Genomic DNA, 57,671 nt, shown 5'->3' on the forward strand with positions numbered 1-57,671 from the left:
GCAGGGGGGACCCTGTGGGAGAGTAGGACGCCGCCGAACAATTATTCTGGAAAGGGCTCCAGCCATTTGGCTGGGGCCCTTTCTGCATTTCCGGGGGGATTCCCGGAGACGGGCAAGGCCTACCGCACCGGTCCGCGCTCGTCGATGAACACTGTCGGCGCCGACAGGAACACGTCGGCGTCCATCGGCCCGTAGGCGACGTTGAACGTGTCGAGCCAGTAGGACCAATCACGGACCCCGGCCGCGCTGCTGAAGCGGTAGTTCAGTTGCCAACGCACCCACTGGCCCGGCTGGAGCCGGACCGCCGGCGGCCTGCGGTGGCGAGGGGGCAGACCGTAGAGAGGGTCAACGCGGGGGAGCACGCGCAGTCGGCCCTCGGTCTCCTGAAGGCTGATCTCGACGCTACGACGCTCCGCCCGGGTCTCCCGCGGCTCGAAGCGGTGGTCCTCGTGCATGCGGACGACGTGCGCAGAGGAGGGAGCCAGGTCCGATGGCAGCACGAAGCCCACGGGGGCCGCGTTTCTGCGCGTGGCGGCCTCGCCACCTCGGGACTGCTTCGTCCAGGACGTCCTGACCCACTGCACCGTGATCTCCACAGCACTCACCTCCCCGCGAAGGATATGAAGACCGGTGAACAGAAAGACCCCCAGCCCCCCGGGCAACCGGTGGCTGGGGGTGGGGCCGGGGGGCGGTCAGAGCCGGCCGGCGGCCTTGAGGCTGAGGTAGGTGTCGGCGAGGGCGGGGGCGATGGACTCGGGCGGGGCGTCGAGGACGGTGATGCCGCGGCGGGTGAGGAGGTCGGCGGTGCGGCGGCGGTCGGCGCGGGTCTGTTCGGCGGCGGCGGCGCCGTAGACGTCGCGGACGGTGACCCGGGGGGTGTTGACCAGTTCGTCGAGGCGGGGGTCGGCGACGGAGGCGATGACGACCTCGTGGCGCTTGGTGAGGAGGGGGAGCTGCGGGAGCAGGCCGTCCTCGATCTGGTGGGCGTCGAGGCCGGTGAGGAGGACGATCAGGGAGCGGTGGGGGGCCATCCGGAGGGCGGTGGAGACCATGGCGCGCAGATCGGTCTCGATCAGGGCGGGTTCCAGCAGGGCCATCGCGTCGGTGAAGGCGGGGAGGATCTCGGAGGGGGAGCGTCCGGCGACGGCGGTGCGGCGGTGGCGGTCGTGGGCGAGCAGGTCGACCCGGTCGCCGGCCTTGGTGGCGAGGGCGGTGAGCAGCAGGGCGGCGTCGAGGGCGGCGTCCAGGCGGGGGGCGTCGCCGACGCGGCCGGCCGAGGTGCGGCCGGTGTCGAGGACGATGAGGACGTGCCGGTCGCGTTCGGGGCGCCAGGTGCGGACGGCGACGATGCTGCGGCGGGCGCTGGCGCGCCAGTCGATGGAGCGGACGTCGTCGCCGGGGAGGTATTCGCGCAGGGAGTCGAACTCGGTGCCCTGACCGCGGGTCAGGACAGAGGTGCGGCCGTCGAGTTCGCGCAGGCGGGCGAGGCGGGACGGGAGGTGCTTGCGGCTGGCGAAGGGCGGCAGGGCGCGGATCCGCCAGGGGGCGTCGAGGGTGGCCTGGCGGCCGGCCAGGCCGAGCGGGCCGAGCGAGCGGATGGTCACTCGGCCGCTGTGGTGGTCGCCGCGCCGGGTGGGGGCGAGGCGGGTGGTGAGGCGGCGGCGTTCTCCGGCGGGGACGGTGACGGAGTGCCGGGAGGCGGTGAGGGAGGTGCCGGGGGCCCAGGCGGAGGGATACCAGGCGTCGCGGATCCGGGCGCGCAGCGGGCGGCGGGACGGGTTGGCGACGAGCAGGTCGACGTCGACGGCTTCGCCGAGGCGGACGCTGGGGTCGCCGGACCGTTCCAGGGTGAGGCGGCGGACGGGGGCGGCGAGCACCAGGTCGGCGACGACCGCGGCGAGCAGCGGCAGCATGACCACGCCGATGCCGGTCCAGGAGGGGAGCACGAGGCCGACCAGGAGGACGCCGAGGGCGGCGATGAGGGCCGTGCGGCCGGTCAGGGCCATGGGGTGCTGGGCTCGCTTTCTGGGGCAGAGGACGCGGAGGGGGAGAGGCGGGTGGCGCTCTCCCCCCGGCGGCGGCTAGGGCCTGTCCGGCCCTAGCGCGGTGCGGGCGTCTGGGAGAGGACGGCCTGGATGACGCTGTCGGCGGTGGTGCCTTCCATCTCGGCCTCGGGGCGGAGCTGGACGCGGTGCCGGAGGGTGGGCAGGGCGAGGGCCTTGACGTCGTCGGGGGTGACGTAGTCGCGGCCGGCCAGCCAGGCCCAGGCGCGGGAGGTGTTGAGCAGGGCGGTGGCGCCGCGGGGGGAGACGCCCATGGCGAGCGAGGGCGACTGCCGGGTGGCGCGGACCAGGTCGACGATGTAGGCGAGGATCTCGGGGGAGACCGTGAGGGCGCCGATCTCGGCGCGGGCGGCGGCCAGGTCGGCGGCGCCGGCGACGGGGCGGACCCCGGCCGAGGCGAGGTCGCGCGGGTCGAAGCCGGTGGCGTGCTTGGAGAGGACCTGGAACTCCTGCTCGCGGGTGGGCAGCGGGAGGATCAGCTTGAGCAGGAAGCGGTCGAGCTGGGCCTCGGGCAGCGGGTAGGTGCCCTCGTACTCGACCGGGTTCTGGGTGGCGGCGACCAGGAACGGCTCGGGGAGCTTGCGGGGTACGCCGTCGACGGTGACCTGCTTCTCCTCCATGGCCTCCAGCAGTGCGGCCTGGGTCTTCGGCGGCGTGCGGTTGATCTCGTCGGCGAGCAGCAGGTTGGTGAAGACCGGGCCGGGCTGGAAGGAGAATTCGGCGGTGCGGGTGTCGTAGACGAGGGAGCCGGTGACGTCGCCGGGCATCAGGTCGGGGGTGAACTGGATGCGCTTGGTCTCGACGTCGAGGGCGGTGGCGAGGGTGCGGACCAGCAGGGTCTTGGCGACGCCGGGGACGCCTTCGAGCAGGACGTGGCCGCCGCAGAGCAGGGCGACGACCAGGCCGGTGACGGCGGCGTCCTGGCCGACCACGGCCTTGGCGATCTCGTCCCGCAGGCCGGTGAGGGCGGTGCGGGCGTCGCGGGTCTGGCCGGGGTCGGTCTTGTAGAGCTGGTCGGTCACGGCTGTCGTACCTGCCATTCCATGTCGTCGAGGTCGTCGGCGAGCCGCAGCAGGGCGGCGTCGTCGGTGGGGGCCGGGCCGTACAGCAGCTGCTGGAGGTCGGCGGCGGGGCGTCCGAGCCGGGCGGCGGCGGCCTCGGTGAGGGCGGCCGGGTCGGGGTCGCTGGAGGTGTGCGGGAGGCCGAGGGCGGCGGCGGCCCGGCGGCGGGCGGCGCGGCGCAGGGTTTCGGCCGCGTGGCCGCGGGCGTTCGCGCGGTGGTAGAGCCGGGCGCGGCCTTCGGTGGTCTCGGAGGCGCGGACCACGGCGGGCAGTCGTTCGCTGAGCACCGGGCCGAGTCGGCGGGCGCGCCAGACGACGGCGAGCAGCGCGGCGAGGACGAGTTGCAGGGCGCCCCAGTACCAGCCGCTCGGGATGAGGTCGCCGGGGGTCTTGCGGTGCTCGGTGGGGCCGGCGGTGACGCCGTGGTCGAGGGTCTGCCAGACCAGTTGGTGGTGGGCGCCGAACAGGCCGAGGGCGAGTGCGGCGTTGCCTTCGCGGTCGAGGCGTTCGTTGGTGAACGGCCGGCGGCTGCCGACCACGATCACCTGCTGGGTGCCGGTGGTGCGGCTGACCAGGGAGTGATGGGTGCCGCCGTGCGGGTAGCAGCCGACGTCGTGGGTGCCGGGCTGGTAGCTCTCGCCGCCGAGTTGGACGGCGCCGGCGTTGCCGGCCTCGGGCAGCGCGCAGGCGGGTTCGACGGCGGTGGTGCTGTCGCTGGCGGAGTAGTAGATGGAGATGCCGGGGGCGAAGGCCTTCAGGGCGGGCTGGTCGGGGAGGAGCAGCACCAGCCGGCTGTTGGCGCCGCGGTGGAGTGCGGCGAGCCGGGTGAGTTCCTGGGAGGACAGCGCGTCGGGGTAGCCGAGGACGACGGTGGTGTCGTCGGCGCGCAGGGCGGCGGCGAGTTCGCTCTCGGTGGCGGCGGTGCGGCTGGAGACGCCGCGCTGCTGGAGGAGCTGGTCGGCGGCGCGGGTGCCCTCGGGGGCGCCGGAGCGGGGGTCGTACGGTTCGTAGGAGCCGTTGTTGGGGATGCCGGCGACCATGGTGCCGACCAGCAGCAGCGCGAGGGCGGAGAGCAGCCACCAGCGCCACCGGCGCCACAGGGTGCGCAGCGTGGTGCGGGGTGCGGCGGCCGGTGCGGCGGTGGTGGGCTGCTCGGCGGGGTCGGCGGTGGCGGGCGGGGGTGCGGTGGTGGTCATGCGGTTCCTCCGCCGGCCGTCACGGGCGTGGGGCGGGTGCGTTCGAGGGCGCGGTCGAGGTCGGCGAGGAGCCGGTAGGACTGTTCGTCGGCGGTCCGTTCGCCGAACGCGATGTCGTCGAACAGCCTTGCGGCGGAGGCGAGTTCGCGGGCCCGGTCGGGCAGGGCGCGGCCGGCTTCGGCGGCGGCTTCGTCGGCGGTGCGGCCGGGGCGCGGGTCGAGGACGGTGCGCTCCTCGAGGCCGCGGACCAGGGCGCGCATCTGCTCGCGGACGGCGTCGGCCCAGGCGCCGCGTTCGGCGTGGGCGGCGGCGTCGGCGCGGTGCTGGGCGGCGCTGCGCGGGCCGTCGGCGGCGAACAGCGTGCCGGTGGAGCGGGCCTCGCGGCGGGGCGCGCCGTAGCGGCGCCAGACCAGCACGGCGATGATCACGGCGAGCACGATCACCACGACCAGGGCGGCGCCGTCGCCGCCGCCGAGCGGGCTGCCGAGGCCGTTCAGCAGGTGGTCGATCTGGCGCTGGACCCAGCTCAGGAAGCGGTCGACCAGTCCGGGTTCGTGCTGGTGGTAGATGGATTTGCGGAGTTCTTCGTGCGCGGCGTCGCGGGCGGCGTCGCGCGGCACGGTGACCGGGACGCCGTCCGCGAGCAGCGCCCCTCCCCCCCGGAGTCCCATGGCGATCAGGCTCCTGGCGGCGGGTACTGGCCCGGAACGGGCACGGTGGTGGGGGTCGGGTAGTGGCCGGGCAGGCCGACGGCGCGGGCGAGTTCGATGTCGAGCGCCTCGCGGCGGATCCGCTGGTCGATGTAGAGCAGGCCGAGCAGGCTGCCGGTGAGCGGGACGGTGAGCGTCTTGGCGAGGACGCCGCAGATCGCCATGACGCCGATGCTGATCGCGGCCTCCCCGTCGGTGGCGTACGGGTCGCCGGGGACGCCGCCGACGATCATGGCGATCAGCTGGCCGGGGACGGTGAGCACCGCGGCGAGCAGGCCGACGACGATCTCGAACACGAGCATGGCGCCGAAGACCCGCCACCAGGAGCCGCGGACCAGGCGCCAGGAGCGCTTGAGGGCGCCGATGACGCCCTGCTTCTCCAGGACCAGCGCGGGGGCGGCGAAGGTGAGCTTGACCCCGATCCACAGCGCGGGCACCACGGCGGGCGGGACGAGCACCAGCAGGGCGGGCTGGTCCGTGAAGCCGGTCAGCAGCAGCACCGGGACGAGCGGCACGGCGACCGCGCCGATCATGATCAGGGTGTGCACCAGGGCCAGGCCGGTCAGCCGGCCGAGGTTCGGCCGGGCCTGCGCCCAGGCGTCCTTGAGCGCGGTGTCACGGCCGAGCAGGCTGTTGCCGATGACGGGGGTGAACAGACCGGTGGCGATCACGCCGGCGAGCATTTCGAGCGGCAGCGTGTAGTAGGTGGAGAACGCCGCTTCCAGGTCGGTGCCGGAGACGTGGATCCACCAGGAGACTCCGGCCTGGACGAGTTCGAGGACGCAGGCGAGGACCAGGCTGAGCCCGAAGGCGGTCTTCCAGTACCTGCGGACGAGGGCGAACGAGCCGTCCAGCAGTTCACCGAGGCCGAGCGGGCGCAGCGGGATGATGCCGGGCGTCGGGCCGAGCGGCATGCCCGGTCCGGGCGGCGGGGGTGCGGTGGTGGCCTGCGGGGCCGGGGGAGCCGAGTGGCCGGTTTCGGACGGGCCGGGCGCGGGCTCGGGAGAACCGGGTGAGGTCCAACCCGGGGTCTCGGACAATCGACGCTCCTCGTCGGGGCACCCTGGGCGCGGGTGCATCGGGGTGCCCATCGTGCCATGGTGCGCACGCGTACCCCAGGGGTATCCCGTTGCTGATCGGCAACGGTGCGGACGAGGCCGTCCAGCCGATACCTTTGCGATGGTATGACTGGTTCGGCCGACGGCCGGGGGGCCGGCAACGGAACAGCTGTGCGTCAGGTCACATTCGGGTGATGAGAAGATGGAGCCATGAAGGGACGTGTCCTCGTCGTCGATGACGACACCGCACTGGCCGAGATGCTCGGCATTGTGCTGCGTGGTGAGGGTTTTGAGCCGTTTTTCGTCGCGGACGGGGACAAGGCGCTGGCCGCCTTCCGGGAGACCAAGCCGGACCTCGTACTGCTCGACCTGATGCTGCCCGGCCGGGACGGCATCGACGTGTGCCGGCAGATCCGGGCGGAGTCGGGCATCCCGATCGTCATGCTGACCGCGAAGACCGACACGGTCGACATCGTGGTGGGCCTGGAGTCCGGCGCCGACGACTACGTCACCAAGCCGTTCAAGCCCAAGGAACTGGTCGCCCGGGTGCGGGCCCGCCTGCGCCGGGCCGAGGAGCCCACGCCGGAGCAGCTGACCATCGGTGACCTGGTGATCGACGTCGCCGGACACTCGGTGAAGCGCGAGGGTCGCGGCATCCCGCTGACCCCGCTGGAGTTCGACCTGCTGGTCGCGCTGGCCCGCAAGCCCTGGCAGGTGTTCACCCGCGAGGTGCTGCTGGAGCAGGTCTGGGGCTACCGGCACGCCGCCGACACCCGTCTGGTGAACGTGCACGTGCAGCGCCTGCGCTCCAAGATCGAGAAGGACCCGGAGCGCCCGGAGATCGTGGTCACCGTCCGCGGTGTCGGCTACAAGGCCGGGCCCAGCTGAGGATGAGTGACGAGCAGGCCGCCTCCTCCCCGTCGGACGAGTTCGCCGGCGGGGAGGCTGCTGTGCGCGGCGACGTGCTGAGTTCCACCACCGGCCGGCCGCGTCGGCGCCGGTGGTGGTCGGTGCTGTTCGCGCCGGTGATCCGGCAGTTCCGGCACCCGGTGGGCCGGGTACTGGCGCTGTACCGCCGCTCGATCCAGCTGCGGGTGGTCGCGGCGACGCTGCTGCTGTCCTTCGTGGTGGTGCTGGTGCTCGGCGTGGTGGTGGTCGCCCAGGTGCGCACCGGCCTGCTGGAGGCCAAGCAGAAGGCCGCGCACGGGCAGGCCATCGGCGGCTTCCAGATCGAGCAGGACAAGATCAACGAGGCGATCAACCTGCAGGCCAAGGCCGGCGCGACCGCCGACCCGACCCGCGACCAGATCAACGCCTGGCTGACCAAGCAGGTCTCCGACCTGGCGTCCGGCGGCGCCGGCGTCTACTCGGTGATCGCGATCGGGCCCGGCGGCCAGGAGGACAGCGCCGCCAGCGCCGGCCTGCGCGGCAGCGCCCGTTACTCGGGCTCGATCCTGCCCGACACGATCACCCCCGACATGCGCGAGCTGGTCGCCGCCGAACCGTCCGTCCCGCACGAGCAGCCGGTCAAGCTGCTCCGCTCGCCGGACAGCCAGGCCAAGCCCGACGACAACAAGGGCCTGGCGATCGGCAAGCAGTTCAACGGCCCGGACGGCAACCCGTACCAGCTGTACTACGTCTTCTCCTTCTACCAGGAGACCAGCACCCTGAACCTGGTGATGGGGACCCTGGCCACCGCCGGGCTGTTCCTGGTCATCCTGCTCGGCTGCATCGCCTGGCTGGTGGTCCGCCAGGTGGTCACCCCGGTGCGGATGGCCGCCGGAATCTCCGAGCGGCTGGCCGCCGGACACTTCGACGAGCGGATGAAGGTCACCGGCACCGACGACATTGCCCGCCTCGGCGACTCGTTCAACCGGATGGCCAACGGCCTGCAGGCGCAGATCCGCAAGCTGGAGGAGCTCTCCCGGGTGCAGCGGCGGTTCGTCTCCGACGTCTCGCACGAGCTGCGCACCCCGCTGACCACGGTGCGGATGGCCGCCGACCTGATCTACGACAGCCGCGAGGACCTGGACCCGATGGCGGCCCGCTCCGCCGAGCTGCTCCAGGACCAGCTGGACCGCTTCGAATCGCTGCTCGCCGACCTGCTGGAGATCAGTCGCTTCGACGCCGGCGCGGCGATCCTGGACGCCGAACCCGTCGACCTGCGCGACATCGTGACCCGCGTCGTGGAGGCCGCCGACCCGCTGGCCCAGGCCAAGGGCAGCGCGGTGCTGATCCGCGGCGGCGAGAACCCGGTGATCGCCGAGGTGGACAGCCGCCGGATCGAGCGGATCCTGCGCAACCTGGTGGTCAACGCGCTGGAGCACGGCGAGGGCCGGGACGTGGTGATCCGGCTCGGCGCGGGGGACGGCGCGGTCGCCGTGGGCGTGCGCGACTACGGCATCGGCCTGAAGCCCGGCGAGGCCTCCCGGGTGTTCCACCGGTTCTGGCGGGCCGACCCGTCCCGGGTGCGCACCACCGGCGGCACCGGCCTGGGCCTGTCCATCGCGGTCGAGGACGCCCACCTGCACGGCGGCTGGCTGCAGGCCTGGGGCGAGCCCGGCGGCGGCTCGCACTTCCGGCTGACCCTGCCGCGCACCCGCGGCGGCGAGATCTCCCGGGCGCCGTTCCGGCTGGAGCCGGAGGACTCCCGGCACAACCGCGGCATGTCCTCGGTCGGCGCGCCCTACCGGCGCGCGGTGCGCGGCGGCGGCGAGCCCACCGCCGTCCCGGAGACCCCGGACACCACCGAGCGGCCCACCTTCGGCTCCGGCCTCGGCGGGGTGCTCAGCATCGGCCCGGGCCTGGGCCGGCCGAGCGCCGCCCCGGTCGCCGACCCGTCGGACGTCCGCGCCGGAGCCGCCGGATACGGTGCCACCGGCGCGCAGATCGTGGTGGACCGCAGCGGCCGCCCGACGCAGCCGGCGCCGCCCGCACCGGACGGCGCCGACACCGATCAGGAGGGGACCACCGGTGCACAGGAACGACAGGACGGCTGAGCGGCGGGCGCTCGCCCTGGGCGGGGTCGCACTGCTGGCGGCCGCCGCCACCGGCTGCGTCTCGATGCCCTCCGGCGGCCCGCCGCAGCGCCTGGAGGTGCCGCAGGGCGCCGCCGACGGCGTCCAGGTGCACGTCTACCCGGTCGCCCCGCACAAGGGCGAGAGCCCCGGCGACCTGCTGGCCGGCTTCCTCGACTCCTCCAACGCCGACCAGGCCAACTACGACACCGCCAAGCAGTACCTGACCGCGGACGCCGCCAAGCGCTGGCGCCCCGACGCGAAGGTGGTGGTGCTGGCCGAACCGCCCGCGCGGAGCCATCCCGTTCCGGGGCCCGACGAGACCACCGTGCCGATCAGCGTCACCGGCACGCAGGTCGCCCAGCTCGACGGCCGGCACACCTACCAGGCGGCCCGCTCCGGCGACTACCAGGAGAAGTTCATCTTCGTGAAGGTCGCCGAGGGCCCCGACGCCGGCCAGTGGCGGATCGACCAGCTCCCCGACGGCCTGATCGTCGACCAGACCAACTTCAAGAACACCTACAAGCCGGTCCACCGGTACTTCTTCGCCGCCCCCGACCCGACCAGCGAACTCGCCCAGGCCAACCCGGTGCTGGTGCCCGACCCGATCTACCTGCGCCGCCGAATAGACCCGCTCACCGAGGCCGCCCGGGCCACCGCCGAAGGGCCCTCGCAGTGGCTGGGCCCGGTGGTCACCACCACGCTCCAGGGCGTCAAGGTGGTCAGCGCCACCGCCGGCGACAACCGGGTCGCCGCGGTCAAGGTGGAGGGCGTCGAGCTCGGGAAGGACGCGAACAGCTGCCGGAAGATGGCCCAGCAGTTCTTCCAGACCCTGGCCGACCAGCAGGGCAAGCTGGACCGGCTCGACCTGTCCTCGCCCAAGGGCGGCTGCTCGATCGGCAGCGCCGAGGCCGCGCGGGTCGCGCCGGGCGCGCTGGCCGGTGGCGAGAACGGCATGCAGGCGTACATCCAGCTGGCCGACGGCCGGCTCACCCGCTACGGCCAGTCCGGCGGGGATCCCGTCCCGGCCAACGCCGAGCCCGTCCCGGTCGCCGGGGTGCTCGGCCAGCCCGCGCAGGGCAATCAGCCGCGGCCCGGCGAACTCGCCGTCCGCCGGGACGGCAACGCCGTCGCGGTGATCGACAAGGACGGCCGCAACCTTTATTGGGCCGGCCTGAACCCGTCCGACAAGTACGGCGAACCGATCGTCTCCAGCCACGCCGCGCAGGGCCTGGCCTCGCCCAGCTGGGACGGCCGGGGGGACCTGTGGCTGGTCGACCGCGACCCGGCCGTGCCCCGAGTGCTGATGGTGCGCGAGCGCACCGGGACGACGGGGCGCGAGCGCACCATCGTCCCGGTGACGGTGGAGGGGCTGGACAAGCGCTCCGTGCAGTCGCTGCGGATCTCCTCCGACGGCACCCGGGTCGCGCTGCTGCTGCGCGGCTCCGACGGGAAGACCAAGCTGTCGCTCGGCCTGGTGGCGCACGGCGGCACCGCCACTGCCCCGACCGCCCGGATCACCGGGCTGCGCGAGCTCGCCCCGCAGCTCGCCGAGGTCGCCGCGGTCTCCTGGAGCGACACCGATCAGCTGGTGGTGCTCGGCAAGGAGGCCGACCGGCTGCAGCAGCTGCACTTCCTGGGCACCGACGGCTCGCAGTCCACCGACTCCCCGCTGCAGGGCGGCGAGTCGATGACGGCGCTGTCCGCCACCGAGGCCCGGGTGCAGGCCGACCAGGTCGGCCCGGCGGTGCTCGCCGCGTCCGGCACCGGCGTGTACCGGCTGAAGGACAACCAGTGGCACGCGGTGACCAGCAAGGCGACGCCCGCGACGTTCATCTACCCGGGCTGAGCCCGGCCTCCCCGGCCGGTGCGCCGCGCCGGCCGGGACCGGGGCCGCGCCGGGCCGCCGCCGCCACGGTGGCCGCCGCCCGCGGCGGGCAGCCCGCCGTGCGCAGCGCCCGGGCCGCCTCGGCGAGGCTGGCGCCGGTGGTGACCAGGTCGTCCACCAGCACCAGCCGGTGCCCGGCCAGCCGGGTGGCCAGCCGGGCCGGGACGGTCAGCGCCCCGTGCAGGTTGCGGTGCCGCTCGGCCGCGCCCAGGCCCGCCTGGTCGGCGACCGGCCGGGCCTGCCGCAGCACCGGGGCGACCAGCGTGGCCACCCCGCCGCGGCGCAGTTCGCGGGCGGCGGCGCGGGCCAGCCGCAGCATCGGATCGTGGCCCCGGGCCCGGGTGGCGGCGCGCGCGGAGGGCACCGGCACCAGCAGCAGCGGGGCGGCGCCCGCGCCGGTGGCGGAGCGGACCGCGGCGGCCAGCGCGCAACCGAGCGGGGCGGCCAGCCGCAGCGCGCCGCGTTCCTTGTGGGCGAGCAGCAGTTGGCGCACCGGCCCGGCGTAGGGGGCGGCGGCGTGCACCGGCGGCAGGCCGGGCGGTGGGCGCATCGGCCCGGCCGGCCCGGCGCCGGTGCCGTCGAGCAGAGCCCGGCAGGGCGGGCACAGGCCGGTGCGGCCGTCGCCGCAGCCGGCGCAGCGGGCCGGGATCAGCAGGTCGAGCAGGGCGGCGAGGACCGGTGCGGGGCCGGATCCGGGCCGGTGGGCGGTGCTGCGGCTCGTCACGGGACCCTCCGGAACGCTCGCCGGGCGGCGACTTCAGCCATACGGTGGGCGGTGTCAGGCGTGTTGTCCAGTCGTTTACCACCGTTTCACCCATAGGAGGGTAAACAGGGGGGAACAGCCGGACAGCTCAACGCTCGTCGGTACGTTCGTTCGACTGGGGAGGCGAGATCCCCGGGTGAGGTGTTGCATAAGGGCTCCAGGGGTTTCGAACGCTCCTGGTGGGGAGGAAGTGAGGTAAGGGGCCGGCGGTTTTCGCGGGTCTCCCGGGCGGTGTTCCGGGGGCGGGCGGTGACCGGCTGGTCCGGCTGGGTCTCACGCCGGTCCGGGACGCACTCCGGACCGGTCAGCACAAGGGATCGGAGTTCTGCGTGGACATCGTCGTCAAGGGCCGCAAGACCGAGGTGCCCAAGAGGTTCCGCGAGCACGTGGCCGAGAAGCTGGAGAAGGTCCAGAAGTTCGACACCAAGGCGATCAGCCTGGATGTCGAGGTGTCCAAGGAGCACAACCCGCGGCAGGCCGACCGCTCCGATCGGGTGGAGATCACCCTCCGCAGCCGGGGCCCGGTGATCCGGGCCGAGGCGTCCGCCAACGACCCGTGGGCCGCGCTCGACCTGGCCTCGGCGAAGTTGGAGGCGCAGCTGCGCAAGTCCGCCGACCGCCGCCGGGTGCAGAAGGGCGGTACCAACGGGCGTGGCCCGCTGAGCGTCGCCGCAGCCACCGCCGCGCTGGCCGAACTGCCCGCGACGGAGGCCACCGAGGGCTTCAACGGGGCGGTCCGCAAGACCTTGGCGGGCAGCCTGGAGGTCGAGGGGGAGGGGCCGCTGGTGGTCCGCGAGAAGACCCACTCGGCCGCGCCGATGTCGCTGGACCAGGCGCTGTACGCGATGGAGCTGGTGGGCCACGACTTCTACCTGTTCCAGGAGAAGGACAGCGGGCTGCCGAGCGTGGTCTACCGCCGGCACGGCTACCACTACGGCGTGATCCACCTGAAGGAGGACCAGGCCGCGGCGGCCGACTTCGCCGGGGCCGGGGGCGCGATCAACGGCCCCGACGAGGAGTGAGCGGCGGCCGCGTCCGTCGAACCGAGGAAGTGGTGACCCCGGTGGCCGTCAACGGCCGCCGGGGTCACCGGCGTTCGGGGAGTCACCCAGCCGGGCGGTTCGACGTCACAGGGTGATCACAGGCCGTCCGGGGCGTGCAAAGATGGGCGCGTCACGTGACCGGAGGCGGGGGAGGACCGGATGGGGGAGAGCCTGGGCGCGGAGGACGCCGGCTACCCGCCGCGTCGCGCGGAGCCGATCCGGGTGCTGGTGGTGGACGACCACGCGCTGTTCCGCCGCGGCCTGGAGATCGTGCTCGCCGAGGAGGAGGACATCCGGGTCATCGGCGAGGCCGGGGACGGCGCGGAGGCCGTGCTGAAGGCCGCCGACCTGCTGCCCGACATCATCCTGATGGACGTCCGGATGCCTCGGCGCAGCGGTATCGAGGCGTGCACCGCGATCAAGGACGTGGTGCCCAGCGCCAAGATCATCATGCTGACGATCAGCGACGAGGAGGCCGACCTCTACGAGGCGATCAAGGCGGGGGCGACCGGCTACCTGCTGAAGGAGATCTCCACCGACGAGGTGGCCACCGCGATCCGCGCGGTGGCCGACGGCCAGTCGCAGATCAGCCCGTCGATGGCGGCCAAGCTGCTGACCGAGTTCAAGTCGATGATCCAGCGCCGCTCCGACGACCGGGAGCTGGTGCCCGCGCCCCGGCTGACCGACCGGGAGCTGGAGGTGCTCAAGCTGGTGGCCACCGGGATGAACAACCGGGAGATCGCCAAGGAGCTGTTCATCAGCGAGAACACCGTGAAGAACCACGTGCGCAACATCCTGGAGAAGCTGCAGCTGCACTCCAGGATGGAGGCCGTGGTCTACGCGATGCGTGAAAAGATCCTCGAAATAGGCTGAGTGAACGCTGATGGCCCGTCAGGCCAGCAGCTTCTCCAGCTCCGGCCGCAGCATCTCGTCGTCCAGCCGCTCGACCCGTACGTCCGAGCAGCCCACCCACTCGGCGGCCTCGCGCAGCGCCTCGGCGAGGGCGGGCACCGAGCGGGGCCCGTCCAGCGAGACCTGGCGGGCCACCAGGGTGGTGCCCTCGCGGGCCGGGTCCACCCGGCCGACCAGCCGGCCGCCGGCCAGCAGCGGCATCGCGAAGTAGCCGTGCACCCGCTTGTGCTTGGGGGTGTACGCCTCCAGCCGGTGGCTCATGCCGAAGATCCGCTCGGTGCGGGGCCGGTCCCAGATCAGCGAGTCGAACGGGGAGAGCAGGGTGGTGCGGTGCCGGCCGCGCGGCTCGCTCTCCAGCGCCGCCGGGTCGGCCCAGGCCGGGGCGGCCCAGCCCTCCACCTCGACCGGGACCAGGCCGGAGGCGGGCAGCGCCGCGTCCAGCTGGGCGCCCTTGAGGCGGTGGTAGTCCATCAGGTCGGCGCGGGTGGCCACCCCGAGCGCCGTGCCGGCCTGCGTCACCAGCTGCTCCAGGCACTCGGCGTCCGTCAGGTCCTGCTCGAACAAATCGCCGGGGACCGCCCGTTCGGCGAGGTCGTAGACCCGCTTCCAGCCGCGCCGCTCGGTGACCACCACGTCGCCGAAGGCCAGGGCGCGCTCCACCGCGATCTTGGTGTCGGACCAGTCCCACCACCCGGCGGTCTTCTTCGCCCCGCCGAGGCCGGTGGAGGTCAGCGGGCCCTCGGCCCGCAGCTGGGCGATCACCTGCCCGTACACCTCCTCGGAGACCTGGTGGTTCCAGACCCGGCCCTTGGCCCGGTTGGCGCGGCGGCGGAACGCGAACAGCGGCCACTCCTCGATCGGCAGGATGCAGGCGGCGTGCGACCAGTACTCGAAGGCCGTGCCGTGCCCCCAGTACGCCTGCCCGACCGGGCGGCGACCGATCGCGCCGAGCCGGGCGAACGGCACCAGTTCGTGCGAGCGGGCGAGCACCGAGATGGTGTCCAGCTGGACGGCGCCGAGCCGGCGCAGCACGCCGCGGGCGCCCGCGCGGCGGTCGGGGGAGCCGAGCAGACCCTGGGCGCGCAGCGCGAGCCGGCGGGCGTGGTCGGCGGAGATCCGGACAGTCGGGGCAGGGGTCACAGCCATGGGGCGAGGCTAGGGCAGGGCACTGACAGTGCGGCCACGCCCGAGCGCTTTGACCGTTTGCACCCTGCTTCGGACGATGTGCCCCCAGGGGTGACACAGGAATAGCGTGCTGACGGACCTCCCGGGCGCTCGGCCTCCTCGCATACGATGGCCCGTACGGTGGGGTGGACTCCCCGCCGTCAGTCATCCAGAGCCGATCCAGGCAAGGAGCCCGCTCACGTGTCCGTCTTCGACAAGATCCTGCGCGCAGGCGAGGGCAAGATCCTCCGCAAGCTGCAGCGGATTGCCGCCCAGGTCAACTCGATCGAAGAGGACTTCGTCAACCTCACCGACGACGAGCTGCGCGCACTGACCGACGAGTACAAGGCCCGGCTCGCCGACGGGGAGAGCTTGGACGACATCCTCCCCGAGGCCTTCGCGACCGTTCGCGAGGCCGCCAAGCGGGTGCTCGGCCAGCGCCACTACGACGTGCAGATCATGGGCGGCGCCGCGCTGCACCACGGCCACGTCGCCGAGATGCGCACCGGCGAGGGCAAGACCCTGGTCGGCACCCTGCCCGCGTACCTGAACGCCCTCACCGGCAAGGGCGTGCACCTGATCACCGTCAACGACTACCTCGCCGAGCGCGACTCGGAGTGGATGGGCCGGGTGCACCGCTTCCTCGGTCTTGAGGTCGGCGTGATCCTGGCGAACATGACGCCGGCCGAGCGCAAGCGCCAGTACGCGATGGACATCACGTACGGCACCAACAACGAGTTCGGCTTCGACTACCTGCGCGACAACATGGCCTGGTCGCAGGACGAACTGGTGCAGCGCGGCCACAACTTCGCGATCGTCGACGAGGTCGACTCGATCCTGATCGACGAGGCCCGTACCCCGCTGATCATCTCCGGCCCGGCCGACCAGGCCACCAAGTGGTACAGCGACTTCGCCAAGCTGGTGCAGCGCCTGAAGATCGAGCGCGACTACGAGGTCGACGAGAAGAAGCGCACGGTCGGCATCCTCGAGGACGGCGTCAGCCGGGTCGAGGACTACCTGGGCATCGACAACCTCTACGAGTCGGTGAACACCCCGCTGGTCGGCTTCCTGAACAACGCCATCAAGGCGAAGGAGCTGTACAAGCGGGACAAGGACTACGTCGTGATCAACGGCGAGGTCATGATCGTCGACGAGCACACCGGCCGTATTCTGGCGGGCCGCCGCTACAACGAGGGCATGCACCAGGCGATCGAGGCCAAGGAAGGCGTCGAGGTCCAGAACGAGAACCAGACGCTGGCCACCATCACCCTGCAGAACTTCTTCCGCCTGTACGACAAGCTGTCCGGCATGACCGGTACCGGCACCACCGAGGCGGCCGAGTTCCACCAGATCTACAAGCTCGGCGTGGTCCCGATCCCGACCAACAAGACCCCCAAGCGGATCGACCAGCCGGACCTGATCTACAAGTCCGAGCCGGCCAAGTTCGCCGCCGTGGTCCAGGACATCGCCGAGCGCCACGAGAAGGGCCAGCCGGTGCTGGTCGGCACCGTGTCGGTGGAGAAGTCCGAGTACCTGTCGCAGGAGCTGCGCAAGCGCGGCATCCCGCACGAGGTGCTGAACGCCAAGCACCACGAGCGCGAGGCGCAGATCGTCGCCCAGGCCGGCCGCAAGGGCGCCGTCACCGTCGCCACCAACATGGCCGGCCGCGGTACCGACATCATGCTCGGCGGCAACCCGGAGCACCTGGCCGCCGCCGAGCTGGCCCAGCGCGGCATCACCCCGGAGGACACCCCGGAGGAGTACGAGGGCGCGCTGCCGGCCGCGATGGAGAAGGCCAAGGTCGCGGTCAAGGCGGAGCAGGAGGAGGTGCAGGAGATCGGTGGCCTCTACGTCCTGGGCACCGAGCGCCACGAGTCCCGCCGGATCGACAACCAGCTGCGCGGCCGCTCCGGCCGCCAGGGCGACCCGGGCGAGTCCCGGTTCTACCTGTCGCTGGGCGACGACCTGATGCGCCTGTTCAAGGCCGGCATGGTCGAGCGCGTGCTCTCCATGGCGAACGTCCCCGAGGACGTGCCGATCGAGTCGAAGATGGTCACCCGCGCCATCGCCTCCGCGCAGACCCAGGTCGAGCAGCAGAACTTCGAGATCCGCAAGAACGTCCTCAAGTACGACGAGGTCCTCAACCGCCAGCGCGAGGTCATCTACGGCGAGCGCCGCCGCGTCCTGGAGGGCGAGGACCTGCAGGAGCAGGTCGGCCACTTCATGGACGACACCGTCGCCGCGTACGTCAACGCCGCCACCGGCGAGGGCTTCGAGGACGACTGGGACCTCGACAAGCTGTGGACGGCGCTCAAGCAGCTCTACCCCGTCTCGCTGGACCTCGACGAGCTGGAGGAGGACGCCGCGGAGAACGGCGGCCTCACCCCGGAGTACCTCACCAAGGTCATCCAGGAGGACATCGCCGCCTCCTACGGCAAGCGGGAGGACCAGCTCGGCGACCAGATCATGCGCGAGCTGGAGCGCCGCGTCGTGCTGTCGGTGCTGGACCGCCGCTGGCGCGAGCACCTCTACGAGATGGACTACCTGCAGGAGGGCATCGCGCTGCGCGCCTACGCCCAGCGCGACCCGCTGGTCGAGTACCAGCGCGAGGGCTTCGACCTGTTCTCCGCGATGATGGAGGGCATCAAGGAGGAGTCCGTCGGCTACCTGTTCAACCTGGAGGTCCAGGTCGAGCAGCAGGTCGAGGAGGTGCCGGTGCCGGACGACGAGCAGGTGCTGCTGGAGAAGCTGGAGAAGGACGCCACCGTCCCCGGCGCCCGCCCGGAGATCCGCGCCAAGGGCCTGGAGGCCCCCGAGCGCAAGAAGCTGCACTACACCGCCCCGTCCGACGAGGTCGGCGGCGGCGTGGTCGAGGGCGACTTCGACGAGGACGGCCTGGTGCCCGACGGTGACGGACTGACCAGGGCCGAGCGCCGCAAGGCGGCCAAGGCTGCGAAGGGCCGGCGCCGCAAGAGCTGACCGGCAGCGCGTGCCCGACGGGGCGTCACCTCCTTCCCGGGGGTGGCGCCCCGCGGCGTTTCCCCAGGTGTTCAGCGGGCCTCGACGGCGGCGCACTGCCACTGCCCGGTGCGGGTGTGCAGCTCCAGCCGGAACGCCAACATGTGGTGCCGGGGCCCGAGTTCGACCCGGACGCAGGCCTCCACCGCACCCGGCGCGGGCGCCGAGTCGTGCACGTGGCCCAGCCGCGGCTGGCAGGACCGCCCGCGCGGACGGAGCGGGCCGCTGCGGGTGAGCGCCGCGAGCTGGTGAAACCCCGGCAGCGTGGTGTGGCGCTGCAACTGGTGCACGGGGCGCACCCCGCACAGCACCTCCACCAGGCGGCGGGCGAAGCGGGTCGCCAGCTCGCTGTGCCCCGTCCGGGTCGGCGCCGGGCTGCGTGGCCGGGCCGGGCGCCCGCCGCCGCAGGCCGCCCGGGGGCTGCGGACGGTCCGGACCGCCTCGCCGGGCGGGTGCGGGTGCGGGTGCCGGACGGGGCGGCGGGCGGAGTGCACCGGGTGGACCAGCGGGCGGATGCGGGGGCCGGGCGTCCGGGTGAGCTGCTCGGTCATCGGGGCCTTCTCGGGGCGTCGGGGCGTGGGGGCCGGTGAGTCGGGTCGGGGCGGGTGTGCCCGACCTTGCTATCGGGCGTGCGGCGGCGGGCCCAAGGCGTCTCGCGCGCCCGCGAGGCGGCCGGGAACTCCACTCGTGCGGGTGGTGTTCGCGGGGGCGGACGGGACCTTGCGGCCCCGGCCGGTCGCGGAGTTGACGCACGGTCGGCGGCCGGGCGGCACCAAGGGGGACACCGCCCGTCCCCTGACCGGCCCAGCGCGGAACCGGCGGCCGCGGGCTGCGTATTCTTGACCCGTCGCACTGTGACCGAGGAAGGTGCCCCCATGCGCGTGTACGTGCCCACCACGCTGAACGACCTGACGGTGGCGCACCCCGAAGGGGTCCTGGAGCAGAGCGTCGCGTACGCGGTGACTCCGGCGCTGCGCGAGTGGTACGTCAGTGACGACCTGGAGGAGCTGGAGTACGCGGCGCTCAACCGGGCGGCGCTGTCCTCGATCCGGCTGCTGGCCGCCGACCCGAAGGCGCCGCGCCGGCGCGTGGTGGTGGCCGTCGAGGTCGCCGACTCCGCGGTGTCGCCGTTCCCGGGCGACGAGTACCAGGACCAGGCCTCGCTGGGCCGGGTGGTGCTGGCCGGCCCGATCCGGCTGGCGAAGGCCGCCTCCGTGCACGCCGACGACGCGGACCCGGACGTGGAGGCCGACGTGGCCGCCGCGGCCGGGGCGATCGCCGCCGCCGACCAGGGCGACCAGGACGCGCAGTTCACCGTGGACGGCGCGGAGGACCACGAGCTGCTCTGGTTCGCCACCCAGGAGATCCCCGGTCTGATCGCCTGATCTTCTCGCTGTACGACCCCGTCACGGCCACCCGGCCGGGGCGGGGTTTTCGCGTTTCCGCACCCGGCTCGGCACCGGCTCCGCACCCGGCTCGGCACCGGCTCGGCACCGGCTCGGCACCGGCATACGAGGCGCTTGCAATCATTGCGCTTGCAAGTTTGTGCGCGTGCAATTATTGTCAAAGCACGTAAGGCGCACTCGCAATCGCATGGAGGTCGGCGTCATGCCTCTCGCGCTCCTCGCCCTGGCCATCGGGGCGTTCGGCATCGGAACCACCGAGTTCGTGATCATGGGCTTGCTGCCCGAGGTCGCCTCGGACTTCGGGGTGTCGATCCCCACCGCGGGCCTGCTGGTCACCGGCTACGCGATCGGCGTGGTCGTCGGCGCGCCGCTGATGACCGTGCTCGGCACCCGGATCAGCCGCAAGCGGATGCTGATGCTGCTGATGGCCCTGTTCACCGTCGGGAACCTGTTCTCGGCCCTCGCGCCGAGCTTCGGGGCGATGCTGGCCGGGCGGATCGTCGCCTCGCTCGCCCACGGCGCGTTCTTCGGGATCGGATCGGTGGTCGCCGCCGAACTCGTCGCACCGGAGAAGAAGGCCGGGGCGATCGCCACCATGTTCACCGGGCTGACGGTGGCCAACATCGTCGGCGTGCCGCTCGGCACCTTCGTCGGCCAGAGCGTCGGCTGGCGGGCCACCTTCGCGATCGTCGCCGCGCTCGGCGTGGTCGGACTGCTGGGCATCGCCCGGCTGGTGCCGGACCTGCCCCGTCCCGAAGGCGCGCACCTGCGCCGGGAGCTGGCCGCGTTCCGCAACGTGCAGGTGGTGCTGGCGATGGCGATGACCGTCCTCGGCTTCGGCGGTGTGTTCGCCGCGATCACCTACATCGCGCCGATGATGACGAAGGTCGCGGGCTTCTCCGACGGCGCGGTGACCTGGCTGCTGGTGCTGCTCGGCGTCGGCATGTTCCTCGGCAACCTGCTCGGCGGACGGTTCGCCGACCGCCGGCTGATGCCGATGCTGTTCACCACCCTCGGCGGACTGGCCGTCGCCCTCGCGCTGTTCACCGTCACCGCCCACAACGAAGTCGCCGCCGCGCTCACCCTGCTGGTGATCGGCGCCCTCGGCTTCGCCACCGTCCCGCCGCTCCAGAAGCGGGTCCTGGACCAGGCGCACGGCGCGCCGACGCTGGCCTCGGCCGTCAACATCGGAGCATTCAACCTGGGCAACGCGCTCGCCGCATGGCTCGGCGGCGCCGTCATCTCCGCCGGCCTCGGCTGGACCGCACCGAACTGGGTGGGCGCGGCGCTGGCCGGCTCCGCCCTGGTGCTGGCCTTCGTCTCGGCCGGCCTGGAGCGCCGCGAGGCCGCCCCCGCGGCCGTCGGCGCCCCCGCCCTGAACCACTGAACCACCCGCACTCCCCGTACTCCCCGCACCGGAGAAGCACCATCATGAGCACCACTGTCATCACCACCTCCGACGCCGAAACCCTGGTCGCCGCCGCCCGCGCCGCCGCCGAGGCGGCCGGGATCGCGGTCAGCGTCACCATCCTGGACGCCGGCGGGCACCTGCTGGCGTTCCGCCGCGACGACCGGGCCGTGCTGATCTCCGGCGAGACCAGCACCCGCAAGGCGTACACGGCGCTCCAGTTGGACGCCCCGACCGCCGACCTGGTCGACCTGGTCAAGCCGGACGGCCCGTTCCACTCGCTGCCGACCGCGCTGGACCGGCCCCTGCTGTTCATCGGGGGCGGCCTCCCGGTGCATTCGCGACGGCCGGCCGGTCGGCGCCGTCGGCGTCGGCGGCGGCACCCCCGAGCAGGACCACGCGTTCGCCACCGCCGCGCTGCGGGAGCTCGCCCAATGAGCGCCCGCACCCCGCAGGAGGTGTTCGCCGAGCACGGCAGGCGCCTGGCCACCGGAGACCTCGACCTGATCGCCGAGAGCTACACCGAGGACGCGGTGTTCCTGACGCCCGACGGCGTCCGCACCGGCCGCGGCGGCGTCAAGCAGGTCATCGGCCGGCTGCTCGCCGAGCTGCCCGACGCCGAGTGGCAGCTCACCCCGCTGTTCGCCGACGACCTGCTGTTCCTGCGCTGGAGCGCCGCCACCGCCACCCGGCAGGTCACCGACGGAGTCGACACCTTCGTCTTCCGCGACGGCCTGATCCGCGCCCAGACCCTGAACTACACCCTCACCGAGAAGGCTTGATTCCCATGACCGTCCCCACCGTCACCCTCAACAACGGCGTCCGGATGCCGCAGCTCGGCTTCGGCGTCTTCCAGGTTCCGGACGAGGAGACCACCGCCGCCGTCGCCACCGCGCTGGAGGCCGGGTACCGCAGCATCGACACCGCCGCGATCTACGGCAACGAGCGCGGCGTCGGCAAGGCGCTGGCCGCGTCCGGGCTGCCCCGCGAGGAGCTGTTCGTCACCACCAAGCTGTGGAACGCCGACCAGGGCTACGACGCGACGCTGCGGGCCTTCGACGCCAGCCTCGACAAGCTCGGCCTGGAGACCGTCGATCTGTACCTGATCCACTGGCCCACCCCCGCCCGGGACCTGTACCTCGACTCCTGGCGGGCGATCGAGCGCCTCGCCGCCGACGGCCGGATCCGTGCCGCGGGCGTCTCCAACTTCCAGCCCGCGCACCTGACGCGGCTGATCGGGAACAGCGGGCTGGTGCCGGCCGTCAACCAGGTCGAGCTGCACCCGGGCCTCCAGCAGGCCGAACTGCGGGCCTTCCACGCCGCGCACGGCATCGCCACCGAGGCCTGGAGCCCGCTCGCCCAGGGCGCCGTCCTGAACGACCCGGCGATCACCGCGATCGCCGAGCGCACCGGCAAGTCCCCCGCCCAGGTGGTGCTGCGCTGGCACCTCCAGCTCGGCAACCTGGTCATCCCCAAGTCCGTCACCCCGGCCCGGATCCGGCAGAACCTCGACGTCTTCGACTTCACCCTCACCGACGCCGAGATGGCCGCCATCGCCGCCACCGACCGCGGCCTGCGCACCGGCCCGAACCCGGACGAGTTCAACGGCTGAGGCGGAGCGTGGGAGGAGCCGCCGAGGTGGCCCTACCCTTGGCGGGTGCGTACACACATAGTCTGGGACTGGAACGGCACCCTGCTGTCGGACATGCCGGCCGTGCTGGGGGCCAGCAACGCGGCGTTCGAGATGGTCGGGATCGGGCCGATGACGCTGGACGAGTACCGGGCGCAGTACGAGATCCCGATTCCGAAGTTCTACGAGCGGCTGCTGGGGCGGATGCCCAGCCGGGCCGAGTGGCTGGCGCTGGACGACGCGTTCCACGTCAAGTACCTGGAGCTGTTCCCGAGCTGCGGGCTGACGCCGGGCGTCGAGGAGCTGCTGTCCGGGTGGGCGGCGGGCGGGCGCAGCCAGTCGGTGCTGTCGATGTACGAGCACGAGAAGCTGGTGCCCGCGGTGGACGCGTTCGGGCTGACCGGGCACTTCCTGCGGGTGGACGGGCGGCGGGGGGAGCCCGGCGGGCGCAAGGCGGCGGAGCTGGCGGTGCACCTGGAGGCGCTGGGCCCCGGGATCGACCGCGCGCGCACCGTGCTGATCGGGGACGCGGCGGACGACGCCGTCGCGGCGCTGTCGCAGGGCATCAAGTCGGTGCTGTGGACGGGCGGCTCGCACACCCGGGAGAAGCTGGTGCACGTCGGCGTGCCGGTGGTGGACTCGCTGGCGGAGGCCGTCGCGGTGGCCGAGGAGCTGTCCCGCTAGGCGTGTCACAGCACGTCAACGCGGGTACGCGCGTTCACCCTGGGAGGGGAACAGCACGCACGCACCACCGTACGGAGCAGTTGAGCAGCATGCCGATCGACGCGGTCACCACCGTCCCCACCCCCGTCAACGAACCGCCGCGGGCGTACGCGCCGGGCAGCCCCGAGCGGGCCCGGCTGCTGCGGGTGACGGACGGGCTGGCCGGGCAGCACACCGCGCTGCCGATGACCATCGGCGGCGCGCAGCGGCTCGGCGGCGGGGAGCGGATCGAGGTGGTGCAGCCGCACCACCACGCGGCGAAGCTCGGCGTGCTGGGCAACGCGACCGCCGCCGACGTGCGGGACGCGGTGGACGCGGCGCTGGCCATGGCGCCCGAGTGGCGGGGCCTGTCGTTCGACGACCGGGCGGCGGTGTTCCTGCGCGCCGCCGACCTGCTGGCCGGGCCGTGGCGCGAGACGCTGGCCGCCGCCACCGTGCTGGGGCAGTCGAAGTCCGTGCAGCAGGCCGAACTCGATGTGTGCGAGCTGGTCGACTTCTGGCGGTTCAACGTGCACTTCGCCCGGCAGATCCTGGCCGAGCAGCCGATCTCCGGCCCCGGGGTGTGGAACCGCGCCGACCACCGCCCGCTGGAGGGCTTCGTCTGCGCGATCACCCCCTTCAACTTCACGGCGATCGCCGGAAACCTGCCGACGGCGCCCGCCCTGATGGGCAACACCGTGGTGTGGAAGCCCGCACCGGCGCAGATGCTGGCCGCGCACTTCCTGATGCGGCTGCTGGAGGCGGCCGGCCTGCCGCCCGGGGTGGTCAACCTGGTCACGGGCGACGGACAGGCGGTGACCGAGGTGGCGCTGCAGGACCCGGCACTGGCCGGGCTGCACTTCACCGGCTCCACCGCCACCTTCCAGCACCTGTGGCGGGAGATCGGCCGCGGCATCGGCCGCTACCGCAGCTACCCGCGGATCGTCGGCGAGACCGGCGGCAAGGACTTCCTGATCGCCCACCCCTCCGCCGACCCGGCCGTGCTGCGCACCGCGATGCTGCGCGGCGCGTTCGAGTACCAGGGCCAGAAGTGCTCGGCGCTGTCCCGGGCGTACCTGCCGCGCAGCCTGTGGCGGCGGATCAAGGACGACTTCCTCGGCGAGGTGGACGCGCTGACCGTCGGCGACGTCACCGACCTGAGCAACTTCATGGGCGCGCTGATCGACGCGCGCGCCTTCGCGCGCAACCGGGACGCGATCGAACGCGCCAAGGCCGACCCGCAGGTGGAACTGCTCGCGGGCGGCCAGTACGACGACGCGATCGGGTGGTTCGTCCGGCCGACCGTGCTGCTCGGCGGCGACCGGCGCGGCGAGATCTTCTCCACCGAGTACTTCGGGCCGATCCTGGCCGTCCAGGTGTACGAGGACAGCCGCTGGGAGGACGCCCTGGAGCGGGTCGACGAGGCCGCCCCGTACGGGCTGACCGGCTCGGTGATCGCGCAGGACCGGCGGGCCATCGCCCAGGCCGTGGAGCGGCTGCGGTTCACCGCCGGAAATCTGTACGTCAACGACAAGCCGACCGGAGCGGTGGTCGGACAGCAGCCGTTCGGCGGCGGCCGGGCCTCCGGCACCAACGACAAGGCGGGCGCGGCGCAGAACCTGCTGCGCTGGACGTCCACCAGGTCGATCAAGGAGACCTTCACCCCGCCGACCGACTACGTCCACCCGCACATGGAGTGGTCCCCCGAGTGACGTACAGGACGCCCGGACGGCTTTGGACAAGGTGTCCAGGAAGGAACGATCTTCGTCCGGGATTGTGCCTCCGTGTCCCCTGACACCTTGGTGCCGCCACGTTAGGCTGGCTGGCGTCGCCGGTTTCGGTCAGGCAGGCCAAACGACTTGTCGTACCCGGGTGAAGCGCGACTCATGCGTAACATGAGCGCTTTTCCACCGCGGGAAGACTGCCGATGGGGCCCGGCGGTGCACCCACCGTCATCACCGAGTCACGCAACGGCGCGCGACAGGAGCCAAACAGCTATGCAGACCAAGCTGGACGCAGCCAAGGCCGAACTGCTCAAGAAGGCAGCAGCAGCCGCTGAGAACAGCCAGGTGGGGGGAGCGGCGCCCGGGGAAGGGCTGAGCAACGGCGCTCTGGCCGCCTACCTGCACCACTACTACCTCCACACCGCCCCCGAGGACCTGATCAGCCGGGACCCGGTGGACGTCTACGGTGCCGCGGCCTCCCACTACCGGCTGGGCCTCAAGCGCCCCCAGGGCACCGCCGAGGTCCGGGTGCACACCCCGACCGTGGAGGAGAACGGCTGGTCCTGCGGCCACACCGTGGTCGAGGTGGTCACCGACGACATGCCGTTCCTGGTCGACTCGGTCACCAACGAGCTGACCCGCCTGAACCGCGCCATCCACCTGGTCGTGCACCCGCAGCTGGCGGTGCGCCGCGACCTCACCGGCAAGCTGCTGGAGATCCTCGACACCGACGCCTGCAACCGCGCGCAGGCCGCCGGCGCCGAGTGGCCCGCGGACGCCTCGGTCGAGTCCTGGATGCACATCGAGATCGACCGCGAGACAAACCGCGAGGACCTGCGCGACATCGAGGCGGGCCTGCGCCGCGTGCTGGGCGACGTCCGCGAGGTCGTCGAGGACTGGTCGAAGATGCGCGACTCCGCGCTCCGACTGGCCGACGAACTCGCCGAGCAGCCCCCCGCGCACCTGTCCGAGCAGGAGGTCGGCGAGGCCTGGGAGCTGATGCGCTGGCTGGCCGACGACCACTTCACCTTCCTCGGCTACCGCGAGTACGACCTGGTCGAGCACAAGGGCGAGGAGGTGCTCAAGGCGGTCGCCGGCACCGGCCTGGGCATCCTGCGCTCCGACCCGCTCAGCCACGACATCGACCACCACCCGGTCTCCGAGGCGTTCGGCCGGCTCTCCGCCCCGGTGCGTGCCAAGGCGCACGAGAAGAAGCTGCTGGTCCTCACCAAGGCCAACAGCCGGGCCACCGTGCACCGCCCCGCGTACCTCGACTACGTCGGCGTGAAGAAGTTCGACGCGGCCGGCGAGCCGATCGGTGAGCGCCGCTTCCTCGGCCTGTTCTCCTCCGCCGCCTACACCGAGTCGGTCACCCGGATCCCCGTGGTGCGCCGCAAGGTGCAGGAGGTCATGGAGGGCGCCGGCTTCTCCGGCGAGAGCCACGACGGCCGCGACCTGCTCCAGATCATGGAGACCTTCCCGCGCGACGAGATGTTCCAGACCGCCGCCGCCGAGCTGCAGTCCGTCGCCACCAGCGTGCTGTACCTGCAGGAGCGCCGCCGGCTGCGGCTGTTCCTCCGTCAGGACGAGTACGGCCGCTACTTCTCGGCGTACGTGTACCTGCCGCGCGACCGCTACACCACCCGCATCCGGCTCGCCCTGATGAGCATCCTCAAGGAGGAGCTGGACGGCGACACCATCGACTACACGGTGTACGCCACCGAGTCGGTGCTCACCCGCCTGCACTTCGTGGTCCGGGTCGCCCCCGGCACCGAGCTGCCGCAGCTGTCCGACGCCGACATCGAGCGGATCGAGAACCGGCTCGCCGAGGCCGCCCGGTTCTGGATGGACGGCTTCAACGACCAGCTGCAGACCGAGTTCGGCGAGGAGAAGGCGGCCGAGCTGGGCCACAAGTACGCCACCGCCTTCCCCGACGGCTACCGCGCCGACTACTCGCCGCGGACCGCCGTCGCCGACCTCCGGCAGATCGAATCGCTCACCGGCGAGGGCGACTTCCGCCTGAACCTGTACCAGCCGGTCGGCGCGGGCGACGACGAGCGCCGCTTCAAGATCTACCGGGTGGGCGGCCCGATCTCGCTCACCGAGGTCCTGCCGGTCCTGCAACGCCTGGGCGTCGAGGTGCTCGACGAGCACCCGTACGCGCTGCGCCGCACCGACGGCACCACCGCGTGGGTGGTCGACTTCGGCCTGCGCCTGCGCGAGGGCACCGACCTCACCGAGGAGGACCGCGAGCGCTTCCAGGACACCTTCTCGGCGACCTGGCGCGGCGAGGCCGAGAACGACGGCTTCAACGAGCTGGTGCTCACCGCCAAGCTGACCTGGCGTCAGGCCGTGGTGCTGCGCGCCTACGCGAAGTACCTGCGGCAGGCGGGCTCCACGTTCTCCCAGGACTACATGGAGGACGCGCTCAACAACAACACCCACACCACCCGGCTGCTGGTCAACCTGTTCGAGGCCCGGCTGTCGCCGAGCCACCGCTCCGGCGGCGACGAGCTGACCGACGCCATCCTGGAAGAGCTGTCCGGAGCCCTCGACGAGGTCGTGTCGCTGGACGAGGACCGCATCCTGCGCTCCTTCCTGCACCTGATCAAGGCCACCCTGCGGACCAACTTCTTCCAGCACGACGCCGAGGGCGACTGGCACTCGTACGTGTCGATGAAGTTCGACCCCAAGGCCATCCCGGACCTGCCCGCGCCCCGCCCCGCCTTCGAGATCTGGGTGTACTCGCCCCGGGTCGAGGGCGTCCACCTGCGCTTCGGCAAGGTCGCCCGCGGCGGTCTGCGCTGGTCCGACCGGCGTGAGGACTTCCGCACCGAGATCCTCGGCCTGGTCAAGGCCCAGATGGTCAAGAACACCGTCATCGTGCCGGTCGGCGCCAAGGGCGGCTTCGTCGCCAAGCAGCTGCCGGACCCGTCGGTGGACCGCGACGCGTGGCTGGCCGAGGGCATCGCCTCGTACAAGACGTTCATCTCGGCGCTGCTCGACATCACCGACAACCTGGTCGCCGGCGAGGTCGTGAACCCGGTCGATGTGGTCCGCCACGACGAGGACGACACCTACCTGGTGGTCGCCGCCGACAAGGGCACCGCGACGTTCTCCGACATCGCCAACGGTGTCGCCGAGGAGTACGGCTTCTGGCTCGGCGACGCGTTCGCCTCCGGCGGCTCGGCGGGCTACGACCACAAGGGCATGGGCATCACCGCCCGCGGCGCCTGGGAGTCCGTCAAGCGCAACTTCCGCGAGCTCGGCGTCGATACCCAGTCCGAGGACTTCACCGTCATCGGCATCGGCGACATGTCCGGCGACGTGTTCGGCAACGGCATGCTGCTGTCCGAGCACATCCGCCTGGTCGCCGCGTTCGACCACCGGCACATCTTCCTCGACCCGAACCCGGACGCGGCCGTCTCGCACGCCGAGCGCCGCCGCCTGTTCGACCTGCCGCGCAGCTCCTGGGACGACTACGACAAGTCGCTGATCTCGGCCGGCGGTGGCGTGTTCCCGCGCTCCGCCAAGTCGATCCAGCTGTCCGCCCAGGTCCGCGAGGTGCTCGGCATCGCGGCGGCCAAGCTCACCCCCGCCGAGCTGATGAAGGCCATCCTGCAGGCCCCCGTGGACCTGTTCTGGAACGGCGGCATCGGCACCTACGTCAAGGCCTCCACCGAGACCAACGCGGAGGTCGGCGACAAGGCCAACGACCCGATCCGGGTCAACGGCGGCGACGTCCGCGCCCGCGTCATCGGCGAGGGCGGCAACCTCGGCTGCACCCAGCTCGGCCGGATCGAGTTCGCCTCCCACGGCGGCCCGCAGTCCAGCGGCGGCTGGATCAACACCGACGCCATCGACAACTCGGCCGGCGTGGACACCTCGGACCACGAGGTGAACATCAAGATCCTGCTCAACCAGGTGGTCGCCGACGGCGACATGACGGTCAAGCAGCGCAACACCCTGCTCGCCGAGATGACCGACGAGGTCGGCCGCCTGGTGCTGCGCAACAACTACGCGCAGAACGTGGTGCTGGCCAACGCCGTCGCGCAGGCCGCCAGCATGGTCAACGTGCACGCCCGCATGATCAGCCGGCTGGAGTCCAACGGACAGCTCGACCGGGCGCTGGAGTTCCTGCCCACCGAGAAGCAGATCCGTGAGCGCCAGCAGGCCGGCCGCGGCCTGTCCCAGCCCGAGCTGTCGGTGCTGCTGGCCTACACCAAGATCACCCTCGCGGACGAGCTGCTCGCCACCGACCTGCCCGACGACCCGTACTTCCGGGACGTGCTGCACCAGTACTTCCCGTCCGCGCTGCGGGCCCGGTTCGCCGAGCAGATCGACAACCACCCGCTGCGCCGGGAGATCATCACCACCCTGATCGTCAACGACACGATCAACCGCGGTGGCTGCACCTTCGCGTTCCGGCTCCGCGAGGAGACCGGCGCGACGATGGAGGAGATCGCCCGCACCCACGCCGCCGCCCGCGCGGTGTTCGGCCTGGAGCAGCTCTGGGACAAGGTCGAGGGCCTCGACAACCAGGTCGGCGCCAAGATCCAGACCACCATGCGGCTGCACGCCCGCCGCCTGGTCGAGCGCGCCACCCGGTGGATGCTGGGCAACCGCCGCCAGCCGCTCGACATCGCCGGCACCATCGCGTTCTTCCACGACCGGGTCAACCAGGTCTGGAACTCGCTGCCCAAGCCGCTGCGCGGCGAGGACCTCGCCTGGTACGAGTCGGTGTACCAGAAGCTGTCCTCGGCCGGCGTGCCGGACGAGCTGGCCAGCCGGATGGCCGGGCTGTCCTCCGCGTTCCCGACCCTCGACATCGTCGGTGTCGCGGACCGCTCGGACGCCGACGTGATGGAGGTCGCCGAGCTGTACTACGACCTCGGCGACCGCCTGGAGATCAGCCACCTGCTCGACCGGATCATCGAACTGCCGCGCACCGACCGGTGGTCCTCGATGGCCCGCGCCGCGATCCGCGAGGACCTGTTCGCCGCGCACGCCGCGCTCACCGCCGACGTGCTGGCCGCCGGACCGGCCGGATCCAGCCCCGAGGAGCGCTACACCGAGTGGGCCGAGCTCAACGGCAACCTGCTCAGCCGGGCCCGCACCACCCTCGACGACATAAGGGGTTCGGACAACTACGAGCTGTCCAGCCTCTCGGTCGCCATGCGGGTCATCCGCACCCTGCTGGGCGCCGGTCGCTGACCGCACCACCCCGAAGGGGCCCGGGCACCTGCCCGGGCCCCTTCGGGCGTTCTGGGACCTCCGGGTTTCCGACACAATGGCGGGCATGACGGAGGCTGTGTTCGACCGACTGACCGCGCTGCTCGGCGAGCCCGACCAGCAGGCCCCGCAGGCGAGTTGGGACGCCTCCGAGGAGATGCTCGGGGTCCGCCTGCCGAGCGGCTACAAGACCTTCGTGGACCGCTGGGGCCCCGGCACCCTGGACGGCTTCCTGAGCGTGTTCGGGCCGGTCGACGGCACGGCGGCGGAGGCCCGCGAGCTGTGGGGCCTGTGGTACGGCTGGAAGCCCGGCCAGCAGCGCAACCTGGACTTCGACCCGTTCCCGTACCACCCCGAGCCCGGCGGGCTGATCGGCTGGGGCGCCGACAAGTACGGCGGCGCCTGGTTCTTCCTCGCCCAGGGCCCCGACCCGGACCGCTGGCCGATCGCCGTGGTCAGCGACACCGGCCAGTGGTACGCCACCCGCGGCACCTTCCCCGAATTCCTGCTGCGCTGCCTGGAACGCGAGAACTACCCGCTGTTCCTGGACCTCACCTGGCCGCGCCCGCAGCCCCACTACCGGCCGCTGCGGGCAGACTGAGCACCACCGTCAGCCCACCGTCCGGGTTGCCCGCCAGCCGCAACTCCCCACCGTGGGCCTCGGTGATCGCGGCGACGATCGCCAGCCCCAGGCCGTGCCCGCGCCGCACCGGGCCGCGCTGCGCCGTCCGTCCGCTGCCGCGCAGGAACGGCTCGGTGAGCGTGGCGACCAGTGAACTGTCCAGCACCGGGCCGGAGTTGCGCACCGTCAGCTGCACCCGGCCGGGGTGCTGCCGGTCCGGGCCGGTGGCCAGCTCCACCCGGCCGCCGGACGGCAGGTTGTGCCGGACGGCGTTCTGCAGCAGGTTCACCGCCGCCTGCCGCAGCAGCACCTCGTGGCCGGCGGCCGGGGCGGCGGACAACTCCGCGCCGACCGCCACACCCAGCTCGGCGGCCTCGGCGGCCACCGCCGCCAGCGCCTCGCGGGCCGGCGCGGACAGCTCCACCGGCGCCGACTCCGGTACGCGGTGCGGGAGTTCGGCGAGTTGCAGCAGCGCCTCGGTGACCTCGATGCCGCGCCGGTTGGTGTCCAGCAGCCGCTCCACCAGCCGCGACCAGTCCTGCCCCGCCGGGTCGGCCGCCGCCACCTGAAGCATCGTCCGGTTGATCGCCAGCGGCGTGCGCAGCTCGTGCGAGGCGTTCGCCGCGAAACGCTGCTGCGCGTCGAACGCGCGCTCCAGCCGGGCCAGCATCTCGTCGAAGGCGTCCGCGAGTTCGGTGAACTCGTCCCGCGGCCCCGCCAACGCGATCCGGTGCCCCAGATCCCCGCCCGACGCCCGCCGCGCCGCCGCCGTCACCTCCTGCAACGGCCGCAGCACCCGCCCCGCCACCAGCCAGCCGCCCGCCATCCCCACCACCGTCAGCAGCACCAGCGCGAACGCCTCCGCCGTGAGCAGCGAGCGCAGGATCTCCTGCCGCGACGGGGCGTCCGAACGGTAGCGCGGATTCGCCGAGGTCAGCGGATAGTTGGGGACGTACTTCATGCCGACGTACACCACGCCCAGGCAGAGCACGCCGGTGGTCACGGTGAACAACGTGTAGCTCAACGTCAGCCGCAGCCGGGCGGTCAACCGGCGCGGGCGGCTCACACCGCGTCCAGGCGGTAGCCGACACCCGGCACGGTGTGGATCACCCACGGCTCACCGAGACGCTTGCGCAGACCCGAGATGGTGATCCGCACCGCGTTGGTGAACGGATCCGCATGCTCGTCCCAGGCCCGCTCCAGCAGGTCCTCGGCGCTCACCACCCCGCCGCGCGCCGCCATCAGCACCTCCAGCACCGCGAACTGCTTGCGCGGCAACGCGACATAGCGCCCGTCCCGGAACACCTCACGCCGGAACGGATCCACCCGCAGCCCCGCGAACTCCAGCACCGGCGGCGCGGAGTGCTCCGGCCGACGGGCCAGTGACCGCAGCCGCACCACCAGCTCGGCCAGGTCGAACGGCTTGGTCAGATAGTCGTCCGCGCCCAGCTCGAACCCCGCCACCTTCTGGTCCAGCCGGGACGCCGCCGTCAGCATCAGCACCCGGCAGCCCAGCCCCGCCGCGACGATCCGCCGGCACACCTCGTCCCCGGACAACCCCGGCAGGTCCCGGTCCAGCACCACCACGTCGTACCGGTGCACCCCCAACCGCTCCCACGCCGCCTCGCCGTCCCCCGCCACGTCGCACGCGATCGCCGCCAACCGCAACCCCGCCTGCACCGCCTCGGCGAGGTACACCTCGTCCTCCACCACCAGCACCCGCACGCGACAGCTCCGCTCCTCGACGACCGAACCCCCATTGGACCCGACACCCCATGTCGAAAACGTATGGGGACCCCACCACCTGCTGCGCGGGCTGGTGGGGTGGGAGAGGGGGAGTGCTGCGCGTGGCTGGCGGGGGTGGGGAGAGGGGGTGCTGCGCGTGGCTGGCGAGGGTGGGGGAGGGGTGCTGCGCGTGGCTGGCGAGGGTGGGGAGAAGGAACGCTGCGCGTGCCTGGCGGGGTGGGGAGAAGGAACGCTGTGCGGGGCTGGCAGGGGTGGGGGAGGGGTGCTGCGCGTGGCTGGCGGGGGTGGGGAGAAGGAACGCTGCGCGTGGCTGGCGAGGGTGGGGAGAAGGAACGCTGCGCGGGGCTGGCGGGGCTGGGGGAGAAAGAACGCTGCGCGTAGCCGGCAGGGGTGGGGAGAAGGAACGCTGCCCGTGGCTGGAAGGGGGGAGAGGGAGCGCGCTGCGCGGGGCTGGCGGGGTGAGGGGAGGGGGAGTGCTGCGCGGGCTGGCGGGGTGAGGGGCGGGGGTGTCGAAAACGTATGGGGAAACGCAGACGCCCTCGCAACACCGCTCGCCCTGCAGTGGAGCCCGGAAGCAGGTGCACGGAGCAGGAGGCAGCGATGCGGAGGATCACGTGGCGGACGATCGTCGGAGTGGGGGCGGTGGCGGTGCTCGGGGCGGTGGCGGCGTTTGCCGTGGGGGGATCGGACCAGGTGCGGGCGGCCGACGGCGAGCTGGCCGCCGGTGTCTCGGTGAGCCCGTTCGACGACAGTTCGGCGGCGGTGAGCGGGCTCGACCCGGCGCTGCTTGCCGCGGTGCGGGCCGCCGCGACGGATGCGAAGGCGCAGGGGATCGACCTGCGGGTCACGTCAGGGTGGCGCAGCCGGAGTTACCAGCAGCGGTTGCTGGACGCCGCGGTGGAGAAGCACGGCAGTCCGGAGCTGGCGCGGCGGTACGTGAACACGCCGGACAAGTCCTCGCACGTGTCCGGCAAGGCGGTGGACATCGGGCCGACCAACGCCGACGACTGGTTGAACCGGAAGGGCGCCAAGTACGGGCTGTGCCAGGTGTTCGCCAACGAGATGTGGCACTTCGAGCTGCTGACCACGCCGGGCGGCCGCTGCCCGTCGCAGCTTCCGGACGCCGCCGGCTGAGTGGCGTCCGGAAACCCCGGGCGGTCAGCTCTCGGTGGCGCGGCGCAGCGCGGAGGCGAGCAGGGCGAGGTCGGTGGGGCCGTTGCCGAGTTCGCGGACGGGGCGCGGGGACGGGGCGGCGCCGTGGTCCTCCAGGCGTTGGGCGACGACGGTGGGCCGGAGCGTCGCGGTGCGCGGGATGCGGCCGCTGACCCGGGCGCCCTGGAAGGCGGTGACGGCGCCGTCGGGGCGGCGCAGGTAGCCGCGGCCGGGGGTGGTGCCGGGCAGCGCGGCGGCGTCGGGCAGGTCGATCAGCAGGTCGGAGTCGCCGGGCTGTTCGGTGCGCAGGGCGATCCGCAACTGCGCGGCTTCGTCGAGTTCGGTGTCGGCGGTGCTCTCCGGCGAGCCGGTGGCGGCGACCACGTGCACGCCGAGGCGGGCGCCGCGGGTGGCGGCGGCGGCCAGCGCGCGGGCGAGTGGGCGGCCGCCGGGGGAGGCGGGGCCGAGCAGCGCGTCGTAGTCGTCGACGATGACGATCAGGCGGGCCGGGGAGGCGTCGAGGGGCGGTGCGTCGGGGGAGCGGCGGGGCTCGACCACCCGGACGCGGTCCGTGGCGGGGCCGCCGACCAGCGCGGGGGTCTTGTCGAAGACCTGCCGGGTGTGCCACTCGGTGAAGCTGAGGCCGTCGAACAGGGCTTCGCGGTGGGCGAGTTCGTCGAGCAGGCGTTCGGCGGCGAGCAGTGCGCCGCGCGGGTCCTCGGCCGCGTTGACGTGGTCGGTGACGTGCGGCAGGTCGGTGCAGCCGGCCAGGCCGCCGTCCTCGGCACGGTCGCCGTCGATCATCAGCAGGGCCAGCCGGTCGGGGCGTTCGGAGACGGCGAGCGAGGCGGCGAGGGCGCGCAGCAGTTCGGACTTGCCGGAGCGGGGGCCGCCGCCGATCAGCAGGTGGTCGCCGTCCTCGGCGAGGTCGACGGCGCAGGTCTCCTCGCCGGCGGCGCCGCGCGCGGTGCCGAGCAGGGCGGTGGCGGCGCCCGCGCCGGCGGGCAGCGCGTTCCAGCTTTCGGCGAGCCGGGCGGGGGAGAGCGATTCGGAGCGCAGCAGGTCGAGCAGGCGCAGTGCTTCGGGGAGCGGTCCGCGGGCGGCGTGGTCGGCGTCGGTGGCGGCTTCGCGGAGCGGGGCGAGGGTGCGGGCGAGACGTTCGGCCCAGGCGGGGGAGACCGCGTCGAGGGCGATGTCGGTGAGGTGTTCGCGGGCGCCGCCGGTCGGCCGGTCGAGGGTGAGGCGGGTGGCGACCTCGCCGGTGATCAGGCCGAACGCGCCGAGCCCGGTGGGGAGTTCCTCGGGCGTCTCGGCGAGGCAGAGGGCGAACACGCCGGCCGCGGGGCCCTGCCGCAGCAGCAGTCCGAGGGCGCGCCGGCCGGCTTCGGTGCCGGGGTCGCCGTCGACCAGGACGACGGTGGCGGGTGCGGCGGTGGTGGCGGAGGCGAGTTCGGTGAGCCGGGCCTCGGCCTGCTCGGGGCCGAGGCCGTAGAGCAGTCGGCAGGCCTGGCCGTGCGAGGGCCGCAGGTGGGGCAGCCACTGGGCCCAGGCCCAGTCCTCGGCGTGGTGCTCGGGGGCGACCACGACCAGGGCGAGGCCGCTGGGCGGGTGCAGCGCGGCGAGTTGGGCGAGCGCGGCGCGGGCCAGGCCGGTGAGGCGGTGGCGCGGGCCGGCCAGGCCGAGGCTGCCGGCGGTCTGCAGGTCGACGGTGGCGGGGACGGCGGGCAGCAGGGTGCCGGGGGCGGTGCCGGGGCCGCCGGGGAGGTCGGCGGTGCCCAGGCGCAGGGTGAGCGCGTCGGGGTGGTCGGGGCCGCGTTCCCACAGCCGGGGGCCGGTGCCGAGGGCGGCGAGCAGCAGGGCGGCCGGGTCGGGCCAGCGTTCGCGCTGGTTGGCGGCCTGCCGCAGGCGGGCGGTGGCGTGCTGGCGTTCGGTGTCGACGGCGGGCGGCTCGGGGCGGGTGCGGCGCAGCCAGCGGCCGCGGCCGCCGCCGTGCTCGGCGGGGGGTTCGGCGGCGGGCGGGGGGCCGGCCGGGCGGCCGGGCGCGGTGCGGGCGGTGGGGCGGGGGGCGAGCCGGAGCCGGCCCTCGCCGTCGGGCGTGGTGCTGCGGGCCGCTATGTCGGCGGGGTGGGCGAGCTGGAGGGTGGATTCGCCGATCCGCAGCAGTGCGCCGGGCGCGAGCTCGGCGCTCTCCTCGCGCAGGTAGCGCTCGTCCAGCAGGGTGCCGTTGGTGGAGCCGAGGTCCTGGACGGTGGCGTGGCCGTCGGCGGTGAGGTGCAGGGCGAGGTGCAGCCGGGACACGTCGGGGTCGTCGAGCGGCACGTCGGCCTCGGTGGAGCGGCCGATCCGGATCCGCTCGCCGTGCAGGCGGTGGACGCCGCCGGCGTCGGGGCCGCCGACGACGCGCAGTTCGGCGGCGGGGTGGCCGGCGGTGTCCTCGGTGTCCGGGTCGGGTTCGCCGAGGGCGAGGACGGTGCCGTCGATCAGCGGGGGGTGGCCGATCGGGAGCTGCTCGTCCAGGCGCTGCTCACCGGCGTACAGGTGGATGTGGGTGGCGGAGCGCGGGCCGCGGACGCCGACCGCGCCGGCCAGTGCGGTGGCGACGGCGCCGAGCGTGGTGCCGGCCGGTGCGGTGACCAGGACGTCGGCGGAGCTCCCGGGGCTGGTCGGGCCGCTGCGCGGTCGAAGGACGGTGAGCCGGATCTGCATCACGCCCGGGGTCCCTTCTGCACACGTGTGGTGCCTGCCATCCTGCCACTCGGGACGGACAGTCCGCGCACGGTACCGGATTTGACGATCTTGCGATCATCGACATGGTGAATCCGACGCCGGGTCAGGTCAAGGACACCCCGGCACCCCAGGTGGCCGACAGTGCGCGACCGGCCCCGGCAACACCTCGGAAACCCGCGCGGGCACCGTTAGAGTTGCCGAAAACCGGGAGCCCTCGCGCGCGGGCGGATCCCAAAGGCCCCGGCGCCGTTCACGGGAACGGGGGAGTGCCGGAACGCGGCCCCGCAGCGGGCGCCGGGTGACCGAACGGAGTGCACAGGTGCGGCCTGTCGGAAGCAAGTACCTGCTTGAGGAGAGCCTCGGACGCGGAGCGACCGGCACGGTCTGGCGCGGCCGGGTGCGCGAGGACGCCGCCGTGCCGGGCCTGCAGCCCGGCCAGGCGGTCGCGGTGAAGGTGCTGCGCGAGGAACTCGCCGCCGACCCGGACGTGGTGATGCGCTTCCTGCGCGAGCGCTCCGTCCTGCTGCGGCTGACCCACCCCAACATCGTGCGCACCCGCGACCTGGTGGTCGAGGGCGAGCTGCTCGCCCTGGTGATGGACCTGATCGACGGCCCCGACCTGTTCCGCTACCTGCGCGAGTCCGGCCCGCTGTCGCCGATCGCCGGTGCGCTGCTGATGGCGCAGATCGCCGACGCGCTGGCCGCCAGCCACGCCGACGGCGTGGTGCACCGCGACCTGAAGCCCGCCAACGTCCTGCTGGCCACCCTGGCCCTCGACGGCGGCGAACAGATGTATCCGATGCTCACCGACTTCGGCATCGCCCGCCTCGCCGACTCCCCGGGCATCACCCGCACCCACGAGTTCGTCGGCACCCCCGCGTACGTCGCCCCGGAGTCCGCCGACGGCCGCCCGCAGACCGCCGCCGTGGACGTCTACGGCGCCGGCATCATGCTGTACGAACTGGTCACCGGCCGGCCGCCGTTCCAGGGCGACAACCCGATGGCGATCCTGCAGGCCCACCTCGCGCAGGAGCCGCAGCGCCCGCGCACCATGCCGGAGCCGCTGTGGACGGTGGTCGAGCGCTGCCTGCGCAAGGACCCGGCCGAGCGGCCCACCGCCGTCTCGCTGGCCGAGGCGCTGCGGGTGGTGGCGGCCGGCATCGGCGTGCACTCCTCGCCCGCCGCCGTGGACGCCGCCCTGTCGGTCGGCGCCCTGCTGGTGCCCGACCCGGCCCTCGCCCCGCCCGCCCCGGCCCAGGCCCCCGCGCCCGGCGGCAACGGCTACGACCCGGCGGCCGCCACCCAGGTCATGACGCACCATCAGGCCGTCCCGGGCGCCGAGGACCGCACCCAGCTGATGAGCCCCCAGCCGCCCGCGCCGCCCGCCGACCGCACCAGGGTGATGCCCTCGATGCCGCCCGGGGCCGAGCAGCCGCCCGCGCAGCCGGACGGGCCGCACCCGTGGCAGACCCAGCTGCAGGCCGCCCGGGACCGCAACGAGCAGACCCGGATCGGTTACTTCGAGCCGGAGGACCTGGCCGACCCGCAGGTCGCGCCCCGCCCGTACCAGGCCGGCCAGTACCCGCCGCCCGGACAGCGCCCGCCGGTCGCCCCGCCGCCGTACCAGGCCCCGCACCCGCAGCAGCAGCCCGGCGGCGGCCGGTACGCCCCGCAGCCGGGCCCGTACCAGCCGCAGCCCGGCCGGCACCCGCAGCAGGGCGGCGGCCAGTACCCGCAGGGCCGCGGCGGCCGCCCGCCGGTCGCCCCGCCGCCGTACCAGGCGCAGCAGCCCGGCCCGCCGCCCGGCTACGACGGCCGGCCGCAGGGCTACGGGGCGCCGCAGCACCGACCTGAGCCGGCCCCGCAGCGCCGGCCCGAGCCTGCCCCGCCGCGTCACCAGGAGCCGCCGTACCGGGAGCCGGAGCCGCCCCGCGCGCGGGAGCGCGAACCGCGCCCGCGCAGCCGCAACCGGATGTGGATCCCCGGCCTGGGCTGTGCGAAGGGCTGCCTGGTGGTGCTGGTGGTGCTGGCGCTGGGCTGCCTGGCGCTGTGGAACTTCACGCCGCTGCCGCACTACTGGGACAACGTGGTGGGCTGGTTCGACTCGGCGAAGTCCTGGATCAGCAGCCATACCGGCAACTAGGTTTGACGCTTTGTCGACAATCCGGCGAAATTCCTCCCGATCTGAACCGCTCCGGGGGCCCTCCGCGGCCCCCGGAGTCCGCTCGGGCGCGTAGGTTGGTCCGCGAGCACCGACCTCACGAGCCCACGGAGCAGCATTGGCACGCAAGATCGGCAGCCGGTACACGGTCCACCAGGTGATCGGCCGCGGCTCGGCCGGCACGGTGTGGCTCGGCGAGGGCCCGGACGGGCCGGTGGCGGTGAAGCTGCTGCGCGAGGACCTGGCCGCCGACCAGGTCCTGGTCGGCCGCTTCGTCCAGGAGCGCACCGCACTGACCTGCCTCGACCACCCGCGCGTGGTCGGGGTGCACGACATGGTGGTGGACGGCAGCGACCTCGCCCTGGTGATGGACCTGGTCCAGGGCACCGACCTGCGCACCCGCCTGGAGCGCGACGGCGTGCTCGACCCGCTGGTCGCCGCCTCGGTGATCGCCGATGTCGCCGACGGCCTGGCCGCCGCGCACGCCGCCGGCATCGTGCACCGCGACGTCAAGCCGGAGAACGTCCTGCTCGACCTGGCGGCCCCGCCCGGCCCCGGCGGCGCCCCGCGCGCCAAGCTCACCGACTTCGGCATCGCCCGCCTGGTCGACGCACCCCGCCGCACCCGGGCCACCCGGATCATCGGCACCCCCGACTACCTGGCCCCCGAGATCATCGAGGGCCTGGAGCCGCGCGCCGCCGTCGACATCTACGCCCTCGCCACCGTGCTGTACGAGCTGCTCACCGGCGCCACCCCGTTCGGCGGCGGCCACACCGGCGCGGTGCTGCGCCGGCACGTCACCGAGAACGTCCCGCCGGTCGAGGGGATGCCGGACGGCCTGTGGCGGATCATCTCCGAATGCCTGGCCAAGGCCCCCGCCTCCCGGCTGCGGGCCGCCGAACTGGCCTCCCGGCTGCGCGAGCTGCTGCCCGAACTGGCCGGGGTCGGCCCGCTCGCGGTGCCCGCCCAGCGGACCGCCACCGAGGAGGCGCCCACCCCCGGCGAGGCTGTCTACGCGGAGGCGGACACCGGCCGCGGCACCCACCGCCGCCGCCGCGGCCCCGCCGTCCCGCTGGTGCCCGGGCCCACCCCCGACTCCACCCGCGACACCCACACCAGCCTGCGCCGCCCGTCCGCCGGGGAGCTCGCCTCCTACGCGGAGGAGTCCCGCGCCCAGCGCAGCCAGCCCGCGCCCGTTCACCGGCGCACCCGGGCCCAGCTGATCCGCCGCCGCCGCACGCTGGCCGTGCTGATCGCGGTGATCCTGCTGCTCGCGGGGGCCGCCGCCGCCTGGACGGCGTTCGCCGCCGAGCCCCCCGCGTCCAGTACGGGAGCCGTCCACCTCATCCGGTACCCCCGGTTGTAGCCGAGCCCCCCCGGCGAACCATTACCCTTGTGGCGTGGCAGCCGTCGATCCTTCCGAAGAGCTCAAGAACCTCGACTCGACCATGGCGTCGATCGAGGCAGTCCTCGACCTGGACAAGATCCGGGCCGACATCGCAACCCTGGAGGAGGAGGCAGCCGTCCCCACCCTGTGGGACGACGTCGCGAACGCGCAGAAGGTCACCAGCCGGCTCTCCTTCCTCCAGGGCGAGCTGCGCAAGGTGGAGTCCCTGCGCGGCCGGGTCGAGGACCTGGGCGTCCTGTTCGAGCTCGCCGAGGCCGAGGACGACGCGGACACCCGCGTCGAGGCCGAGAACGAGCTGGAGGCCGTCAAGAAGGCCGTCGAGGAGCTGGAGGTGCGCACGCTGCTCTCCGGTGAGTACGACGCCCGTGAGGCCCTCGTCAACATCCGTGCCGAGGCGGGCGGCGTCGACGCCGCCGACTTCGCCGAGCAGCTGATGCGCATGTACCTGCGCTGGGCCGAGCGGCACGGCTACCCGACCGAGGTCTACGACACCTCGTACGCCGAAGAGGCCGGCATCAAGTCCGCGACCTTCACCGTCAAGGCCCCCTACGCCTACGGCACCCTCTCCGTCGAGCAGGGCACCCACCGCCTGGTGCGCATCTCCCCGTTCGACAACCAGGGCCGCCGGCAGACCTCCTTCGCCGGCGTCGAGGTGCTCCCCGTCGTCGAGCAGTCCGACCACGTCGACATCGACGAGGGCGACCTGCGCGTGGACGTGTACCGCGCCTCCGGCCCCGGCGGCCAGGGCGTCAACACCACCGACTCCGCGGTCCGCATCACCCACCTTCCGACCGGCATCGTGGTCTCCTGCCAGAACGAGCGCTCGCAGATCCAGAACAAGGCCTCGGCGATGAACGTCCTCCAGGCCAAGCTGCTGGAGCGGCGCCGCCAGGAGGAGAAGGCCGCGATGGACGCCCTCAAGGACAGCGGCAGCTCCTGGGGCAACCAGATGCGCTCCTACGTCCTGCACCCGTACCAGATGGTCAAGGACCTGCGTACCGAGCACGAGGTCGGCAACCCGCAGTCCGTGCTGGACGGCGACATCGACGGCTTCATCGAGGCCGGCATCCGGTGGCGCAAGCAGCGGGAGAGCTGACGCTGCGAGGGAGGAGGCCGGCCGAGATGAACATCAAGCACAGCATTGAGGCCGGCATCCGGTGGCGCAAGCAGCGCGAAAGCTGATCGTCATGAGAAAGGGCCCCACCGCTCGGCGGTGGGGCCCTTCTCCGTGTCTCGGGATCAGCGTGCCAGTAGCGCCAGCGCGATCAGGGCGGCGCACAGGACGGCGAGCAGCACCGTCGGGTTGAGTGCGGCGAACGGCCCGTGCTGCTCCTGCTGGAGCCGGGCGCGGTTGGCGCGACACACCGGGCAGCGGCCGTCGATGACGCGGCCGTTGCAGTTGGCGCACACCAGTTGGTCGCAGGTCATGCGTGTCCTCCTTGCTGCATAGCCAACGTGCCGGAGGCGGCTTCGGTTCCGACTCTCCTACCACTCTGCCAGGTTCCGGACACCTGGGCCCCCGGAGGGGAAGGGTTGTCGATCTGTGACGTAGGTCGCAATTCCGGGTCCGAACCGGAACCGGCGCAGATGGCATTCCGATGGGTAGCCGTGCGGTTACTGCGGGTGCGCAAGGACGTCGCGTAAGGTCACTGCCTCCGATCCACCTAGGATGGCCCCCGTGATGCAGCCGTGATCAGATTCGACAACGTCTCCAAGACCTATCCCAAGCAGAACCGTCCGGCCCTGGACAACGTCTCGCTGGAGATCGAGAAGGGCGAGTTCGTCTTCCTGGTCGGCTCGTCCGGTTCGGGCAAGTCGACGTTCCTGCGCCTGTGCCTGCGCGAGGAGCGCCCGTCCACCGGCGCGGTGCACGTGCTCGGCAAGGACCTGGGCAAGCTCTCCAACTGGAAGGTGCCGCACATGCGGCGCCAGCTGGGCACCGTGTTCCAGGACTTCCGCCTGCTGCCGAACAAGACCGTGGGGCAGAACGTGGCGTTCGCCCTGGAGGTCATCGGCAAGCCGAAGAGCGCCATCAACAAGGTGGTGCCCGAGGTGCTCGACCTGGTCGGCCTCGGCGGCAAGGAGGAGCGGATGCCCGGCGAGCTGTCGGGTGGTGAGCAGCAGCGCGTGGCGATCGCCCGCGCCTTCGTGAACCGTCCGATGCTGCTGATCGCCGACGAGCCCACCGGCAACCTCGACCCGCAGAACTCGGTCGGCATCATGAAGCTGCTGGACCGGATCAACCGGACCGGTACCACCGTGCTGATGGCCACCCACGACCAGGCGATCGTCGACCAGATGCGCAAGCGCGTCATCGAGCTCGACAAGGGCATCCTGGTCCGCGACCAGGCCCGCGGCGTCTACGGCTACCAGAGCTAGAAGAGAGAAGCATGCGCGCCCAGTTCGTTCTGTCGGAGATCGGTGTCGGTCTCCGCCGCAACCTGACCATGACGATCGCCGTCGTGGTCAGTGTCGCGCTCTCGCTCGCCCTCGCCGGTGCCTCGTTGCTGGTTCGCGACCAGGTCAACTCCATGAAGGACTACTGGTACGACAAGGTCGAGGTCAGTATTTACTTCTGCGCCAAGTCGGACCACAACTCGTCCCAGTGCGCGGCCGGAGCGGCCACCGACGACCAGATCCAGGCGGTCAAGGCCGAGCTGGACAAGCGCTCCGACCTGGTGCAGAGCGCCACCTTCGAGAGCCCGCAGGAGGCGTACCAGCACTTCAAGGAGTCCAACCCGGACAACCCGCTGCTCGCGGCGGTCGGTGCGGACGCGCTGCCGGCGTCCTGGCGGGTCAAGCTCAACGACCCGACCAAGTACGACGTGATCCAGAGCGCCTTCGCCGGCAAGCCCGGCGTCAAGTCGGTCGAGGACCAGCGCAAGATCCTGGAGAACCTGTTCGGCCTGCTGCGCGGCCTGCAGACCGCCGCCTTCGTGATCATGGCGCTGATGCTCTGCGTGGCACTGCTGCTGATCGTCAACACCGTCCGGGTGTCGGCGTTCAGCCGTCGCCGCGAGACCGGCATCATGCGGCTGGTCGGCGCGTCCAACTTCTACGTGCAGATGCCGTTCATCGCGGAGGCCGCGTTCGCCGCGCTGCTCGGTGCGGCGCTGGCCTCGTTGCTGCTTCTGGGTGGGCATTTCTTCGTCCAGGGATGGCTGGCGAAGAAGGTGCTGTTCATCCACTTCATCGGCCTGTCCTCGGTGCTGGCGGTCATTCCGCTGCTGGTGGTGGTCGGTATGGCGATGGCCGGCATCGCGGCGTTCTTCACCCTCCGCAAGTACCTGAAGGTCTGACGGGCCGTCGGCACTGCCCGCCGGTGGCCCTACACTCGCTGGCATGCCGACAGCTCCGCGAGTGCGCCAGGGGATGACCCTCGGCCTGGTGTTCGGCGCCGTGCTGTTCGCCGGAGCCGCTTCCGGGGCCTGGGGCGAACCGATCGGTTCGCCCCAGGCCCCTTCGTCGTCCGACGGGGTCCGCGGCGCGGACCTGTCCGGGGCCGACCTGAGCCCGCAGGAGGCCCGGCAGCTGGTCGGCGCCAGCGGCGACCGGTGGGCGGCCTACCTCAGTCCGCAGCAGTACCGGGACTTCACCGGCGGCCGCTACCCGGGCGTCGGACTGTCCGTGGAGCGTGCGGCCGGCGGCCCCACCGAGGTGGCCGGGGTGCTGCCCGGCTCGCCCGCCGCCCGGGCCGGCATCACCGTCGGCAACCGGCTGGTCAGCGTGGACGGCGTCCAGGCGGACCGGCTGCCGGTCACCGAGCTGGTGTCCCGGCTGCGCGGCGGCCCGGCCGGCAGCGCGGTCGTGGTCGGGGTGCGGGACGGTGACGGGCCGGTGCGCGAGCTCGGCCTGACCCGGGCCGAACTGGCCGCCCGCGAGGTGGAGACCGACCGTCCCAGCCCAGGCGTGGCGCGGATCGCGGTGCACGCCTTCACCAAGGGCGTGGCCGGCCAGGTGCGCGCGGCCGCGGCCGGCGCCCGGGGCGTGGTGCTGGACCTGCGCGGCAACTCCGGCGGCCTGGTCGAGGAGGCCGTCGGCGTCGCCTCGGCGTTCCTCGACGGCGGCCCGGTGGCCAGCTACCAGGCGCGTGGCGAGCGCCGCGAACTGACCGCCGCCCCCGGCGGCGACACCGCCGTCCCGCTGGTGGTGCTGGTCGACGGCGGCACCATGAGCGCCGCCGAGCTCCTGGCCGGCGCCCTGCAGGACCGCTCCCGGGCCGTCCTGGTCGGCGAGCGCACCTTCGGCAAGGGCACCGTCCAGCAGCCCAGCACGCTCGCCGACGGCTCGGTGCTCGAACTCACCGTCGGCCGCTACCAGACCCCGGCCGGCCGCTCCCCGGACGGCACCGGCGTCCAGCCCGACGTTCCCGCCCCCGCCGGCGACGGCACCGGGACGGACGATCTGGCCCTGCGGGTGCTGGACGGGCTGAGCCCCGCCCCCGAACCGCCCACCGCGCCGTAAAGGGGCTGCCGAGGTCGCCCCCGAGGTGCGAGAATGACGGAGCTATGGCAAAGGAAACGGGCAAGAAGCTGGTCGCGCAGAACAAGAAGGCGCGGCACGAATACACCATCCTCGACACCTACGAGTGCGGAATGGTGCTCACCGGAACCGAGGTCAAGTCGCTCCGCGAGGGCCGGGCCAACCTGGTCGACGGCTACGCGTACATCCAGGGCGGCGAGGCCTGGATCGACAACGTCTTCATCCCCGAGTACACCCAGGGCACCTGGACCAACCACTCGGCCCGCCGCAAGCGCAAGCTGCTGCTGCACAAGATGGAGATCCGCAAGCTGGAGTCCAAGGCCAAGGAGACCGGCCACACCCTGGTCCCGCTGTCCCTGTACTTCAAGGACGGCCGCGCCAAGCTCGAAATCGCCCTCGCCGTCGGCAAGAAGCTGTACGACAAGCGGCAGACCCTGCGCGAGCGGCAGGACCGCCGCGAGGCCGACCGGGCGGTTGCCGCGGTCCGCCGCCGGCAGGGCTGACGGCCGCGCTGATCCGGCGTCAGGTCAAGGGTGTGCCAACCCGGTTGCGTGCGGTGACCGGACGCTTTCGTACGATCTCCGGGTGGACTCCTCACTGCTGAGCGGCTGGCTCCCGTGGACGTTGCGCATTCTGGCCCTCGCGGCGGTGGGTGCGGCGGTGGTTCGGGTCAGCCCGTTCTGGGTGCGCCGCCGACTGCCGTGGGCGGCCGGCGGGGCGCTCCTGGGCACCGGGCTGATCGCCGTTGTGGTGGTGCTGTTCGGCGATGTCCAGGACGGGCTGCCGGTCGGGATGTGGTTCTGGGTGTTCTGCGCCCTGCTGGCGCTCGGCACGCTCGCCTGCGGCCTGCAGGGCGCCCGCTGGTGGAACATGACCGCGGTGCCGATCGCCACCGCGCTGTCCGTGCTCTGCGGCGCCAACTCGCTGAACGCCGCCACCGGTTACTACCCGAGCGTGGACATCGCCCTGTCCGACCTGGCGGGCGCCCCGGTGCCCCAGCAGATGAGCCTCGACCAGGCGCTCGGCACGGTCGGCAAGGCCACCGAGGGCCGGGTGGTCGCGGTCGACATTCCGGCGGAGCCCAGCGGTTTCCAGCACCGGCAGGAACTGGTCTACCTGCCGCCGGCCTGGTTCAAGAGCAAGAACCGCCCGCAGCTGCCGGTCGTGGAGATGATCGGCGGCCAGTACATGTCCCCCAGCAACTGGGTGCGGGTCGGCGACGCGGTGAAGACCGCCGACGCCTACGCCGCCGCGCACGACGGCTATGCCCCGGTGCTGGTCTTCGTGGACGCCACCGGCGGTTTCAACGCCGACACCGAGTGCGTCAACGGTCCGGCCGGCAAGGCCCAGGACCACCTGGTCAAGGACATCCCGCCGTTCATCGTGAAGACCTTCGGCACCGCCTCCGGCCCGCGCTCCTGGTCGGCGGCGGGCTGGTCGATGGGCGGCACCTGCGCCCTCGACCTCGGCGTGGTGCACCCCGAGGTCTTCGGTCACTTCGTCGACATGGCGGGCGACCTCGGACCGAGCACCGGCAGCAAGCAGCAGACCATCGAGAAGCTGTACGGGGGCGACGCCGCGGCGTGGGCCGCGAACGACCCGCTGACGGTGCTGCGCGGCAAGCACGGCGACTACAGCTCCTCCTCCGGCCTGTTCATGGTCGGCGACACCGAGGCCGGCCACATCGCCAACGCCAAGGAACTCGACCGGGCCGCCAACGCGGCCGGCCTGAAGACCCGGGTCGAGGTCCACCCCGGCAAGCACGACTGGCAGTTCGGTGCTTTCGCGTTCAAGGAATCGCTGCCCTGGCTGGCCAAGGAACTCGGCCTGCCGGGCGCCGGCGGCTGACCGGCGGCACTGTCGCAGCTTCGTCACCGTCCACCCGGAGGGCGCCGTGCCGCCGTTCGGGCGCCTACCATCCCCGGGTGGACATCTCCTTGCTGGACGGCTGGTTCCCGTGGACGGTGCGCGCGCTCGCCGTCGCCGCACTGCTGGCCGCGGTCGGCCGGCCCGGGCGCCGCTGGTGGCTGCGTCGGCTGCCGGTGGCGGTCGGTGCGGCGGCCGGTGCGGCGGCGCTGCTCGCGGTCGGGGTGCTGGAGCTGTCGGGGATCACCGACCCGCTGCCGACCGCGCTGTGGGCCTGGCTGGGCGTGGCCCTGCTGGCGGCGCTGGTGCTGGTGCTCGGTTGGCGCGGGGCGCGCTGGTGGCACCGGGCGGCGGTGCCCGTCGCGGTGCTGGCGGCGGTGCTGGCCGGGGCGAACACCCTGAACGCGGAGACCGGCTACTACCCGACGCTGGGCGACGCGATCGGCGAACTCTCCGGCTCCCCGGTGCCCGACCAGATGAGCCTGGACCAGGCGCTGCACACCACCGGCCGCACCGGCACCGGCCGGGTGGTCGCGGTGGACGTCCCCGCGGTGCCGAGCGGCTTCGCGCACCGGCAGGAGCTGGTGTACCTGCCCCCGGCCTGGTTCCGCAGCAAGATCCGGCCCAAGCTGCCGGTGGTGGAGATGGTCGGCGGCGAGTTCGCCGCCCCCGACAACTGGGTGCGGGCCGGCAACGCGGTGAAGACCGCCGACGCCTACGCGGCCAAGCACAACGGCTTCTCCCCGGTGCTGGTGTTCGCGGACGCCACCGGCGGCTTCAAGGTCGACACCGAGTGCGTGGACGGCCCGGCCGGGAACGCCGCCGACCACCTGGTCAAGGACCTGCCCAAGTACGTCGAGAAGACCTTCGACACGGCCGCCGACCCGAAGAAGTGGGCGATGGCCGGCTGGTCGATGGGCGGCACCTGCGCGATCACCCTGACCGCGGCCCACCCCGAGGTGTTCGGCCACTTCCTGGACATCTCCGGCGACCTCGGCCCGTACATCGGCGACAAGCAGCAGACCATCGACAAGCTGTACGGCGGCGACGCCGCCGCCTGGGCCGCGTACGACCCGCAGACCGTGCTGGCCGCGCACCGCGGCAAGTACAAGGGCGTCACCGGGATGTTCGACGTCGGCGACCAGGAGAGCGGGCAGCTCGCGCACGCCAAGCAGCTGGAGGCGGCGGCCGGGAAGGCCGGGCTGGTCACCCGCCTGAGCGTCGAGCCCGGGCGGCACGTCTGGCAGTTCGCGGCGGGTGCCTTCGAACGCCAGCTGCCCTGGCTGGCCCAGCAGTTGGGCACCCCGGGGGCGGCCGCGAAGAACCCGCAGGCAGCCGCTCGTTAATGCGCTGGACCCTTGACGCGCCGCCCGAGTACTATGGCAGCGCATCACCCGGAGGGCCTCGCCCGCCGGTGCTGTTTGTCAAATGAACATGGGGATGATCGGTTTCGACAGTGGCTGTCGAAACAGGAGAAGCGAGCCGAGGAACGCGGCAATGATCTCGTTAACCATCTGTCGCAAAAAAATAATCGCCAACTCTAAGCGCGATTCCCAGCAGTTCGCTCTCGCTGCCTGATCAGCGAAAGTGAATGGGTGTCAGCCCGGGGCGTTCCCGACCCGGATCCTGGCATAATCTAGGGAACTCAACCTTCCACCCCGGCCGCGGGGGTGGCGGGGAAACCAAACAGTGGCTGGGCCTGTTGGCGGCTTGTCCGCGTGACTGCCAGGGCCGAGAAACTCACAGCGGACTGCGCTCGGAGAAGTCCTGAATCCTCTCCACTGGACCCGGGTTCGATTCCCGGCATCTCCACCACCCCATGTGCATCGCAGAGCCGTCCTCCACCCGGAGGGCGGCTCTCGTGCGTTCCGGGGGTGTTCCGTGGGTGGGGGTCCTCGTCTGCGGAACAGTTCATCCCGTAAGATCGTCCGTCCGCCTTTTTCTCCGTACCTCAGGGGGCTCCTTGGGCGCGCACGGCTCTGCCGAGCACCACACCGATACTGTCCGCGACCGCGAGATCGCGGGGGAGCAGCAGCATCTCGACACCGTCTACCAACGGCTCGAGGAGAAGCTCGCCGAGGCGGAGTACATCCTGGAGGACGCCGCGAAGCGCGTGCAGGTCGGCACCCCCGGCGCACTCGCCGAGCGCGACGCCCAGGTGTACCGCGCGGGCGCGCACCTGCAGCGGCTGAACAACGAGTTCGAGGACTTCCTCTTCGGACGCATCGACCTGCAGCAGGCCGATGCCCCCGAGGAGCACGGGATCCCCTCGCAGACGCCGATGGACCCGGCCGACCCGGCGGTCGCCGAGAGCCTGCACATCGGCCGGCTCGGCGTACTCGACGCCGAGTTCGGCCCGCTGGTGATCGACTGGCGGGCCCCGGCGGCCGCACCCTTCTACCGGGCCACGCCGCTGGAACCGGGGCGGGTGATCCGCCGCCGGGTGATCCGCTCCAAGGGCCGCAAGGTCATCGGCGTCGAGGACGACCTGCTGCGCCCCGACCTGACCCCGACCCTGGACGGCGAGGAACTCGCCGTGGTCGGCGACGGCGCGCTGATGGCGACCCTGGGCCGGGCCCGCGGCCACACGATGCGCGACATCGTCTCCTCCATCCAGAAGGAGCAGGACGAGGTGATCCGGGCGGCCGCGGCCGGCGCCACCCTGGTCACCGGCGGCCCCGGCACCGGCAAGACCGCCGTCGCCCTGCACCGCGCCGCGTTCCTGCTCTACCAGGACCGCCGCCGTTACGCGGGCGGCATCCTGGTGGTCAGCCCGACGCCGCTGCTGGTCTCCTACACCGAGGGCGTGCTGCCCTCGCTGGGCGAGGAGGGCCAGGTGGCGATCCGCGCGGTCGGCAGCCTGGTGGACGGCATCGAGGCCACCCGCTACGACAGCCCCGAGGTGTCCCGGATCAAGGGCTCCTCGCGGATGGTGCAGCTGCTGCGCCGGGCCGCCCGGGCGGCCCTGGAGCTGGACGCACCGACCGAGCTGAAGGTGTTCGCCCGCGGCCAGGCGCTGCGGCTGGACGCCGGCCGGCTGAAGACCGTGCGCGGCAACGTGGTGGGCGGCGGCGGCACCCCGCTGAACCTGCTGCGCCCGCGCGCCCGCCGTCTGCTGCTGGACGCGCTCTGGTCGGAGGCGGTGCGCGAGCTGCCGAAGCCGGTCAGCCACGCCGAACGCGAGCAGCGCCAGGAGGAACGCGAGTCCTTCGACGAGTACGTGTCCGACGAGGCGGTGTTCCTGGACTTCCTGGACGCCTGGTGGCCGGCCGTCACCCCGCGCCGGGTGCTGGCCACGCTGCGCCAGCACCGGCACACCAACCGGATCGCCCGCCGAGCCGTCACCCCGGAGGAGGCCCGCCTGCTGGCGGCGTCCTGGCGGCACCTGGACGAGCGCGGCGCCGGCGAGCTGTCGGCGCACGACGTGGCGCTGGTCGACGAGCTGCAGGTGCTGCTCGGCGAGCCGGCCCGTCCGAAGGTCCGCGAGGTCGACGCGATCGACCTGCTGACCGGCCTGGACGAAGTCACCACGTACGGCGAGCGGACCTACGGCCGGCGGGAGCGCGAGCGCGTCCCCGAGGAGCGGCGCGAGTACGCGCACGTGATCGTGGACGAGGCGCAGGACCTCACGCCGATGCAGTGGCGGATGATCGGCCGCCGCGCCCGGATGGCGACCTGGACCATCGTCGGTGACCCGGCGCAGTCGTCCTGGCCGTTCCCCGAGGAGGCGCAGGCGGCGATGGGCGAGGTGCTGGCGGGCAAGCCGCGCCGCCGGCACACGCTGACGGTGAACTACCGCAACCCGGCGGAGATCGCCGAGGTGGCGGCGAAGGTGCTGGCGCTGGCCGCGCCGGGCACCCCGTCGCCGAGCGCGGTCCGGGCCACCGGCGTGCGGCCGCGGTTCGCGGCGGTCCGGGAGGCCGACGCGGAGTCCTTCGGCAAGGCCGCGCGGGCCGAGCTGGAGCGGCTGCTGGCCGAGGTGGACGGCACCGTCGCGGTGGTCGTCCCGATGGACCGCCGCGCGGAGGCCGCGTCCTGGACCGAGGGCCTGGGCAGCCGGGTGGTGGCGCTGGGCAGCCTGGAGGCGAAGGGCCTGGAGTACGACGCCACCGTGGTCGCCGACCCGACCGGCATCGCCGGCGAGTCCGAGGCGGGCCTGCGGGTGCTGTACGTGGCGCTGACCCGCGCCACCCAGCGGCTGACGGTGCTGTCCGGCCCGGACGACCTGCCGGACGCCGCCGGAGTCCCGGCCCTGCTGAAGTAGCACGCACGAAGGCCCCCCACCCGGAGGTGGGGGGCCTTTCGTCAAGCAGAACACCGACCCGCCATGCTCGCCTCGCGGCAAGTGGTCCCTCGAAGGGACGAAGGTTGGGCCCGGGGGCTTGGATCGAGCCGGTGCCGTTCCAATGTAACGCATCGGCGCCCACGGGCAAGGACGCCGTCTGCCCGGGACCGGGCGGGTTTGTCGGATCCGCACACTCAATGAACGTTATTTCTGGCAAGCCCTCGGTAGGTGCGACGATCGATACCTAGCATGCTGCGCGATTACCAGGCCGTTCACGGTCTGCTGATTCTAGGAAGAAGGACGTCGATGGCGACGGTGCCCAGTGTCTCGAACTCGATCACGGTCCGGTTGGAGGTGCCGGCCACCGGCAACGCGGTGAGCTCCATCACCACCGCGGTCGAGTCCTCCGGCGGCTCGGTCACCGGCCTGGACGTCACCGCCTCCGGCCTGGAGGCGCTGCGGATCGACGTCACCGTGGCGGCGTCCTCGGTGGCGCACGGCCAGGAGATCGTGGAGAAGCTCCGCGCGATCGACGGCGTCAGCATCGGCAAGGTCTCCGACCGTACGTTCCTGATGCACCTCGGCGGCAAGATCGAGATGTCCTCGAAGCTGCCGATCCGCAACCGTGACGACCTCAGCATGATCTACACCCCCGGCGTGGCCCGGGTGTGCATGGCGATCGCGGAGAACCCGGAGGACGCCCGCCGCCTGACCATCAAGCGCAACTCGGTCGCGGTGGTCACCGACGGCTCGGCGGTGCTGGGCCTGGGCAACATCGGCCCGAAGGCCGCGCTGCCGGTGATGGAGGGCAAGGCGGCGCTGTTCAAGCGCTTCGCGGGCATCGACGCGTGGCCGCTCTGCCTGGACACCCAGGACGCCGACGAGATCGTGGCGATCGTCAAGGCCATCGCCCCGGGCTTCGCCGGCATCAACCTGGAGGACATCTCCGCGCCGCGCTGCTTCGAGATCGAGGCCCGGCTGCGCGAGGCACTGGACATCCCGGTCTTCCACGACGACCAGCACGGCACCGCGATCGTGGTGCTGGCCGCGCTGACCAACGCGCTGAAGGTGGTCGGCAAGGAGATCGGCGAGATCCGCGTGGTGATGAGCGGTGCCGGCGCCGCGGGCACCGCGATCCTCAAGCTGCTGATGGCCGCGGGCGTCGCGCACGCCACCGTGGCGGACGTGCAGGGCGTGGTCCACCTCGGCCGCGGGGACCTCAACGAGAACCTGCGCTGGATCGCCGAGAACACCAACCGCTCCGGCCGCACCGGCACCCTCAAGGAGGCGGTGGCCGACGCCGACGTCTTCATCGGTGTCTCCGCCCCGAACGTGCTGGACGGCGACGACCTGGCCACCATGGCCAAGGACGCCATCGTCTTCGCGCTGGCCAACCCCGACCCGGAGGTCGACCCGGCGGTGGCCCGGCAGACCGCCGCGGTGGTCGCCACCGGCCGCAGCGACTTCCCCAACCAGATCAACAACGTGCTGGTCTTCCCGGGCGTCTTCCGCGGCCTGCTGGACGCCCAGTCCAGCAGCGTCGACACCGAGATGATGCTGGCCGCCGCCCGCGCGCTGGCCACCACCGTCACCGACGACGAGCTGAACGCGAACTACATCATCCCCAGCGTCTTCCACCCGGGCGTCGCCAAGACCGTCGCCTCGGCCGTCCGGGACGCCGCCGTGGCGGCCCGTGGCGACGCCGAGACGGCCCCCGCGAAGCCCACCCCGGGCATCGTCGGAACGCTCGACACCGCCGCGTTCCCGGCCGTTCAGCTCTGAGCCGGTGAGCGCCCGGCACGTTCGCCGCGGCCGGATTGCGGCGAACGTGCCGGATCCCTTGCGACACAAGGGAAAGGGGCGTGTTTGGGCTTGTCGGTGCCAGGGCGTACGGTAGCCCTGCGACGGGGCGGCGTGTCCGACAAGTACGGAACGTCCCCGGTTGTGCCACGGCGTGTCGTCCCGGCCGCCGCCCGCCCCGGCCACCCCGGAGCCGACGGAGCGTCACACCTCTGTCCGGTGGGCGCTGTTCGGGTCAACCACGCCGGTACCCGATTGGCTTTCTCAGTGCCGGTCGAGGCAGGATTCGTACCCAGGCGGGCAGTTTGCGGCGCTTCGCGGTGCGAGCCCGGCCCCTGACCACCCCTCGCCTGAACGAGCACCGTGCCGCGGACCGGCCATGCCTCCGCGCACGGCAGAGCAACAGACCACAGGAGTACACATGAACCGCAGTGAGCTGGTGGCCGCGCTGGCCGAGCGCGCCGAGGTGACCCGCAAGGACGCCGACGCCGTGCTGGCCGCCTTCGCCGAGATCACCGGCGAGGTCGTCGCCAAGGGCGACGAGAAGGTCACCATCCCCGGTTTCCTGACCTTCGAGCGCACCCTGCGCGCCGCCCGCACCGCCCGCAACCCGCAGACCGGCGAGCCGATCCAGATCGCCGAGGGCTTCAGCGTCAAGGTGAGCGCCGGCTCGAAGCTGAAGGAAGCCGCGAAGGGCAAGTGACCCTCCGCTGAACGCGACGGTGGCCGGCCTCCCCTCGGGGAGGCCGGCCACCGGCTTGTTACGGGCCCTGCGCCGTCAGGCGGTCAGCTCGACCTCGGCCGAGTCGACCTCCGACGGCAGCTCGATGTGCGCGCCCAGGTCGCGCAGCTTGTCCATGAAGTTCTCGTAGCCGCGGTTGATCAGGTCGATGCCGTGCACCGTGGAGGTGCCCTCGGCGGCCAGCGCCGCGATCAGGTACGAGAAGCCGCCGCGCAGGTCGGGGATGACCAGCTCGGCGCCCATCAGCTTGGACGGGCCGGAGACCACCGCGGAGTGGTTGAAGTTGCGCGCCCCGAACCGGCACGGGGTGCCGCCCAGGCACTCCCGGTACAGCTGGATGTGCGCGCCCATCTGGTTCAGCGCGCCGGTGAAGCCCAGCCGGGACTCGTACACCGTCTCGTGCACGATCGACAGGCCGGTGGCCTGGGTCAGCGCCACCACCAGCGGCTGCTGCCAGTCGGTCTGGAAGCCCGGGTGCACGTCGGTCTCCAGGGCGATCGCCTTCAGCTCGCCGCCCGGGTGCCAGAACCGGATGCCCGCGTCGTCGATCTCGTAGGCGCCGCCGACCTTCCGGAAGGTGTTCAGGAAGGTCATCATCGGGATCTGCTCGGCACCCCGGACATAGATGTCGCCCTTGGTCGCCAGCGCCGCGCAGGCCCAGGACGCGGCCTCCAGACGGTCCGGCAGCGCTCGGTGGGTGTAGCCGTCCAGCTCGTCCACACCGGTGATCAGGATGGTGCGGTCGGTGCCCAGCGAGATGATCGCGCCCATCTTCTGCAGCACGCAGATCAGGTCGACGATCTCCGGCTCGATCGCGGCGTTGCGCAGCTCGGTGACGCCCTCCGCGAGCACCGCCGTCAGCAGCACCTGCTCGGTGGCGCCGACCGACGGGTACGGCAGCTCGATCTTGGTGCCGCGCAGCCGCTGGGTGGCCACCAGGTAGGTGCCCTGCGGGTGCTTCTCGATGGTGGCGCCGAACTGGCGCAGCACCTCGAAGTGGAAGTCCACCGGCCGGCCGCCGATGTCGCAGCCGCCCAGGCCCGGGATGAACGCGTGGCCGAGGCGGTGCAGCAGCGGGCCGCAGAACAGGATCGGGATGCGCGAGGAGCCGGCGTGTGCGTCGATGTCCGCCACGTTGGCGCTCTCGACGTGCGACGGGTCGAGGATCAGCTCGCCCTCCTCGTCGCCGGTGCGGACAGTGACCCCGTGCAGCTGCAGCAGGCCGCGGACGACCTTGACGTCCCGGATGTCCGGAACGCTGCGCAGTCTGCTGGGGCCCTGGCCGAGCAGTGCGGCGACCATGGCCTTGGGGACCAGGTTCTTGGCACCGCGGATCTGGATCTCGCCTTCCAGCGGGTTTCCGCCGTGGACCAGCAGGACGTCGTCGGTCATCGTTCTCGCAATCCGGGTGCGCAGGGGGAGGTTTTCGGCTGCGAAGCTGAGGGAAAGGCCCTTCGCCACCTCATAGATGGTAGAGGGTGGGCGATTGGTTCCCGTGTGCCCTATTGGTGATCATGCTGGAGGGGGTGCCCGGCGGCACCGCCATTGGGCCGGACGGGTGGCCTGCCCGCGGTCCGCCGGGTGTCCCGCAGGGCCCGTCGGGAGGCATCATGGCAGGCATGGAAGCGGCCCCCTCGTTCACCGGGCGACTGCTCGTGGCGACGCCCGTGCTGACGGATCCGAACTTCGCCAGGTCGGTCGTCCTGCTGCTCGACCACGACGCCCAGGGGGCGCTCGGCGTGGTCCTCAACCGGCCCACCCCCGTGGACGTGGCCGCCGTGCTGGACGGCTGGGCGTCGCTGACCGGCGACCCCGCGGTGGTGTTCCAGGGCGGCCCGGTGGCGCTGGACTCGGCGCTGGCGATCGCCGTGGTGCCCGGCGAGGAGACCCACCCGGGGCCGCTCGGCTGGCGGCGGGTGCACGGGGCGATCGGCCTGGTCGACCTGGAGGCCCCGCCCGAGGTGCTGGCCGGGGTGCTCGGCGGCATGCGGGTGTTCGCCGGCTACGCCGGCTGGTCGCCCGGCCAGCTGGAACAGGAGATCGCCGAGGGCGCCTGGTACCCGGTGGAGTGCGAGGCCGGCGACGTCTCCTGCGTCGAGCCGGACCGGATGTGGCGGGCCGTGCTGCGCCGCCAGCGCGGGCCGCTGGCGATGCTCGCCACCTACCCGGACGACCCGATGCTGAACTGACCGGCGGCCTGTTCCCGCATGGTGGCCGCGTTCCGCGCGGCCACCATAGACTTGGCACCCATGAGCACTCTTGAGCCCGAGCGCGGCCTCGGCACCGGCACCCTGGTCGAGCCCGTCCCGCAGACTTCGCACGGGGACGGCGACCACGAGCGCTTCGCCCACTACGTCCAGAAGGACAAGATCATGGAGAGCGCGCTCTCCGGGTCCCCCGTGGTGGCGCTGTGCGGCAAGGTCTGGGTGCCCGGCCGCGACCCGAAGAAGTACCCGGTCTGCCCGATGTGCAAGGAGATCTTCGACGGGCTGAACAACCCGGGCGGGGACGACAAGAAGGACTGACGTCCGACCGGTGCGACGCCCCGAGTGGTCTATGCCAATCGGGGTTCACCGGGGCAGGATGAGGCGCATGGACCTCATCCCTGCCCCGTTGCACGTCCAGACCCCCGCCGACACCGCCCCGTTCGAGCTGCGCGCCGGCGCCCGGATCGCCGCCGCCCCGGGCACCGGCGGTGTGGCCCGGCGAGTGCGCGCCGAGCTGTCCGCCGCCACCGGCTTCGACCTGGACCCGGCCCCCGCCGGGCAGGCCGGTGACCTGGTGCTCGCGCTGGACGACACCCTGGCCGCCGAGGAGTACCGGCTGAGCGCCGGCCCGGACGCGGTGCGGCTCACCGGCGGCAGCGCAGCGGGCCTGTCGCACGCCGCGCAGACCCTGCGCCAGCTGCTCGGCCCCGCCGCGTACCGCACCGCCCCGCTGCCCGGCGCGCGCTGGACGGTGCCCGCGGTGGAGATCCACGACGCGCCCCGGTTCGGCTGGCGTGGCGCGCTGCTCGACGTCTCCCGGCACTTCATGCCGAAGGCCGGGGTGCTGCGGTTCATCGACCAGCTGGCCGCGCACAAGCTGAACGTCCTCCACTTCCACCTGACCGACGACCAGGGCTGGCGGATCGAGGTCAAGCGCTACCCGAAGCTCACCGAGACCGCGTCCTGGCGGGAGCGGTCGATGGTCGGCTACCGGGCCGGCGGGCGCCGCGACGACCAGCCGCACGGGGGCTACTACACCCAGGACGACCTGCGCGAGATCGTCGCCTACGCCGCCGCGCGGCACATCACCGTCGTCCCCGAGGTCGACCTGCCCGGCCACAACCAGGCCGCCATCGCCGCCTACCCCGAGCTCGGCAACACCGATGTGGTGGACACCGCCGCGCTCGGCACCTGGACCGACTGGGGTGTCAGCGAGAACATCCTGAACGCCTCCGAGGCCACCCTGCGGTTCTACGAGCACGTGCTGGAGGAGGTACTGGAGATCTTCCCCTCCACCTTCGTCCACCTCGGCGGCGACGAGTGCCCCAAGGACCAGTGGAAGGCCAGCCCCGCCGCACAGGCCCGGATCGCCGAACTCGGGCTGAGCGACGAGTTCGAGCTGCAGAGCCACGTCATCCGGCACTTCGACCGCTGGCTGGCCGAGCGCGGCCGCCGCCTGATCGGCTGGGACGAGATCCTCGAAGGCGGCCTCGCCCCCGGTGCCGCGGTCTCCTCCTGGCGCGGCTACGAGGGCGGCATCGCGGCCGCGCGGGCCGGGCACGACGTGGTGATGTGCCCCGAGCAGCACGTCTACCTCGACCACCGGCAGGACGGCGGCGAGGACGAGCCGATCCCGGTCGGCTGGGTGCGCTCGCTGGAGGACGTCTACCGCTTCGAGCCCGTCCCGCCGCAGCTCGACGAGCAGGCCGCCCGGCACGTCATCGGCACCCAGGCCAACATCTGGACCGAGTTCATGCTCGACGGCCGGGACGTCGACTACAAGGCGTTCCCGCGGCTGGCCGCGTTCGCCGAGGTCGCCTGGTCCGACCTGCCGCGCGACCCCGGCGCGCGCGACTGGGCGGGCTTCGAGACCCGGATGGCCGGCCACTACCCGCGCCTGGACGTCCTCGGCATCGAGTACCGCCGCCCCGAGGGCCCGCGCCCCTGGCAGCGCAAGCCCGGCATCGTCGGCCGGCCGCTGGACGGCCGTCCGGGCGCCGGGCCGGCCGTCGGGTAGGACGTACCGGAACTCCGGGCGCGGCCGCCTCGTCATGATCAGGTGAACAACCGATCACCTGGACATCGACCCGGTCGCGTTAGCGCCCGGAGTTGTCCCGAGTTGTTCGGACCTGTCCGCGACCTCGGAAATGATCAGCGGTCTTTGTGTGCCAGAGTTGCCCAACCCGCACCGATCGCCCGTACCCTACGGGCGGCAGGCCGCACTGCAAATGGAGCACGGTGGGAACCTGGTGAACCGGACGATCATGATGCCGGCCTCGGTCGACGAGGCGGTCGAAGCGCTGGCCGCCACCCCCGGGGCGGTGCCGGTGGCGGGCGCCACCGACCTGATGGAGGCCGTCAACGGCGGGCGGCTGCGGCCCGCCGCCCTGATCGGACTCGGCCGGATCACCGAACTGCGCGGCTGGCGCTACGAGGACGGCGGCACCGCCGTCCTCGGCGCCGGCCTCACCCACGCCC

43 protein-coding genes, 1 other RNA gene and 3 pseudogenes (1 of these 47 running past the window's edge) are annotated in these 57,671 nt (G+C 72.6%); 33 read left to right on the forward strand and 14 right to left on the reverse strand.

All coding sequences use genetic code 11. The features are described 5' to 3' along the window. Window positions 1–119 precede the first annotated feature (119 nt). The 6 genes from ACZ6R9_RS24470 to ACZ6R9_RS24495 all read right to left on the reverse strand — a co-directional run bounded on the left by ACZ6R9_RS24470 (window position 120) and on the right by ACZ6R9_RS24495 (window position 6,070). Window positions 120–596, reverse strand: coding sequence for a hypothetical protein (locus ACZ6R9_RS24470; protein WP_380483482.1), 477 nt, complete (start codon window positions 594–596; stop codon window positions 120–122). Window positions 597–692: 96 nt separating this feature from the next. Beyond that, window positions 693–2,006, reverse strand: coding sequence for a DUF58 domain-containing protein (locus ACZ6R9_RS24475; protein WP_465540360.1), 1,314 nt, complete (start codon window positions 2,004–2,006; stop codon window positions 693–695). Window positions 2,007–2,098: 92 nt separating this feature from the next. Then, window positions 2,099–3,085, reverse strand: a complete 987-nt coding sequence (locus ACZ6R9_RS24480; protein ID WP_380483486.1) for an AAA family ATPase — start codon at window positions 3,083–3,085, stop codon at window positions 2,099–2,101. Continuing rightward, on the reverse strand, window positions 3,082–4,320 hold the full coding sequence (locus tag ACZ6R9_RS24485) for a DUF4350 domain-containing protein (protein WP_465540362.1): 1,239 nt from the start codon (window positions 4,318–4,320) through the stop codon (window positions 3,082–3,084). Before ACZ6R9_RS24485 ends, ACZ6R9_RS24480 begins: the two co-directional genes overlap by 4 nt. After that, entirely contained in the window at window positions 4,317–4,991 is a 675-nt protein-coding gene (locus ACZ6R9_RS24490; RefSeq protein ID WP_465540364.1) for a DUF4129 domain-containing protein, read from the reverse strand. Before ACZ6R9_RS24490 ends, ACZ6R9_RS24485 begins: the two co-directional genes overlap by 4 nt. Window positions 4,992–4,996: 5 nt before the next feature. Next, window positions 4,997–6,070 carry a DUF7847 domain-containing protein gene (locus tag ACZ6R9_RS24495; protein WP_465540366.1) on the reverse strand — a complete coding sequence of 358 codons (1,074 nt, stop codon included), beginning with the start codon at window positions 6,068–6,070 and terminating at the stop codon, window positions 4,997–4,999. 228 nt (window positions 6,071–6,298) lie between these two features. Between ACZ6R9_RS24495 and mtrA the strand changes: the two genes are divergently transcribed. The 3 genes from mtrA to ACZ6R9_RS24510 are packed head-to-tail and all read left to right on the forward strand — an operon-like array spanning window position 6,299 to window position 10,954. After that, a complete protein-coding gene (gene mtrA, locus ACZ6R9_RS24500; protein WP_030459579.1) occupies window positions 6,299–6,976 on the forward strand; it encodes an MtrAB system response regulator MtrA in 678 nt (225 codons plus the stop codon). Between the two features lie 2 nt (window positions 6,977–6,978). Next, window positions 6,979–9,087: an MtrAB system histidine kinase MtrB gene (gene mtrB, locus ACZ6R9_RS24505; RefSeq protein WP_465540369.1), complete on the forward strand. Its 2,109-nt coding sequence runs from the start codon at window positions 6,979–6,981 to the stop codon at window positions 9,085–9,087. Beyond that, a complete protein-coding gene (locus ACZ6R9_RS24510; RefSeq protein WP_465540370.1) occupies window positions 9,062–10,954 on the forward strand; it encodes an LpqB family beta-propeller domain-containing protein in 1,893 nt (630 codons plus the stop codon). Before mtrB ends, ACZ6R9_RS24510 begins: the two co-directional genes overlap by 26 nt. Here the strand turns inward: ACZ6R9_RS24510 and ACZ6R9_RS24515 are convergent. Further along, window positions 10,938–11,717 (reverse strand): ComF family protein, encoded by a 780-nt coding sequence (locus ACZ6R9_RS24515; RefSeq protein WP_380483498.1) that lies wholly within the window; start codon window positions 11,715–11,717, stop codon window positions 10,938–10,940. The two genes, ACZ6R9_RS24510 and ACZ6R9_RS24515, sit on opposite strands and share 17 nt — an antisense overlap. Before the next feature lie 368 nt (window positions 11,718–12,085). On the opposite strand from ACZ6R9_RS24515, the gene hpf reads away from it, so the two are divergent. Both hpf and ACZ6R9_RS24525 read left to right on the forward strand, forming a co-directional pair. Further along, window positions 12,086–12,778 carry a ribosome hibernation-promoting factor, HPF/YfiA family gene (gene hpf / locus ACZ6R9_RS24520; protein ID WP_380483500.1) on the forward strand — a complete coding sequence of 231 codons (693 nt, stop codon included), beginning with the start codon at window positions 12,086–12,088 and terminating at the stop codon, window positions 12,776–12,778. A 225-nt stretch (window positions 12,779–13,003) separates the two neighbouring features. Then, window positions 13,004–13,672: pseudogene (locus ACZ6R9_RS24525) on the forward strand (response regulator); the annotation flags it as partial. A gap of 18 nt (window positions 13,673–13,690) precedes the next feature. On the opposite strand, the gene ACZ6R9_RS24530 reads toward ACZ6R9_RS24525, so the two are convergent. Then, window positions 13,691–14,857 (reverse strand): winged helix-turn-helix domain-containing protein, encoded by a 1,167-nt coding sequence (locus ACZ6R9_RS24530; RefSeq protein ID WP_465540372.1) that lies wholly within the window; start codon window positions 14,855–14,857, stop codon window positions 13,691–13,693. A 219-nt stretch (window positions 14,858–15,076) separates the two neighbouring features. Between ACZ6R9_RS24530 and secA the strand changes: the two genes are divergently transcribed. Then, on the forward strand, window positions 15,077–17,854 hold the full coding sequence (gene secA, locus ACZ6R9_RS24535) for a preprotein translocase subunit SecA (RefSeq protein WP_380483504.1): 2,778 nt from the start codon (window positions 15,077–15,079) through the stop codon (window positions 17,852–17,854). A 71-nt stretch (window positions 17,855–17,925) separates the two neighbouring features. Here the strand turns inward: secA and ACZ6R9_RS24540 are convergent, their stop codons facing one another. After that, window positions 17,926–18,444 (reverse strand): Rv3235 family protein, encoded by a 519-nt coding sequence (locus tag ACZ6R9_RS24540; protein WP_380483506.1) that lies wholly within the window; start codon window positions 18,442–18,444, stop codon window positions 17,926–17,928. A 324-nt stretch (window positions 18,445–18,768) separates the two neighbouring features. On the opposite strand from ACZ6R9_RS24540, the gene ACZ6R9_RS24545 reads away from it, so the two are divergent. The 9 genes and pseudogenes from ACZ6R9_RS24545 to ACZ6R9_RS24585 all read left to right on the forward strand — a co-directional run bounded on the left by ACZ6R9_RS24545 (window position 18,769) and on the right by ACZ6R9_RS24585 (window position 30,596). Further along, entirely contained in the window at window positions 18,769–19,278 is a 510-nt protein-coding gene (locus ACZ6R9_RS24545; protein WP_380483508.1) for a DUF6912 family protein, read from the forward strand. A gap of 223 nt (window positions 19,279–19,501) precedes the next feature. Then, entirely contained in the window at window positions 19,502–20,686 is a 1,185-nt protein-coding gene (locus ACZ6R9_RS24550) for an MFS transporter (protein ID WP_380483510.1), read from the forward strand. 44 nt (window positions 20,687–20,730) lie between these two features. Further along, window positions 20,731–21,145: pseudogene (locus tag ACZ6R9_RS24555) on the forward strand (GlcG/HbpS family heme-binding protein). A gap of 53 nt (window positions 21,146–21,198) precedes the next feature. Further along, a pseudogene (locus tag ACZ6R9_RS24560) lies at window positions 21,199–21,489 on the forward strand (nuclear transport factor 2 family protein); the annotation flags it as partial. 5 nt (window positions 21,490–21,494) lie between these two features. Next, window positions 21,495–22,319, forward strand: a complete 825-nt coding sequence (locus ACZ6R9_RS24565; protein WP_465540375.1) for an aldo/keto reductase — start codon at window positions 21,495–21,497, stop codon at window positions 22,317–22,319. A 45-nt stretch (window positions 22,320–22,364) separates the two neighbouring features. Next, window positions 22,365–23,021 (forward strand): HAD family hydrolase, encoded by a 657-nt coding sequence (locus ACZ6R9_RS24570; RefSeq protein ID WP_465540376.1) that lies wholly within the window; start codon window positions 22,365–22,367, stop codon window positions 23,019–23,021. A gap of 95 nt (window positions 23,022–23,116) precedes the next feature. Next, window positions 23,117–24,751 (forward strand): L-glutamate gamma-semialdehyde dehydrogenase, encoded by a 1,635-nt coding sequence (pruA, locus tag ACZ6R9_RS24575; RefSeq protein ID WP_465540544.1) that lies wholly within the window; start codon window positions 23,117–23,119, stop codon window positions 24,749–24,751. A gap of 285 nt (window positions 24,752–25,036) precedes the next feature. Beyond that, window positions 25,037–29,977, forward strand: a complete 4,941-nt coding sequence (locus ACZ6R9_RS24580; protein ID WP_465540378.1) for an NAD-glutamate dehydrogenase — start codon at window positions 25,037–25,039, stop codon at window positions 29,975–29,977. An 85-nt stretch (window positions 29,978–30,062) separates the two neighbouring features. Next, the gene (locus tag ACZ6R9_RS24585; RefSeq protein WP_465540379.1) at window positions 30,063–30,596 is read left to right on the forward strand and encodes a hypothetical protein; all 534 of its coding nucleotides are present in this window, start codon (window positions 30,063–30,065) and stop codon (window positions 30,594–30,596) included. Here ACZ6R9_RS24585 and ACZ6R9_RS24590 read toward each other — a convergent pair. Further along, entirely contained in the window at window positions 30,547–31,683 is a 1,137-nt protein-coding gene (locus ACZ6R9_RS24590) for a sensor histidine kinase (protein WP_465540381.1), read from the reverse strand. The genes ACZ6R9_RS24585 and ACZ6R9_RS24590 overlap by 50 nt on opposite strands. Further along, on the reverse strand, window positions 31,680–32,342 hold the full coding sequence (locus ACZ6R9_RS24595; RefSeq protein WP_465540383.1) for a response regulator transcription factor: 663 nt from the start codon (window positions 32,340–32,342) through the stop codon (window positions 31,680–31,682). Before ACZ6R9_RS24595 ends, ACZ6R9_RS24590 begins: the two co-directional genes overlap by 4 nt. A 621-nt stretch (window positions 32,343–32,963) precedes the next feature. Between ACZ6R9_RS24595 and ACZ6R9_RS24600 the strand changes: the two genes are divergently transcribed. After that, the gene (locus tag ACZ6R9_RS24600) at window positions 32,964–33,497 is read left to right on the forward strand and encodes a M15 family metallopeptidase (RefSeq protein ID WP_465540385.1); all 534 of its coding nucleotides are present in this window, start codon (window positions 32,964–32,966) and stop codon (window positions 33,495–33,497) included. Window positions 33,498–33,521: 24 nt separating this feature from the next. On the opposite strand, the gene ACZ6R9_RS24605 is transcribed toward ACZ6R9_RS24600, so the two are convergent. Then, window positions 33,522–36,221, reverse strand: coding sequence for an FtsK/SpoIIIE domain-containing protein (locus tag ACZ6R9_RS24605; protein ID WP_380483791.1), 2,700 nt, complete (start codon window positions 36,219–36,221; stop codon window positions 33,522–33,524). 340 nt (window positions 36,222–36,561) lie between these two features. On the opposite strand from ACZ6R9_RS24605, the gene ACZ6R9_RS24610 reads away from it, so the two are divergent. From ACZ6R9_RS24610 to prfB, 3 genes are all read left to right on the forward strand, one after another. Next, window positions 36,562–38,385: a serine/threonine-protein kinase gene (locus tag ACZ6R9_RS24610; protein WP_465540387.1), complete on the forward strand. Its 1,824-nt coding sequence runs from the start codon at window positions 36,562–36,564 to the stop codon at window positions 38,383–38,385. Window positions 38,386–38,521: 136 nt separating this feature from the next. Beyond that, window positions 38,522–39,769: a serine/threonine-protein kinase gene (locus ACZ6R9_RS24615; RefSeq protein WP_380483529.1), complete on the forward strand. Its 1,248-nt coding sequence runs from the start codon at window positions 38,522–38,524 to the stop codon at window positions 39,767–39,769. Between the two features lie 34 nt (window positions 39,770–39,803). Beyond that, entirely contained in the window at window positions 39,804–40,907 is a 1,104-nt protein-coding gene (gene prfB / locus ACZ6R9_RS24620) for a peptide chain release factor 2 (protein ID WP_380483531.1), read from the forward strand. Between the two features lie 143 nt (window positions 40,908–41,050). On the opposite strand, the gene ACZ6R9_RS24625 is transcribed toward prfB, so the two are convergent. Next, a complete protein-coding gene (locus ACZ6R9_RS24625; protein ID WP_380483533.1) occupies window positions 41,051–41,239 on the reverse strand; it encodes a hypothetical protein in 189 nt (62 codons plus the stop codon). Window positions 41,240–41,500: 261 nt separating this feature from the next. On the opposite strand from ACZ6R9_RS24625, the gene ftsE reads away from it, so the two are divergent. The 10 genes from ftsE to ACZ6R9_RS24675 all read left to right on the forward strand — a co-directional run bounded on the left by ftsE (window position 41,501) and on the right by ACZ6R9_RS24675 (window position 52,947). Continuing rightward, entirely contained in the window at window positions 41,501–42,190 is a 690-nt protein-coding gene (gene ftsE / locus ACZ6R9_RS24630; protein ID WP_380483535.1) for a cell division ATP-binding protein FtsE, read from the forward strand. Between the two features lie 11 nt (window positions 42,191–42,201). Beyond that, window positions 42,202–43,110, forward strand: coding sequence for a permease-like cell division protein FtsX (gene ftsX, locus ACZ6R9_RS24635; RefSeq protein ID WP_380483536.1), 909 nt, complete (start codon window positions 42,202–42,204; stop codon window positions 43,108–43,110). A 43-nt stretch (window positions 43,111–43,153) separates the two neighbouring features. After that, window positions 43,154–44,275, forward strand: coding sequence for a S41 family peptidase (locus tag ACZ6R9_RS24640; protein ID WP_380483538.1), 1,122 nt, complete (start codon window positions 43,154–43,156; stop codon window positions 44,273–44,275). A gap of 44 nt (window positions 44,276–44,319) precedes the next feature. After that, entirely contained in the window at window positions 44,320–44,796 is a 477-nt protein-coding gene (gene smpB, locus ACZ6R9_RS24645; RefSeq protein ID WP_380483539.1) for an SsrA-binding protein SmpB, read from the forward strand. Window positions 44,797–44,878: 82 nt separating this feature from the next. Continuing rightward, the gene (locus ACZ6R9_RS24650) at window positions 44,879–46,141 is read left to right on the forward strand and encodes an alpha/beta hydrolase (protein ID WP_380483541.1); all 1,263 of its coding nucleotides are present in this window, start codon (window positions 44,879–44,881) and stop codon (window positions 46,139–46,141) included. A gap of 77 nt (window positions 46,142–46,218) precedes the next feature. Next, the gene (locus ACZ6R9_RS24655) at window positions 46,219–47,505 is read left to right on the forward strand and encodes an alpha/beta hydrolase (RefSeq protein WP_380483543.1); all 1,287 of its coding nucleotides are present in this window, start codon (window positions 46,219–46,221) and stop codon (window positions 47,503–47,505) included. A gap of 90 nt (window positions 47,506–47,595) precedes the next feature. Then, window positions 47,596–47,974: a transfer-messenger RNA gene (gene ssrA / locus ACZ6R9_RS24660) on the forward strand. Window positions 47,975–48,122: 148 nt separating this feature from the next. After that, entirely contained in the window at window positions 48,123–50,423 is a 2,301-nt protein-coding gene (locus ACZ6R9_RS24665) for a HelD family protein (RefSeq protein WP_465540391.1), read from the forward strand. Between the two features lie 327 nt (window positions 50,424–50,750). Continuing rightward, window positions 50,751–52,226, forward strand: coding sequence for an NAD-dependent malic enzyme (locus tag ACZ6R9_RS24670; protein ID WP_380483546.1), 1,476 nt, complete (start codon window positions 50,751–50,753; stop codon window positions 52,224–52,226). Window positions 52,227–52,665: 439 nt separating this feature from the next. Continuing rightward, window positions 52,666–52,947: an HU family DNA-binding protein gene (locus ACZ6R9_RS24675; protein WP_014136004.1), complete on the forward strand. Its 282-nt coding sequence runs from the start codon at window positions 52,666–52,668 to the stop codon at window positions 52,945–52,947. Window positions 52,948–53,022: 75 nt separating this feature from the next. On the opposite strand, the gene murA is transcribed toward ACZ6R9_RS24675, so the two are convergent. Continuing rightward, complete coding sequence (gene murA / locus ACZ6R9_RS24680) at window positions 53,023–54,378, reverse strand: UDP-N-acetylglucosamine 1-carboxyvinyltransferase (RefSeq protein WP_380483548.1); 1,356 nt, start codon at window positions 54,376–54,378, stop codon at window positions 53,023–53,025. A 218-nt stretch (window positions 54,379–54,596) separates the two neighbouring features. Between murA and ACZ6R9_RS24685 the strand changes: the two genes are divergently transcribed. The 4 genes from ACZ6R9_RS24685 to ACZ6R9_RS24700 all read left to right on the forward strand — a co-directional run. Next, window positions 54,597–55,175 (forward strand): YqgE/AlgH family protein, encoded by a 579-nt coding sequence (locus ACZ6R9_RS24685; RefSeq protein WP_380483549.1) that lies wholly within the window; start codon window positions 54,597–54,599, stop codon window positions 55,173–55,175. A gap of 60 nt (window positions 55,176–55,235) precedes the next feature. Beyond that, window positions 55,236–55,511 carry a DUF3039 domain-containing protein gene (locus ACZ6R9_RS24690; RefSeq protein ID WP_030459614.1) on the forward strand — a complete coding sequence of 92 codons (276 nt, stop codon included), beginning with the start codon at window positions 55,236–55,238 and terminating at the stop codon, window positions 55,509–55,511. Window positions 55,512–55,578: 67 nt separating this feature from the next. Further along, a complete protein-coding gene (locus ACZ6R9_RS24695; protein ID WP_465540395.1) occupies window positions 55,579–57,210 on the forward strand; it encodes a beta-N-acetylhexosaminidase in 1,632 nt (543 codons plus the stop codon). A gap of 211 nt (window positions 57,211–57,421) precedes the next feature. Further along, window positions 57,422–57,671, forward strand: the 5' portion of a protein-coding gene (locus ACZ6R9_RS24700; RefSeq protein ID WP_380483552.1) for an FAD binding domain-containing protein. 650 nt of this gene lie beyond the right edge of the window; 250 of the gene's 900 nt are visible here — the first part of the coding sequence; the start codon lies at window positions 57,422–57,424; its stop codon lies beyond the right edge, outside the window.

The sequence above is a fragment of the Kitasatospora sp. NPDC048662 genome (assembly GCF_055587065.1).

Excerpts from the sequence above, each read along its gene's own strand:
- ACZ6R9_RS24475 (WP_465540360.1), bottom strand. The coding sequence starts at position 2,006 with ATGGCCCTGACCGGCCGCACGGCCCTCATCGCCGCCCTCGGCGTCCTC.
- ACZ6R9_RS24485 (WP_465540362.1), bottom strand. The coding sequence starts at position 4,320 with ATGACCACCACCGCACCCCCGCCCGCCACCGCCGACCCCGCCGAGCAG.
- ACZ6R9_RS24490 (WP_465540364.1), bottom strand. The coding sequence starts at position 4,991 with ATGGGACTCCGGGGGGGAGGGGCGCTGCTCGCGGACGGCGTCCCGGTC.
- mtrA (WP_030459579.1), top strand. The coding sequence starts at position 6,299 with ATGAAGGGACGTGTCCTCGTCGTCGATGACGACACCGCACTGGCCGAG.
- mtrB (WP_465540369.1), top strand. The coding sequence starts at position 6,979 with ATGAGTGACGAGCAGGCCGCCTCCTCCCCGTCGGACGAGTTCGCCGGC.
- ACZ6R9_RS24530 (WP_465540372.1), bottom strand. The coding sequence starts at position 14,857 with ATGGCTGTGACCCCTGCCCCGACTGTCCGGATCTCCGCCGACCACGCC.
- ACZ6R9_RS24540 (WP_380483506.1), bottom strand. The coding sequence starts at position 18,444 with ATGACCGAGCAGCTCACCCGGACGCCCGGCCCCCGCATCCGCCCGCTG.
- ACZ6R9_RS24545 (WP_380483508.1), top strand. The coding sequence starts at position 18,769 with ATGCGCGTGTACGTGCCCACCACGCTGAACGACCTGACGGTGGCGCAC.
- ACZ6R9_RS24550 (WP_380483510.1), top strand. The coding sequence starts at position 19,502 with ATGCCTCTCGCGCTCCTCGCCCTGGCCATCGGGGCGTTCGGCATCGGA.
- ACZ6R9_RS24565 (WP_465540375.1), top strand. The coding sequence starts at position 21,495 with ATGACCGTCCCCACCGTCACCCTCAACAACGGCGTCCGGATGCCGCAG.
- ACZ6R9_RS24580 (WP_465540378.1), top strand. The coding sequence starts at position 25,037 with ATGCAGACCAAGCTGGACGCAGCCAAGGCCGAACTGCTCAAGAAGGCA.
- ACZ6R9_RS24585 (WP_465540379.1), top strand. The coding sequence starts at position 30,063 with ATGACGGAGGCTGTGTTCGACCGACTGACCGCGCTGCTCGGCGAGCCC.
- ACZ6R9_RS24600 (WP_465540385.1), top strand. The coding sequence starts at position 32,964 with ATGCGGAGGATCACGTGGCGGACGATCGTCGGAGTGGGGGCGGTGGCG.
- ACZ6R9_RS24605 (WP_380483791.1), bottom strand. The coding sequence starts at position 36,221 with ATGCAGATCCGGCTCACCGTCCTTCGACCGCGCAGCGGCCCGACCAGC.
- ACZ6R9_RS24625 (WP_380483533.1), bottom strand. The coding sequence starts at position 41,239 with ATGACCTGCGACCAACTGGTGTGCGCCAACTGCAACGGCCGCGTCATC.
- ftsX (WP_380483536.1), top strand. The coding sequence starts at position 42,202 with ATGCGCGCCCAGTTCGTTCTGTCGGAGATCGGTGTCGGTCTCCGCCGC.
- ACZ6R9_RS24640 (WP_380483538.1), top strand. The coding sequence starts at position 43,154 with ATGCCGACAGCTCCGCGAGTGCGCCAGGGGATGACCCTCGGCCTGGTG.
- smpB (WP_380483539.1), top strand. The coding sequence starts at position 44,320 with ATGGCAAAGGAAACGGGCAAGAAGCTGGTCGCGCAGAACAAGAAGGCG.
- ACZ6R9_RS24670 (WP_380483546.1), top strand. The coding sequence starts at position 50,751 with ATGGCGACGGTGCCCAGTGTCTCGAACTCGATCACGGTCCGGTTGGAG.
- ACZ6R9_RS24675 (WP_014136004.1), top strand. The coding sequence starts at position 52,666 with ATGAACCGCAGTGAGCTGGTGGCCGCGCTGGCCGAGCGCGCCGAGGTG.
- murA (WP_380483548.1), bottom strand. The coding sequence starts at position 54,378 with ATGACCGACGACGTCCTGCTGGTCCACGGCGGAAACCCGCTGGAAGGC.
- ACZ6R9_RS24685 (WP_380483549.1), top strand. The coding sequence starts at position 54,597 with ATGGCAGGCATGGAAGCGGCCCCCTCGTTCACCGGGCGACTGCTCGTG.
- ACZ6R9_RS24690 (WP_030459614.1), top strand. The coding sequence starts at position 55,236 with ATGAGCACTCTTGAGCCCGAGCGCGGCCTCGGCACCGGCACCCTGGTC.
- ACZ6R9_RS24695 (WP_465540395.1), top strand. The coding sequence starts at position 55,579 with ATGGACCTCATCCCTGCCCCGTTGCACGTCCAGACCCCCGCCGACACC.